The organism is Luteimonas sp. KH_071 (genome assembly GCF_057838005.1).
In genome coordinates, this window is sequence record NZ_CM174458.1 from 3,579,834 (window position 1) to 3,635,361 (window position 55,528).

At 69.1% G+C, this 55,528-nt stretch carries 55 protein-coding genes (2 of these 55 only partly in view); 27 read left to right on the forward strand and 28 right to left on the reverse strand.

The genetic code is table 11. From position 1 onward, the window contains the following. A protein-coding gene (locus AC3IRM_RS16435) for a hypothetical protein (protein WP_489204157.1) crosses the window boundary here: on the forward strand, positions 1–173 show its 3' portion. Its footprint begins 130 nt before the window's first position; only the last 173 of its 303 coding nucleotides appear in the window; the start codon falls outside the window, past its left edge; its stop codon occupies positions 171–173. 155 nt (positions 174–328) lie between these two features. Next, positions 329–1,543, forward strand: coding sequence for an MFS transporter (locus tag AC3IRM_RS16440; protein ID WP_489204158.1), 1,215 nt, complete (start codon positions 329–331; stop codon positions 1,541–1,543). Positions 1,544–1,613: 70 nt separating this feature from the next. On the opposite strand, the gene AC3IRM_RS16445 is transcribed toward AC3IRM_RS16440, so the two are convergent. The 3 genes from AC3IRM_RS16445 to AC3IRM_RS16455 are packed head-to-tail and all read right to left on the reverse strand — an operon-like array spanning position 1,614 to position 3,043. Then, positions 1,614–2,252 (reverse strand): NrsF family protein, encoded by a 639-nt coding sequence (locus AC3IRM_RS16445; RefSeq protein ID WP_489204159.1) that lies wholly within the window; start codon positions 2,250–2,252, stop codon positions 1,614–1,616. Further along, positions 2,252–2,749: a DoxX family protein gene (locus AC3IRM_RS16450; protein WP_489204160.1), complete on the reverse strand. Its 498-nt coding sequence runs from the start codon at positions 2,747–2,749 to the stop codon at positions 2,252–2,254. The genes AC3IRM_RS16445 and AC3IRM_RS16450 overlap by 1 nt, the downstream gene beginning before the upstream one ends. A 12-nt stretch (positions 2,750–2,761) precedes the next feature. Continuing rightward, a complete protein-coding gene (locus tag AC3IRM_RS16455) occupies positions 2,762–3,043 on the reverse strand; it encodes a BufA1 family periplasmic bufferin-type metallophore (RefSeq protein WP_489204161.1) in 282 nt (93 codons plus the stop codon). Between the two features lie 209 nt (positions 3,044–3,252). Here AC3IRM_RS16455 and bufA2 point away from each other — a divergent pair, with 209 nt between their 5' ends. The 5 genes from bufA2 (at position 3,253) to AC3IRM_RS16480 (ending at position 6,424) form a co-directional block, all read left to right on the forward strand. After that, a complete protein-coding gene (bufA2, locus tag AC3IRM_RS16460) occupies positions 3,253–3,540 on the forward strand; it encodes a BufA2 family periplasmic bufferin-type metallophore (protein ID WP_489204162.1) in 288 nt (95 codons plus the stop codon). A 65-nt stretch (positions 3,541–3,605) separates the two neighbouring features. Then, positions 3,606–4,448 (forward strand): MNIO family bufferin maturase, encoded by an 843-nt coding sequence (gene bufB, locus AC3IRM_RS16465; RefSeq protein ID WP_489204163.1) that lies wholly within the window; start codon positions 3,606–3,608, stop codon positions 4,446–4,448. Further along, on the forward strand, positions 4,445–5,242 hold the full coding sequence (locus AC3IRM_RS16470) for an HvfC/BufC family peptide modification chaperone (RefSeq protein ID WP_489204164.1): 798 nt from the start codon (positions 4,445–4,447) through the stop codon (positions 5,240–5,242). The genes bufB and AC3IRM_RS16470 overlap by 4 nt, the downstream gene beginning before the upstream one ends. A 112-nt stretch (positions 5,243–5,354) precedes the next feature. Continuing rightward, complete coding sequence (locus AC3IRM_RS16475; RefSeq protein WP_489204165.1) at positions 5,355–5,930, forward strand: sigma factor; 576 nt, start codon at positions 5,355–5,357, stop codon at positions 5,928–5,930. A 101-nt stretch (positions 5,931–6,031) separates the two neighbouring features. Beyond that, complete coding sequence (locus AC3IRM_RS16480; protein WP_489204166.1) at positions 6,032–6,424, forward strand: barstar family protein; 393 nt, start codon at positions 6,032–6,034, stop codon at positions 6,422–6,424. 147 nt (positions 6,425–6,571) lie between these two features. Here the strand turns inward: AC3IRM_RS16480 and AC3IRM_RS16485 are convergent, their stop codons facing one another. Both AC3IRM_RS16485 and AC3IRM_RS16490 read right to left on the reverse strand, forming a co-directional pair. After that, the gene (locus AC3IRM_RS16485; RefSeq protein ID WP_489204167.1) at positions 6,572–7,078 is read right to left on the reverse strand and encodes a nuclear transport factor 2 family protein; all 507 of its coding nucleotides are present in this window, start codon (positions 7,076–7,078) and stop codon (positions 6,572–6,574) included. After that, positions 7,078–7,815: an SDR family oxidoreductase gene (locus AC3IRM_RS16490; RefSeq protein ID WP_489204168.1), complete on the reverse strand. Its 738-nt coding sequence runs from the start codon at positions 7,813–7,815 to the stop codon at positions 7,078–7,080. The genes AC3IRM_RS16485 and AC3IRM_RS16490 overlap by 1 nt, the downstream gene beginning before the upstream one ends. 110 nt (positions 7,816–7,925) lie before the next feature. Here AC3IRM_RS16490 and AC3IRM_RS16495 point away from each other — a divergent pair, with 110 nt between their 5' ends. After that, complete coding sequence (locus AC3IRM_RS16495; protein ID WP_489204169.1) at positions 7,926–8,822, forward strand: LysR family transcriptional regulator; 897 nt, start codon at positions 7,926–7,928, stop codon at positions 8,820–8,822. A 533-nt stretch (positions 8,823–9,355) separates the two neighbouring features. On the opposite strand, the gene AC3IRM_RS16500 is transcribed toward AC3IRM_RS16495, so the two are convergent. The 7 genes from AC3IRM_RS16500 to AC3IRM_RS16530 all read right to left on the reverse strand — a co-directional run bounded on the left by AC3IRM_RS16500 (position 9,356) and on the right by AC3IRM_RS16530 (position 18,900). After that, positions 9,356–10,558, reverse strand: a complete 1,203-nt coding sequence (locus tag AC3IRM_RS16500; protein ID WP_489204170.1) for a glycosyltransferase — start codon at positions 10,556–10,558, stop codon at positions 9,356–9,358. A gap of 123 nt (positions 10,559–10,681) precedes the next feature. Beyond that, a complete protein-coding gene (gene lnt / locus AC3IRM_RS16505) occupies positions 10,682–13,147 on the reverse strand; it encodes an apolipoprotein N-acyltransferase (RefSeq protein ID WP_489204171.1) in 2,466 nt (821 codons plus the stop codon). A gap of 25 nt (positions 13,148–13,172) precedes the next feature. Further along, positions 13,173–13,811: a hypothetical protein gene (locus tag AC3IRM_RS16510; protein WP_489204172.1), complete on the reverse strand. Its 639-nt coding sequence runs from the start codon at positions 13,809–13,811 to the stop codon at positions 13,173–13,175. 20 nt (positions 13,812–13,831) lie between these two features. Further along, on the reverse strand, positions 13,832–14,920 hold the full coding sequence (locus AC3IRM_RS16515; protein ID WP_489204173.1) for an SGNH/GDSL hydrolase family protein: 1,089 nt from the start codon (positions 14,918–14,920) through the stop codon (positions 13,832–13,834). 565 nt (positions 14,921–15,485) lie between these two features. Then, the gene (dbpA, locus tag AC3IRM_RS16520; protein WP_489204174.1) at positions 15,486–16,868 is read right to left on the reverse strand and encodes an ATP-dependent RNA helicase DbpA; all 1,383 of its coding nucleotides are present in this window, start codon (positions 16,866–16,868) and stop codon (positions 15,486–15,488) included. Between the two features lie 315 nt (positions 16,869–17,183). Further along, positions 17,184–18,365 (reverse strand): glutathionylspermidine synthase family protein, encoded by a 1,182-nt coding sequence (locus AC3IRM_RS16525; protein WP_489204175.1) that lies wholly within the window; start codon positions 18,363–18,365, stop codon positions 17,184–17,186. A gap of 1 nt (position 18,366) precedes the next feature. Continuing rightward, positions 18,367–18,900: a DUF1190 domain-containing protein gene (locus AC3IRM_RS16530; protein WP_489205953.1), complete on the reverse strand. Its 534-nt coding sequence runs from the start codon at positions 18,898–18,900 to the stop codon at positions 18,367–18,369. 136 nt (positions 18,901–19,036) lie between these two features. Here AC3IRM_RS16530 and AC3IRM_RS16535 point away from each other — a divergent pair, with 136 nt between their 5' ends. The 3 genes from AC3IRM_RS16535 (at position 19,037) to folE (ending at position 21,637) form a co-directional block, all read left to right on the forward strand. Further along, a complete protein-coding gene (locus AC3IRM_RS16535) occupies positions 19,037–20,440 on the forward strand; it encodes a serine hydrolase domain-containing protein (protein ID WP_489204176.1) in 1,404 nt (467 codons plus the stop codon). A 130-nt stretch (positions 20,441–20,570) separates the two neighbouring features. Next, positions 20,571–20,960 carry a hypothetical protein gene (locus tag AC3IRM_RS16540; RefSeq protein WP_489204177.1) on the forward strand — a complete coding sequence of 130 codons (390 nt, stop codon included), beginning with the start codon at positions 20,571–20,573 and terminating at the stop codon, positions 20,958–20,960. Between the two features lie 68 nt (positions 20,961–21,028). After that, positions 21,029–21,637: a GTP cyclohydrolase I FolE gene (gene folE / locus AC3IRM_RS16545; RefSeq protein ID WP_489204178.1), complete on the forward strand. Its 609-nt coding sequence runs from the start codon at positions 21,029–21,031 to the stop codon at positions 21,635–21,637. Positions 21,638–21,664: 27 nt separating this feature from the next. Here folE and AC3IRM_RS16550 read toward each other — a convergent pair whose 3' ends face one another. After that, complete coding sequence (locus AC3IRM_RS16550; protein WP_489205954.1) at positions 21,665–22,393, reverse strand: sulfite exporter TauE/SafE family protein; 729 nt, start codon at positions 22,391–22,393, stop codon at positions 21,665–21,667. Positions 22,394–23,076: 683 nt separating this feature from the next. On the opposite strand from AC3IRM_RS16550, the gene argS reads away from it, so the two are divergent. From argS to AC3IRM_RS16585, 7 genes are all read left to right on the forward strand, one after another. Further along, entirely contained in the window at positions 23,077–24,777 is a 1,701-nt protein-coding gene (gene argS, locus AC3IRM_RS16555) for an arginine--tRNA ligase (protein WP_489204179.1), read from the forward strand. After that, the gene (locus AC3IRM_RS16560) at positions 24,777–25,562 is read left to right on the forward strand and encodes an SPOR domain-containing protein (protein ID WP_489204180.1); all 786 of its coding nucleotides are present in this window, start codon (positions 24,777–24,779) and stop codon (positions 25,560–25,562) included. Before argS ends, AC3IRM_RS16560 begins: the two co-directional genes overlap by 1 nt. A gap of 544 nt (positions 25,563–26,106) precedes the next feature. Continuing rightward, the gene (locus tag AC3IRM_RS16565; protein ID WP_489204181.1) at positions 26,107–26,478 is read left to right on the forward strand and encodes a hypothetical protein; all 372 of its coding nucleotides are present in this window, start codon (positions 26,107–26,109) and stop codon (positions 26,476–26,478) included. Between the two features lie 39 nt (positions 26,479–26,517). Then, positions 26,518–27,081, forward strand: a complete 564-nt coding sequence (locus AC3IRM_RS16570; RefSeq protein ID WP_489204182.1) for a methyltransferase family protein — start codon at positions 26,518–26,520, stop codon at positions 27,079–27,081. 59 nt (positions 27,082–27,140) lie between these two features. Further along, positions 27,141–27,914: a UPF0149 family protein gene (locus AC3IRM_RS16575; RefSeq protein WP_489204183.1), complete on the forward strand. Its 774-nt coding sequence runs from the start codon at positions 27,141–27,143 to the stop codon at positions 27,912–27,914. A 97-nt stretch (positions 27,915–28,011) separates the two neighbouring features. After that, positions 28,012–28,764 (forward strand): SDR family NAD(P)-dependent oxidoreductase, encoded by a 753-nt coding sequence (locus AC3IRM_RS16580; protein ID WP_489204184.1) that lies wholly within the window; start codon positions 28,012–28,014, stop codon positions 28,762–28,764. 82 nt (positions 28,765–28,846) lie between these two features. After that, positions 28,847–29,299, forward strand: a complete 453-nt coding sequence (locus AC3IRM_RS16585) for an EF-hand domain-containing protein (protein WP_489204185.1) — start codon at positions 28,847–28,849, stop codon at positions 29,297–29,299. A 45-nt stretch (positions 29,300–29,344) separates the two neighbouring features. On the opposite strand, the gene AC3IRM_RS16590 is transcribed toward AC3IRM_RS16585, so the two are convergent. Beyond that, a complete protein-coding gene (locus tag AC3IRM_RS16590) occupies positions 29,345–30,301 on the reverse strand; it encodes an MBL fold metallo-hydrolase (RefSeq protein WP_489204186.1) in 957 nt (318 codons plus the stop codon). 218 nt (positions 30,302–30,519) lie between these two features. Here AC3IRM_RS16590 and AC3IRM_RS16595 point away from each other — a divergent pair, with 218 nt between their 5' ends. Then, positions 30,520–30,966 carry an EF-hand domain-containing protein gene (locus AC3IRM_RS16595; protein ID WP_489204187.1) on the forward strand — a complete coding sequence of 149 codons (447 nt, stop codon included), beginning with the start codon at positions 30,520–30,522 and terminating at the stop codon, positions 30,964–30,966. 12 nt (positions 30,967–30,978) lie between these two features. Here AC3IRM_RS16595 and speA read toward each other — a convergent pair whose 3' ends face one another. Further along, positions 30,979–32,868 (reverse strand): arginine decarboxylase, encoded by a 1,890-nt coding sequence (gene speA / locus AC3IRM_RS16600; RefSeq protein ID WP_489204188.1) that lies wholly within the window; start codon positions 32,866–32,868, stop codon positions 30,979–30,981. Between the two features lie 76 nt (positions 32,869–32,944). Beyond that, complete coding sequence (locus AC3IRM_RS16605) at positions 32,945–34,798, reverse strand: M48 family metallopeptidase (RefSeq protein WP_489204189.1); 1,854 nt, start codon at positions 34,796–34,798, stop codon at positions 32,945–32,947. Positions 34,799–34,965: 167 nt separating this feature from the next. Between AC3IRM_RS16605 and speE the strand changes: the two genes are divergently transcribed. Further along, on the forward strand, positions 34,966–35,817 hold the full coding sequence (gene speE, locus AC3IRM_RS16610; protein ID WP_489204190.1) for a polyamine aminopropyltransferase: 852 nt from the start codon (positions 34,966–34,968) through the stop codon (positions 35,815–35,817). 79 nt (positions 35,818–35,896) lie between these two features. Here speE and AC3IRM_RS16615 read toward each other — a convergent pair whose 3' ends face one another. Beyond that, on the reverse strand, positions 35,897–36,235 hold the full coding sequence (locus tag AC3IRM_RS16615; RefSeq protein WP_310233002.1) for a P-II family nitrogen regulator: 339 nt from the start codon (positions 36,233–36,235) through the stop codon (positions 35,897–35,899). Between the two features lie 217 nt (positions 36,236–36,452). On the opposite strand from AC3IRM_RS16615, the gene ubiK reads away from it, so the two are divergent. Beyond that, positions 36,453–36,743, forward strand: a complete 291-nt coding sequence (gene ubiK / locus AC3IRM_RS16620; RefSeq protein ID WP_489204191.1) for a ubiquinone biosynthesis accessory factor UbiK — start codon at positions 36,453–36,455, stop codon at positions 36,741–36,743. 10 nt (positions 36,744–36,753) lie between these two features. After that, positions 36,754–38,253 (forward strand): YifB family Mg chelatase-like AAA ATPase, encoded by a 1,500-nt coding sequence (locus AC3IRM_RS16625; protein WP_489204192.1) that lies wholly within the window; start codon positions 36,754–36,756, stop codon positions 38,251–38,253. On the opposite strand, the gene AC3IRM_RS16630 is transcribed toward AC3IRM_RS16625, so the two are convergent. Then, positions 38,254–38,745, reverse strand: a complete 492-nt coding sequence (locus AC3IRM_RS16630) for a hypothetical protein (RefSeq protein WP_489204193.1) — start codon at positions 38,743–38,745, stop codon at positions 38,254–38,256. A gap of 165 nt (positions 38,746–38,910) precedes the next feature. Here AC3IRM_RS16630 and AC3IRM_RS16635 point away from each other — a divergent pair, with 165 nt between their 5' ends. Further along, positions 38,911–41,004: a S9 family peptidase gene (locus tag AC3IRM_RS16635; RefSeq protein ID WP_489204194.1), complete on the forward strand. Its 2,094-nt coding sequence runs from the start codon at positions 38,911–38,913 to the stop codon at positions 41,002–41,004. 164 nt (positions 41,005–41,168) lie between these two features. On the opposite strand, the gene AC3IRM_RS16640 is transcribed toward AC3IRM_RS16635, so the two are convergent. The 3 genes from AC3IRM_RS16640 to aceB all read right to left on the reverse strand — a co-directional run bounded on the left by AC3IRM_RS16640 (position 41,169) and on the right by aceB (position 45,036). Beyond that, positions 41,169–41,498 (reverse strand): hypothetical protein, encoded by a 330-nt coding sequence (locus AC3IRM_RS16640; protein ID WP_489204195.1) that lies wholly within the window; start codon positions 41,496–41,498, stop codon positions 41,169–41,171. A 463-nt stretch (positions 41,499–41,961) separates the two neighbouring features. Further along, entirely contained in the window at positions 41,962–43,293 is a 1,332-nt protein-coding gene (aceA, locus tag AC3IRM_RS16645) for an isocitrate lyase (RefSeq protein ID WP_489204196.1), read from the reverse strand. 126 nt (positions 43,294–43,419) lie between these two features. Continuing rightward, positions 43,420–45,036 carry a malate synthase A gene (gene aceB, locus AC3IRM_RS16650; protein ID WP_489204197.1) on the reverse strand — a complete coding sequence of 539 codons (1,617 nt, stop codon included), beginning with the start codon at positions 45,034–45,036 and terminating at the stop codon, positions 43,420–43,422. Between the two features lie 123 nt (positions 45,037–45,159). Between aceB and AC3IRM_RS16655 the strand changes: the two genes are divergently transcribed. Continuing rightward, on the forward strand, positions 45,160–46,128 hold the full coding sequence (locus tag AC3IRM_RS16655) for a LysR family transcriptional regulator (RefSeq protein WP_489204198.1): 969 nt from the start codon (positions 45,160–45,162) through the stop codon (positions 46,126–46,128). Positions 46,129–46,258: 130 nt separating this feature from the next. Here AC3IRM_RS16655 and AC3IRM_RS16660 read toward each other — a convergent pair whose 3' ends face one another. The 7 genes from AC3IRM_RS16660 to AC3IRM_RS16690 all read right to left on the reverse strand — a co-directional run bounded on the left by AC3IRM_RS16660 (position 46,259) and on the right by AC3IRM_RS16690 (position 52,667). Beyond that, a complete protein-coding gene (locus AC3IRM_RS16660; protein WP_489204199.1) occupies positions 46,259–47,440 on the reverse strand; it encodes an ABC transporter permease in 1,182 nt (393 codons plus the stop codon). Then, a complete protein-coding gene (locus tag AC3IRM_RS16665) occupies positions 47,437–48,183 on the reverse strand; it encodes an ABC transporter ATP-binding protein (protein WP_489204200.1) in 747 nt (248 codons plus the stop codon). Before AC3IRM_RS16665 ends, AC3IRM_RS16660 begins: the two co-directional genes overlap by 4 nt. Before the next feature lie 46 nt (positions 48,184–48,229). Further along, entirely contained in the window at positions 48,230–49,756 is a 1,527-nt protein-coding gene (locus AC3IRM_RS16670) for an alpha/beta hydrolase (RefSeq protein WP_489204201.1), read from the reverse strand. Beyond that, positions 49,753–49,953 (reverse strand): helix-turn-helix transcriptional regulator, encoded by a 201-nt coding sequence (locus AC3IRM_RS16675; RefSeq protein WP_489204202.1) that lies wholly within the window; start codon positions 49,951–49,953, stop codon positions 49,753–49,755. Before AC3IRM_RS16675 ends, AC3IRM_RS16670 begins: the two co-directional genes overlap by 4 nt. Before the next feature lie 10 nt (positions 49,954–49,963). Further along, positions 49,964–50,530: a hypothetical protein gene (locus AC3IRM_RS16680; protein WP_489204203.1), complete on the reverse strand. Its 567-nt coding sequence runs from the start codon at positions 50,528–50,530 to the stop codon at positions 49,964–49,966. 154 nt (positions 50,531–50,684) lie between these two features. Beyond that, positions 50,685–51,854, reverse strand: coding sequence for a hypothetical protein (locus AC3IRM_RS16685; RefSeq protein WP_489204204.1), 1,170 nt, complete (start codon positions 51,852–51,854; stop codon positions 50,685–50,687). A 105-nt stretch (positions 51,855–51,959) separates the two neighbouring features. Then, the gene (locus tag AC3IRM_RS16690; protein ID WP_489205955.1) at positions 51,960–52,667 is read right to left on the reverse strand and encodes a ferredoxin--NADP reductase; all 708 of its coding nucleotides are present in this window, start codon (positions 52,665–52,667) and stop codon (positions 51,960–51,962) included. A gap of 271 nt (positions 52,668–52,938) precedes the next feature. Between AC3IRM_RS16690 and AC3IRM_RS16695 the strand changes: the two genes are divergently transcribed. The 3 genes from AC3IRM_RS16695 to AC3IRM_RS16705 form a co-directional block, all read left to right on the forward strand. Further along, on the forward strand, positions 52,939–53,901 hold the full coding sequence (locus AC3IRM_RS16695; RefSeq protein ID WP_489204205.1) for an ABC transporter ATP-binding protein: 963 nt from the start codon (positions 52,939–52,941) through the stop codon (positions 53,899–53,901). Next, entirely contained in the window at positions 53,898–54,713 is an 816-nt protein-coding gene (locus AC3IRM_RS16700; RefSeq protein WP_489204206.1) for an ABC transporter permease, read from the forward strand. Before AC3IRM_RS16695 ends, AC3IRM_RS16700 begins: the two co-directional genes overlap by 4 nt. 186 nt (positions 54,714–54,899) lie before the next feature. Continuing rightward, positions 54,900–55,528, forward strand: the 5' portion of a protein-coding gene (locus AC3IRM_RS16705) for a hypothetical protein (RefSeq protein ID WP_489204207.1). Its footprint extends 193 nt past the window's final position; 629 of the gene's 822 nt are visible here — the first part of the coding sequence; its start codon is at positions 54,900–54,902; its stop codon lies beyond the right edge, outside the window.

The window sequence follows — 55,528 nt, forward strand, 5'->3', positions numbered from 1 at the left end:
TGGGCGTCCTGGTCCTGATGTTCGCCGCCGGCATCCTCCTCGCGTGGCTCGCGCCGAAGGCGTCGCATCCGATCGACATCGAGCTGCCGCAGCGGAGTGTTCCATCGACTTCGTTGCAGGCGGACTGCATCCCGCACCATCCGTGCGCATCGACGCAGCTCGCCTCCCGCTAGACCTGCGCGGCCACGAACAGCCAGGGAAACGGCAACCGCACGGTGTCATCGGCGGCACCGTCACGCGACGCCGCGCCGCACGCGATGCACGGTGGCGCGCCGACCGGGCACCATGACGCATGGGTTCACCGACGACGCGCCGAGGCGCCCCCCGCATGACTGCCGCGAGCGCCGCGCCGAACGGCCGCACCCGCACCCTGCTGCTGATGGCGCTGTCGCTGGTGCTGGCGATGTCGCCGTGGTTTTCGGCCAGCGCGGTGCTCGGTCCGCTGCGCGCGGCCTGGGGTTTCGGTGATTCCTTCGGTGCGTGGCTGACGATCGCGGTGCAGCTGGGGTTCGTGGCAGGCGCGTTGGGGTCGGCGGCGCTGGGCCTGGCCGACCGGCTGCCGGCGCGGCGGCTGATCGTGGTCGCGGCTCTGGGCGCGGCCGTGGCCAATGCACTCGTGCTCGCCGCGCAATCGCCTGCGCAACTCCTGCTGGCGCGCATGGCCACCGGCGCCTGCCTGGCACTGGTGTATCCGCCGGCGATGAAGCTCGTGGCGACGTGGTTCGTGCAGGGCCGCGGGCTGGCGCTGGGCGTTCTGATCGGTGCGATCTCGGTGGGCTCGGCACTGCCGCACCTGGTCAACGCGCTGGGCGGGGCGCGCTGGCAGGGCGTGATCGTGTGGACCTCGGCAGCGACGGTGGTCGGCGCGCTGGTGATCGCGCTGGGCGTGCGCGAAGGGCCGTACCCGTTCCCGCGCGCGCCGTTCCGGCTGCGCGATGTCGCCGCGATCGTGCGCAACCGCGGCGTGGTGCTGGCGTCGCTGGGCTACTTCGGCCACATGTGGGAGCTGTACGCGATGTGGGCCTGGTTCGCGACATTCGCGATGACCGCGGCGGCCGTCGCCGGCGATGCGACGCGCGCGGCGTGGCTGGCGTTCGCGGCGATCGCGGCCGGGCTGGTGGGCTGCGTGCTGGCCGGCGGCCTGGCCGACCGCTTCGGCCGCGCGCGCACGGCGATGGTGGCGTTGCTGATCTCGGGCACGTGCTGCGTGGCCGCGGGCTGGGCGCACCTGGCGCCGCTGTGGCTGCTGCTGACGCTGGGCCTGGTCTGGGGCGCCAGCGTGATCGCCGATTCGGCGCAGTTCTCGGCGCTGGTCACCGAGCACGGCGATCCGCACACCGTGGGCACGGCGCTGACCCTGCAGATGGGCCTGGGGTTCCTGCTGACGGTGGCGACGATCTGGATCGTGCCGCTGCTGGCCGGCGCGCTGGGCAGCTGGCGCTGGGTGTTCCTGGTGCTGCTGCCCGGCCCGGTGCTGGCGATCGCGGCGATGTGGGCACTGCAACGCCGGCCGATGCCGACTGCCGCACCGCGGTCACCGTAGGGGCGCGTGCCCGCGGCGCCCCATGCACGTCGCGCACCGACCCGGTCGCCGGGCCGATGCATCGCGGGTGCTACCAGCGCAGCATGCGCGGCAACGCCAGACGCCCGACGAGGCCGCAGCCGAGGACTGGCAGGAAATGCCAGATCGCCCAGTGCTCGAAGCCGGTGATCGGGCACGACAGTCCGTAGATGGCGCTGCCGAGCGCGCCGGACGCCAGCCCGGTATAGAGCCCGGCGCGGGCGGGCGACGCCGGGGCACCACGCCGCAGCCAGGCCACCAGCACCGCTGCGGTGAGCAGACTGCTCACCGAGCCCCAGACCGCGCACGCCCAGTGGCCCTGTTCGCCGTGGACGGCCGCGTTGCCGAAGCCCGGGACAGCCAGCACGACCAGGCCCGCGACCGGCATCAGCGAGGCCGCCGCCACCAGCCAGAACGCCGCCGGGCGCGCGGTGCGCGACGGCGAGGCCATCGCCACGACCGCCAGCGCACAGGCCAGTCCCATGGTCGCCAGGACCAGCTCGGCCAGCAGGAACCAGCCGCCGCCCGGTGCCAGGGCGAGGCCGGGCTTCAGGCCGAAGCCCAGGTGCACCAGCGCCGCGGTGCCCAGCATCGCCAGCGCCAGCAGGCCCCAGCCGGCGCGCGGACGCTGGGGGCGGACCGGGCGCAGGTCCGCCGACAGGCGGGCGATCAGGGCGTCGTCTCGGTCCATCACGTCATCCTCGGACGGGTTACGGCCTCAGCAGTGCCGCCGCGGCCGCGCGTGATGCGTGCCAGCGCGGCGTCGAACGAAAACAGGCCGCTGCCGCGCGAGATCAGCACCAGGGCCAGACCGGCCCAGACGAGGTGGACGGGCCAGGCGTCAGGATAGACGAACACCTGGATCACGGCGGTCATCCCGAGCAGACCGGTCGCCGCAAGGCGCGAGCCCAGACCGAGCAGCAGCAGCAGCGGCAGGCCGAACTCGGCCCAGGTCGCCAGCTGCGCTGCCAGTTCGGGGGGCAGCAGCGGCACACCGGCGTACTCGTGCTCGAACAGATACCGGGTGCCGTCGCTGATCTGCAGCCACGTGCCGTCGACGACCTTGCTGCGCCCGGCGCGCCAGAACACGCTGGCCAGTGCGAGACGGGCGACGAGCAGCGCCAGCCCCTCGCCGACGGAGCCCGAGAGGTGGCGGCCGAGGCCGCCGGTGGGAAGGGGGCGGGTCATGGCGGCGCGCCGTCAGCGGTCGATGGGCGTCAGCGAACCGGTGCCGGCAGGCGTGCGGGTCGTGGTGCAGGTGCCCTTGGGCACGAGCTTCCAGGCATTGCCCTGGTAGTCGCGCGTGGACGACCCGGCGCAGCTGGTGCCGGGGCCGGCGGCGCAGTCGTTCTGGCCGGCCTTGGCGATGCCGTAGCACTTTTCGCGTGCGCCGGCGTCCTGGGCGATGGCAGGCACGGCCTGAGCGAACAGACCGGCGGCGAGGGCGAGACCGGACATGCGGGCGAGGGTACGGGTGTCCATGGGATGACTCCTGAGTGTCGTAGGTGGGTGGCCCCGCGGATGTGCGGTGGCCTATCGGAGTTCGGACGAAACGTCGCCCCGGTTACAGCCGAGAAAAATTCGTCGCGCTGTAACCGGGGCACGCGCTGCTGCGAACTCCTGTCTAGCGATCGGCCTGCGGGTCGACGCCCCGCGGTTCCGTCCACTTCCTTCGACCCATGAGGCTTGCCATGCACATCACCCAACGCTCGATCGCCACCCTCGCCGCCTCCGCCGCCGCGCTGGCCCTGTCCGCCGCCGCCTTCGCCGCGCCTGCACCGGCAGGCAGTTCCGGCCGCGCCATCAACAGTGACGACGCGATCCACTGCTACGGCGTCCATGCCTGCAAGGGCAATTCCGACTGCGCCACGACCGAGCACAGCTGCAAGGGCATGAACGCCTGCGCCGGCCACGGCTTCGTGGCCCTGAAGGCAGGCGAGTGCCTGGCCAAGAACGGCACGATCGGCGACCTGCGCTGACCTGCCCACCGGCGCCCCGCGTGCCCGTAGCGGCACGCGGGTACGCCTTCATCCGGAGTACGCCCATGCCGCCCATCCCACCTGCCCACACCTTCGGCCTGGGCATGCGCCGCGAACATTACCCGCGCTTCCTCGCCGGCGATGCGCGCGTGGATTTCGTCGAGGTGATCTCGGAGAACTTCATGGTCGACGGCGGCCGTGCGCTGGCGACGCTGGAACGCGTCCGCCAGCACTGGCCCGTCGCGCTGCACGGCGTCTCGCTGTCGGTCGGGTCCGCCCACGGCCTCGACGATGCCTACCTCACGCGGCTGCGCCGGCTGGCCGACCGGATCGAACCGATGTGGCTGTCCGACCACCTGTGCTGGACCCGGACCCAGGCGCACAACAGCCACGACCTGCTGCCGCTGCCCTACACCCGCCGCACGCTGGACCTGGTCTGCGCGAACATCGACCGCGCCCAGACCCGTCTGGGGCGCACGATGCTGTTCGAGAATCCGTCGAGCTATTGCCGGTTCCCCGACGACACGATGACCGAGTGGACGTTCATCGCCGAGATGGCGCGTCGCACCGGCTGCGGGCTGCTGCTGGACGTCAACAACGTCTACGTCAGCGCCTGCAACCACGGCTGGGACCCCGCCGCGTACATCGACGGCCTGCCGCTGGCGCAGGTGCGGCAGATCCACCTGGCCGGCCACACCCCCGGCGAATTGCACATCGACACCCACGACCGCGCGGTCTGCGACGCGGTCTGGGCCCTCTATCGCTCCGTGATCGCCCGATGTCCCGGTGCGGTGGCGACGATGCTGGAGCGCGACGGCGACATCCCGCCGCTCGAGGACCTGGAACACGAACTCGACCGCGTCCGCGCCCTGGCACTGGTCGCCACGCCGCAGCAGGCCGCCGCATGAACCTGGCCGCGCTGCAGTCGACCTTCATGGGCTGCCTGCACGACGAGGCCACGGCGCTGCCGCCGGACTGGGGCCCGGACATGGCGCGCGGGCTGGCGGTCTACCGCAACAACACGCGCAGCGCGCAGCTCGAGGCCATGCGCAGCACGTTCGCGCGCACGCGACGCTGCGTCGGCGACGGGCCGTTCACCGCCGCGGCCGCGCATTATCTGATCCAGCATCCACCCGGCAGCTGGACCCTGGACGCGGTCGGCGACGGCTTCGCGGACCTGTTGGCCATGCTGTTCGCGCACGAACCGGATGTCGCCGACATCGCTGCGCTGGACTGGGCGATGCACGGCGTCTTCTCCGCGGGCGACGCGCACCCGCTGGATGCCGCGGCATTCCAGCGCGCGGCGGCCGGTTTCGACGGCGACGACTGGGCTGGCCTGCGCCTGCAGCTGGTGTCCGCGCTCGCGGTCGTCGACATCCGCACCGACTGCCTCGCCACCTGGCGTGCGCTCGAAGGCGAAGGGGCGCCGCCCGATGCCGACGTGCTCGCGCAGCCGGGGCAGGTCGTCGTCTGGCGCGAGGACGGCGCGCCGGTCTGCCGCCGCGCGACACCGGGCGAAGGCGATGCGCTGCGCGAGATCGCGGCCGGCGTGTCCTACGGCGCGCTGTGCGCCGGACTCGTGTCGGCGCACGGCGAGGACGAGGCCGTCCACATCGCGGGCGGGATGCTGTCGGGCTGGCTGCACGCAGGCCTGCTCGCCGCACTGCTGCCGCTCTCGCGCGGCGACCACGATGCCGGGTGACGGCACCCGCGCGACGCCGGTCGCCGGCCTGCGACCGCCCGGGCCGGCGGTCGGCGCGTCCGTGGCGCATCGATGCGCCACACTCTCCGCGTGCGCAGGCGGGAGGCCGGGCATGGTGACGACGCGGGCGGACGGCGGGGCCGACGCCGACAGCTGGGAGACGCTGCTCGTGGCCGCACAGGCCGGCGACGCGCGCGCCTACGCACGCCTGCTGTCTAAGCTCGGCCCGTGGCTGCGCAGCTATTACCGCCATCGCCTGCCGGCCTCGATGGTCGACGACGCGGCCCAGGACGCACTGATCGCCGTGCACGAGAAGCGCCACACCTACCGGGCCGGCGAACCCGTGCGGCCCTGGGTCGCGGCGATCGCGCGCTACAAGTGGATCGACCGCCTGCGCGGCCTGCGCCGCCAGGACGAACCGCTCGATCCCGATCTCGTCTCCACCGATCCGCGCGACGGGATCGACAGCGCGCTGCTGCTCGATGCGCTGCTGGCGACGCTCAAGCCGGCGCAAGCGATCGCCATCCGGCTGGTCAAGCTGCAGGGCTACAGCGTCGTCGAAGCGAGCCGCCTGACCGGCCAGTCCGAATCACTGGTCAAGGTCAACATCCACCGCGGCGTGGCGGCGCTGGCGCGCGCAGTGGAGGACGGCCGAGACGCGACCATCGGGCGCGCGCTCGAGGCCTGAGCGGCTGCGATGCCGGCACCTGCACGGTCGACGGCGGCCACAGTCCTCACGTGTGCACGTCGATGATGCAGGCATCCCGCACCGCCACCGCCCGAGCCTCCATGTCCCGGACCCTGACCCTCGACGGACACCGCATCCGCGATCTCGCGTCGTTCTATGACGAGGTCAACCGGGTGTTCATGACCGGCGTCGACTGGCCACTCGGCCACAGTCTGGATGCGCTCGACGACATGCTCTACGGCAGCTACGGCGCGCTCGATGGCGACGCGCCGGTGACCCTGCTCTGGACGGACTTCGAGCGGAACCGCCGCGCGCTCGGCGTCGACGCCACCCGCGCGTGGCTGCAGGACAAGCTCGACACGCCGGGCCGCTACGACAAGGCGCGCATGCGGCGCGACATCGACGCGCTCGAGGCAGGCAGCGGGCCGACGTTCTTCGATCTCGTGCTGGAGATCATCGCCGCGCATCCGAACATCACGCTCGACGTGCGCTGACGTCTTACTTCCGCGGCGCGCGCCCGGCAACGTCAGGGGTCAGAATCCGCATCGCGACCATGCGGTCGATGGCATTGCAGGTGGCAGCTGCCACTTCGCCCGTGTTGCGGTCATCGATCAGCCCACGGACAGAGCCCGTGCGCGGTTTCAGGCGCCATCGAGCAGTTGCGCGAGCACCCAGGTGTCGAGGAAGGCGGTCGCGCGCACGATGCGGCCGTCAGCGAGTTCGAGATGCCAGGCGTAGTGGTTGCGGTATGCGTCGCCGTTGCGCGCGGTGGCGGTGCCCTGCCACAGCACGACGACGTGGGCGCCGTCGGCGATCATGCGCTCCACCCGCGGGACGATCGGCGTCGCGAGTTGCGCGGTGATCGGCGCGACGGCCTCGTCGAGGAACGCCTGCTTCGAGCGGTACGTGCCCGACACCGGACTGTCGCCGGCGACGGTCCACACGACATCGTCGGCGAGCAGGTCGAACACGCTGCCCTGGCCGAGGCGCCAGGCTTGGAACGCGGCGCGGATCTGCGCGGCGTTGTCGTGTGGCGTGGCCTGCGTCGGCGCATCACCGGCATGCGCCGACACCACCGGCACCGCGAGTCCCATCGCAATCGCGAGGCCGGCGAGCCTGCAGCACTGCGGCAAGCTGCGGGCGGCCATCAGTAGGGGCTCGCAACGGGACGCACGATCAGCTCGCTGACATCGACATCGGCGGGCTGGGTCATCGCGAATGCAATGGCGCGTGCGATGGCCTCGGGTGCGATCGTGATGCGGCGGAAATCACGCATGCCTTCGGCGGCGCCGGCGTGGGTAATGGTGTCGGCGAGTTCGGAGGTCGTGGTGCCGGGGCTGACCACGGTCACGCGCAGCGTGGTGGTCTCCTGCCGCAGGCCTTCCGAGATCGCCCATACCGCGTACTTGGTGGCGCAATAGACGGCCGACGTGGGGAACACCTGGTGCGCGCCGATCGAGGCGACGTTGATGACGTGGCCGAAGCCCTGCGCCTCCATCGCCGGCAGCACCGCGGCGATGCCGTGCAGCACGCCGCGGATGTTGACGTCGATCATCCGGTCCCACTCGTCGCGCTTGCGCGCCGACAACGGCGAGAGCGGCATGACGCCGGCGTTGTTGACGATGGCGTCGATACGGCCGTGCGCGGCCAGCGCGTGGTCGGCGAAGGCCTGCATGTCGTCTGCCGAGACGACATCCAGCGCGCGCGCTTCGGCGCGGCAGCCGGTGCCGGTGATCTCCGCGACCAGTGCATCGAGGCGATCGACACGGCGCGCGCCGAGCACGACGGTGGCGCCGCGGGCGGCGAGTTCGCGCGCGGTCGCGGCGCCGATGCCGCTGCTGGCGCCGGTGATCAACACGATGCGGTTGGCGAGGTCCTGCTGCATGGGGAAAACTCCTGCGATGGGCGGCTTGGCCCGGTGCAGACACGGTAGAAGCCGCCCGGTGTCGCGAGAATCCCCTCTGTGCTGGATGCTGTGGTTAGACTGACTAACCAATGGACATCGACTTCAACCTGTTGCGGGTGTTCGTCGCGGTCGCCGAAGGCGACAACTTCCGCGCCGCCGCCGATCGCCTCGGCGTCACCCGCTCGGCCGTCAGCCAGGGCATGCGCAAGCTGGAAGACCGGCTGGGCGTTGCGCTGGTGACGCGCTCGACCCGCAGCGTACGGCTGACCGAGGCCGGGCACCGGCTGCATCAACAACTCGCGCAGCCACTGGCGCAGATTAGTGCCGCGCTCGAGGACGCGCTCGACGACGGGCCGCCGCGCGGCCTGCTGCGCGTCGCGGTGACCTCGATCGCCGAACGCTTCCTCGCCGGTCCGCTGGTCGCGCGCTTCGCGCAGGCCTATCCGCAGGTCACGCTCGACGTGACCGTGACCGACGCCGAATCGGACATCGTCGCCGAAGGTTTCGATGCCGGCGTGCGGCTGGGCGAGGTGATCGAGCAGGACATGATCGCAGTGCCGCTGACCGGGCCGGTGCGCCAGGTCGTCGTGGCGACGCCCGGCTATCTGGAAGCGCATGGCACGCCGATGCATCCGCGCGAGCTGGTCGCGCACCGCTGCATCGGCTGGCGGCCCGCGCCGGGTGTGGCGCCCTATCGCTGGGAGTTCGTGCAGGACGGGCAGGATTTCGACGTCGCCGTGCAGCCGCAGGTCACGACCAACGACATGCTGCTGATGGTGCGCACCGCACTAGCCGGCGGCGGCCTGACGATCGGCATCGAGGAGACATTCGCGCCGTGGATCGCCCGCGGCGAACTGGTGACGGTGCTCGACGCCTTCCTGCCGCCGTTCCCCGGTTTCTTCCTCTACTACCCCGACCGCCGCAACCTGCCGCCGAAACTGCGCGCACTGATCGAGCACGTGCGCGGGTTTCGCGAGGCGGGTTGACGCGACGTCGTCTAAACCGTGCGATCCCCGCATCTCTCTTCTCTTTCCGGGAGAGATCGACGCGCAACGCGCGTCGAGTGAGGGCACAGGGCTTCAGCGCGAAACCGACAGCCCGGCGCCTTATTGCTTCGGTCGAAGGCGTCGGGTTGTTCGCCGCGATTTCGGCCAGTGCCGCGGCCGATTCGACTGCTTCGGCAGCCGCCGCTTCCGCACGGTGTGTCGAGACTTCGGCGGTTCAGATGTCACCCGCCGCGGCAGCTGCCTTGCCGGTCTTCGCTGCGGACACGGCCTAGTTCGATGCGTTGGCGGTGACTCCAGGCCGTGCTCGGCGGCGGCTTCGACCGCAACGCCGTGCGCGTCGTTGGCGCCGTTCGAAGAGTCGGCGCCCGAGACACCCGATGCGTTGTCGCTCGTCTGCTGCGGTCTGTGTGCAGTGGGCCGCTTTATTCAGTTCACCGCACCCGATGCACGGACCTCGGGTCGACCAGAGGGGCGGCGCACGTGTTCAGCCGTCGTGCGGCGTTCGGCTTTCGTCAGTTCTGTCCATCGATATACCGCTCGATCCACGCCACTGCCGTCGCACACCCGTCTTCCCGTTGCATCACCGCGCCCAGCGCAGCCGCACGTGCGCGCGTCTCCGGACGTTCGGCGAACGCGATCGCCGCGCGCAGGCCGGACGCCGACGGACGTCGTCCCGACAGCACGCGATCGGCGATGCCCAGCGCGCGCAGACGGCCTGCCCAGAACGGCTGGTCGCCGGCGAATGGCAGGATCACCGACGGGATGCCGGCGCGGCACGCGGAGTGCGTGGTGCCCGAGCCGCCGTGGTGGATCGCCAGCGCGCAGCGCGGCAGCAGCCAGTCGTGCGGCACGCTGCCGATGACGCGGATGGTCTTCGGCAAGCTGTTGGTGTCGATGCCGCTCCAGCCCGGATTGAACAGCACGCGTCGATCGCCGACCGCTTGCAGCACTGCGTCGCGCACGCGCGGTGCATCGAAGCCGCTCATGCTGCCGAAGCCGGCATAGATCGGCGGCGGACCCGATCCGATCCACTCGACGAGTGCGGCCGGTGGCGTCCAGTCCTCCGAAGGTGCCACCCACTGACCGCAGGCGATGGCGTCCTCCGGCCAGTCGGCGACGTCGGGCAGCAGCGCCGGCGACACGCCGTAGAGCACCGGATGCGTCGTCCACGGCGCGGTGCGCGGCGCCAGGCCGATCATTGCGCGGCCGCGATTCGTCGTCGCGCGGAACGTGCGCCAGACCATGTGGTTCACGAACGCATGCGAGCTGCGGTTGAGCACACGCGGCAGGCGCAGCGGCGACAGCGGCGAGGTGAACGCGGCGGTCGGGCTGATGGGAATCATCATCGCGCCGATCGCCGGCGTGCCCAGCGCCTCGGCCACCGACAGGCCGACGAAGGCGGTGAGGCCGGACACGATCACCGCATCACAATCCGCGCCGAGCGCCATCGCCTGCTGCATCCATTCGGGCGTGCGCGCCTCGACGATGCGGATCAGCGCGCGCTCGATCTGCCGCATCGCACGCATGCGCGACAGCGTGCCGCGGATGTCGCCGGCCAGTGCGGTCGCCGGCACGCCGAGTGCGCGGGCACTGTCCAGCGTGTCGGCATCGCCGAGCAGATGCACCGAGTGCCCGGCGCGCATCAGGGCGCAGCCGAGCGCGGCGAGCGGTCGCGCATCGCCCTCGGTGCCGTAGGTGATGATCAGCAGGCGCATGCACGCAGTCTCGCGTAACGCCGGGGACGGCGACGTCTTCAGCGACTGCACGCGGGAACGGCAGACATCGATCCGGTCATCGGGCGGTGCGCGACACGTCGCGAATGCGTCCGCCCGGGGATGTCAGCCGGTGGCCAGCAACCGCCAGGCCAGCCACAGCGGCACGCCGGCGTAACAGAGCCAGCGGGCGCCCTGCTCAAGACGGTCACGCAGCCCCGCGGCGTGCGACGGCCAGCGCCATGCGGCGATCAGGCACGCCGGTTCGATCGCCATCCGCATTGCTGCCGCGAACAGCATCAGGCCCAGCGACCACGCCGCCCACCAGATCGCCAGCGCCGCGAACCAGGCCCCGGCGCCGTAGGTCTGCCATTCGCCGAAGGACCCGCCGAACGCGATGATCTGGTGGAGGCGGAACGCGACCAGGGCCGGCAACAGCGGAAACAGGCCGAACTTGAGCAGTGGATGGTCGAGCGCCGGACGCCGCGCCGCACCGCGCGCGTCGGCGAACACCACGAGCGCGGCGTCGCGGCCGGTGACCTCGGGCGCCACGACGCCGGCGGCGCGCAGCGCATCGAGAAACACGCGCGGGCGCGATGTGGCCAGCGCGTCGGGCCAGCGGCGACCCGAGGCCAGCTCGAGCCGGAACCCGGCCAGCGGCCAGGGCCATCGCCAGGCACGCAACGCCGAGATCGCCTCCAGCGGTACGTCGATGCGCCGGCGCCCCTGGTCCAGCCGCAACTGCGCGCCATCGATCGTCGCCTGGGCACGGCTGCGCTGCAGCAGCGCACCGGCGAGCAGCAGCGGCACGACGACCGCGATGGCGAACACCCGCAACTGCGTCAGTGCGACGACCTGCAGGCCAGTCCGCCGCAGCATGTCGAAGGCGAGCCAGGCGAGACCGGCACCTGCGACCAGACGCAGCGCGACGACCAGACCGCGACGCCACGGCGGCAGCAGGTACACCGTCGGTACGGCCGGCGCTTCGCGCCGGACATGCAGACGCCGCGACACCGCACGCACCGCGACCACGCCGGCCCAGGCCAGCCACAGCCCGAGGGCCACGCGGCCGACCCAGTCGCCCCAGCGCACCATCAGCGTCGGCGGCGGTGTCTGGGCGTGCACGAATGCGGTCAGCACGGCCTGGTCGCCCATCGCCGTCTGCGCCTGCACGGTGCCGGTGTCGTCGATGACCGCCGACAGGCCGTTGGTGGTCACCCGCACCTGCGGCAAGCGCGTCTCGATGCTGCGGAACGCGGCGACGGTGAGGTGCAGCCGCGCGCCGAGCGGATGTCCGGTGAACCAGGAATCGTTGGACATGCCGAGAATCGCCTGCGCGCCGAGCCGGGCGCCGTCGATCGCCAGCTGCGGATGCACGTCGTCGAGACAGATCAACGGCACCACATCGACCTCGCGTCCGTCGCGGCTGCGCAGCGGCATCACGCGCGCGCCGTGACCGGGCTGCCAGCTCCCCGTCCACGGCAGCCAGGCGCGCAGGCGCGGCCCGTCGAGCCAGCGCGGCACGTGTTCGGTGAAGGGAAAGGGATGGGTCTTGCGGTAGGCACCGATCAGGCCGCGGCCGGGCTCGACGAACATCGCCGCGTTGTACTCCCCGGCGCCGTCGCGATCGTAGGCGCCGAACACCAGCGGCACGCCGGCGGTCTCGACGAAGGCCTGGATCTCGGCATCGAGCAGCGCGCCGTCCTCGCTGCGCGGCTGGCCGAACGTGGTGGGATAGACGGTCTCCGACCACAGCAGCACATCGGCCTGGTGGTCGCGCAGCGCCGACCACGACAGCGCGTAGTGCGTGTCGAGCACATGGCGCACCACTCCGTAGGCACCGATCTCGCGGCGCAGCCGTTCGTAGTCGGTGATGCTCGCCTGCACCATCGCAACGCGCAGCGGTTGCCCTTCCGGTGCGGGCACCGCCTGCAGCGTGGCCAGCCGCAACGCACCATAGCCGGCGAGGGCCGCGATCAGCGCCGCGCCGGCGAGCAGCGGCGGTGACCAGGCGCGCACCCCGCCCTGCCTGCGCGACAGCGCGCAGACGATCGCGTCGTTGACCAGCAGCAGGATCACGGTGAGGCCCGCGGCGCCACCGAGATCGGCACCCTGTCGCAGCAGCGTCGCGCCGTGCAGGCCGTGGCCGAGCGTGTCGCCGAACAGCTTCGGCAGTGCCGCCTCGCAGGCGACCCAGGCCGCGGCGGACGCCAGCGCGCGCAGCGTGAACCCGTGCCGGCGTGCGACCAGACGGCGCGCGATGGCGTAGGCGATCAGCTGCGGCTGCAGCAGCGGCGCCAGTGCGAGCAGCGCGGCCGTGGCCGGCACGGCACCGACGTCGATGTAGGCGGCGATCGCCGGGCCGAACCAGCCCAGCACGCCGGCGACGAACGCGACCGCCATCGCCGCGCCCGACAGCAGCGCGCCGCGCAGCCCGCGTCCGCCGTCCAGGGCCCACAGCCACGGCACCAGCGCGATGAAGCCCAGCGCCCAGGCCTGGGGCACGCGCGCGTACCCCGCGAACAGCGCCGCGGACAGCAGGATGCCGCCGGCATGGCGCAGGCCGGCGCGGTGGTGCGCTTCGAGGTTCAACGCCGGGTGGTCCCATTTTCCGGGGTCACTGCCCCGGAATGCGGACCTGGCGCAACGGCAGTCCGGGCGGCGCGAGATCGGCGGTCACCACCCGGTTGTCGGGCATGTCGACCGGCTGGCCGTCGGCGTCGAGCAGGGCGAAATCCGGCGCGAACATCAGGATCGGCTCGATGACCTCGCCCTCGTCGGTGGCCTGGTGGTGGCGCACGTAACCCTCGGGCAGTTCGAAATCCTCCGGTACCGCGAGGCCCTCCAACGGCGGGCTGGTGCCCGGCGGGTTGAACGCGGCGATGCCGGTATGCACGCCGGCGTCGTTGAGCGCGGTGATCAGTTCGGCGCCGGTCGGCTCGGGATCGCCGGGATGGAAATAGGCGGCGAGGTCGTTGCGATCGTCGCCGGGCAGCGGACGCGCTTTGCCGACCGACGCCATCGCCATGGCGGCATAGCTGGCGCGCCCACCCGCCTCGATGGGAGCAGGTGCAGGCGGCGGTACGTCGCCTGCGACCGCCGCTGCGTCCGGCGTGCTCAACCGCCACAGGGCCAGCCCACCGACGACCGCGACCGCGGTCGCCACCAGCATCCAGGTCGAGGCGCGCCCGCGCGCGGCTTCGACGACGTGGATGCCATCGGCGTCGGGCGGGTTCGGGGTACGGGATGCGGCCATGGGGGTCTCCTGGGATGCGGTCACGGGGTGGCCGGGTTGTAGACCGACAGCGCCCAGCCCATGCGCTCGTGGCCGAACTGGTTCCAGATCGGGCTGCGGCCGTTGGTGAAGCTGCCGTAGCGCGCCGCGCCGGTGCCGGTGGTGCCGCCCCAGAGGCCGGCACTGACGGTGCCGCCGGTGTAGGTCGGATGCACGTCGTCGGACTGGATGTAGTCGTAGGAACTCTGGGCGCTGACGAACTTGGTGTTCGCGTCACGCAGCGTGCCGCGCAGCGCCACGGTGATGCGCTGCAGGTAGCTGGCCTCGCTCTCACCGGGCACCCAGCGCAGCGCCTCAGCATCGATGCGGCCGTCGCCGTTGCTGTCGTAGTCGGCGCCCATGTACTGCGCGAAGCTGTCGGCGCACTGAAAGCCCTTCTGCCGCGCGTACTCGCACATCCAGTAGTTCATCCGGGTCAAGGCCGGCAGGAACCGGTCACGCAGGTTGACCGTCTGCCCGGTGCCTGCATCGCGGCACGAGCTCTGCACGTTGTCGGCGGCGTAGCCAGGGTAGTAGACGTTGGAGATGATCTTCAGCCGCGTATTGGGGTGCGCATTGGCGTTGATGTAGTCCATCGACTGCGCGACGTAGGTCTTGCACGAATTCACCGCAGCCTCGAGCCCGGCGTAGTTGCAGGTACCGCCCTGCGACTTGAACGCCGAGCGCGCCTGCAGGCCGTCGTTGCCGCACATCTCGAACGTCACCACGCGCGTGGACGCCGCCTGCATGTACGAACGCTCGGCGACGATCTTGTTCTCGTAGACGTCGCGCGCGACGGCGCCGGACTTGGTGCGGCGGATGGTCTCGATATCGGCGTTCCAGCGCGCGGCCAAGTATTCGCCGTTGACCGTCGGCGCCGAATACCGCGCGGCATTGCTGACCGAGCCGTTGTAGCCGGCGTAGATCGAATCGCCGTAGGCGACCATGCGGTATTTTGCGGTCGTGCCCGGACGGTCGATCGTCCACGAGACGTTCTGGTTGAGCGTATTGGCCGCGGCGGGCGCGCACAGCGCCATCAGCACGGCGACGGGCAGCGCGCGACACGCCGCGTTGCGGAACCGGGTCTGCATCCTGTTTCCCCTTCGACTGTGTGCGCCAGGGGCGGCTGCCCGCTGGCGGTGACGCACATCGAACATCGACTGTCGCGACCGGAACCGGGCCGGCTGGCCGGGTTCCCCCCTTGTCGTCGCGTGCCGGACGCTAGCGTACGGCGCAGCGGCGTGCATTCTGCGCTGCAGCAGGCGGCTCGCTGCGGCATCGCCTGCGCGGCGTCCGGCGCCATGCGCACATCGGCTCGCTCCGGATTCGCGCGGGTCAACGCCGACATGCGCAGCATGCCGACACCGCGGTCGGAGGCATCGGCGTGCGTGCCCATGAAAGTCGATGTCGTGCACCCCTCCGGCGCACCGCCGGTGGTCGAAGATGTCGTGTCATGCTCCAGCGCGGACGAACGCCGGCCCCGGATCGAGGCCAGCGGCGTCCGCCACGCAGACCTGCACGCGGCCGATGCAACCCGGCCCACAACACTGCATCCCGCCCCGGCCCACGAGTGCGTGGACCGTAGGGTCGGCGTTGGCGGCAATGTGCCTCACGTGCACGCTCGACGTCACCGCCGGAGCGCGGCGATGGGCGGCTCTACATCCGCGCGACGCGGAAACGCCGGCCCTTGATCTTGCCGCCCTGCAGGTGCTTCAGTGCGCGCTCGATCTGACCGCGTGCGATGGCGACATAGCTGCGCGTGGCGAAGACGTCGATCTTGCCCACCGCATCCTTGTGCAGCCCGGCTTCGCCGGTCAGCGCGCCGACGATGTCGCCGGGGCGCAGCTTGTCGGTGCGGCCGGCGTCGATACGCAAGGTCACCATCGGCGCCGCCGGCACGTCGCTGCCCTTGCCGCTGAGCGGCAGCAGTTTCTCCCAGCGCAGCGGCGCACCGAACTGCGCTTCGACGAGCGCGGTGCGCGGCATCTCGCGTGGCGTGACCAGGCTCAGCGCCAGGCCCGAACGCCCCGCGCGACCGGTGCGGCCGATGCGGTGCACGTAAGTGTCGGCGTCGTGCGGCAGCTCGTAGTTCACCACCGCGCCGATGTCCTCGACATCGAGCCCGCGCGCGGCGACGTCGCTGGCCACCAGCACGTTGCAGCTGCGGTTGGCGAAACGCACCAGCACTTCGTCGCGGTCGCGCTGCTCCATGTCGCCGTGCAGCGCGAGCGCGTCGAAGCCGTAGTGCGCGAGCGAGCCGGCGACTTCGTTGACGTCGGCGCGGGTATTGCAGAACACCACCGCCGATTCCGGACGATGCCGCAACAGCAGCGCGGCCAGTTGCGGCGCGCGACGCGACGGTTCCACCTCGTGGAAGATCTGTTCGATCTTCGGCGCGGGCGCGTTGCCCTCGACGCCGATCTGCACCGGCTCCTGCAGCATCGCCGTGCCGAGATCGCGGATTGCGTCGGGAAACGTGGCCGAGAACAGCAGGCCCTGCCGCGTCGGCGGCACGCGTTTGACGATGTCGCGGATCGACTCCTCGAAGCCCATGTCGAGCATGCGGTCCGCTTCGTCGAGCACCAGCGTGCGCACGTGACGCAGATGCAGGGCCTTCTTCTTCGCCAGTTCCTGGATGCGCCCCGGCGTGCCGACGACGACATGCGGCGGATGCGTCAACGACGCCAGCTGCGGGCCGAGCGGAATACCGCCGCACAGCAGCGACAGCTTCAGGTTCGGAATGCCGAGCGCAAGCTTGCGCAGCTGCTTGCCGACCTGATCGGCGAGTTCGCGGGTCGGGCACAGCACCAGCGCCTGGGTCTCGATGAGACCGGTGTCGATCTTCTGCAGCAGGCCGAGCCCGAACGCCGCGGTCTTGCCGCTACCGGTCGGCGCCTGGGCGATGACGTCGCGGCCTTCGAGGATCGGCGGCAGCGATTCGGCCTGGATCGGGGTCATGGACGTGTAGCCGAGGGCATCGACGCCCTGCAACAGGGCGGGTGTCAGCGCGAGCGCGGAGAACGGGAGAGACGTGGTCATGCGTACATGATCGCAGGAGTGGGGGCGGGAGCGGCGGAATGGGCTTGTGAACGAGCAGGTAGCGACTCTTCTCACCCTCGTGCATCCGCCTCGCATCATCTGTCAGCGCGCGGGCACTGAGCACCTCTCCCTCCGGGAGAGGTCGGCGCGCGAAGCGCGTCGGGTGAGGGTTGGAGCACTACCCGGAAGTGTTGAAAAGCACCCTCATCCGCCCTTCGGGCACCTTCCCCAGAGCGGGAAGGGTCAAAGCGCATTTCCTCGACCGCGAAGGTCGGCTTGAAGCGACACGCAGTGCCAACGAGCGTCTATCCCGCCTCAGGCGTAAAACGTCGCCGGTGCATCCGCGTCGACGATCGCATGCGGCACGAAGCGCGCGCTGTCGCGCGTGATCGGCGAGTCGTCCTCGCGGATGCCGATGCCACACGCGTTATCGCCGACGATCCAGCTGCCGATCATCGGGTAATGCCCGTCGAACGCCGGCAGCGGATGGGCGGCCTGGCGGATGCTCGGGCCGGTATACGGGCCGTCGCTGTGCAGGCGCTGGCCGTCGGCGAGGTGCAGTTCGATGTTCGCGCCTTCGCGCGAATGCAGCGGTTTGCGCACCCAGCCGGCAGGCAGATCGCCGCCGGTGTCGAACTCGGCCGCGAGCAGGTTGGGGTGCCCGCGATGCCGCTCCCACAGCAGAGGCAGCAAGCCCTTGTTGCTCAGCACGGCCTTCCACGGCGGCTCGATCAGGCGCAGGCCGGACTTCGGCAGCGCGCGGCCGAAGTCGTCGTTGAACAGGTCTTCCAGCGGATAGAGCTTGAACAGCGAGCCGATGACCACGTCGTCGAGATCGGTGTAGCGGCCGTCCTCGGACAGGCCGATGTCTTCGAGCGCGATCGCATCGCCGTACAACCCCGCCTGCGCCGCGCAGTCGCGCAGGTAGGCGATCGTGCCCTGGTCTTCCTCCGATCCGCGCACTGCGGCGAACAGCAGCGGCGGCGGCAGGCTCGATGCGAGTTCGGCGAAACGGTCGACAAGCGCTTCATGGATCGAATTGAACTGGTCGGCGTCGCGCGGCAGACGGCCGCTGGCGCGCTGGTCTTCGAGCCACTGCCACTGGAAGAACGCGGCCTCGAACAGCGAGGTCGGCGTGTCGTAGTTGAGTTCGTACAACTTCGCCGGGCCGGTGCCGTCGTAGGCGAAATCCAGGCGGCCGTACAGATGCGGATCGCGGCGGCGCCAGCTCTCGGCGATCCAGTCGCGGAAGGCCTCCGGAATCGCGAGGCGCTGCATCAGCGTGTCGCTTTCGACGATCTCGTCGACCAGGTCCATCGCCATCCGGTGCACGTCGACGCTGGGGTCTTCGAGGTCGTGCTCGATCTGCGCCATCGAGAACGCGTAGTACGCGCGCTCGTCCCAATAGCGTGCGCCGTCGATGGTGTGGAACCGGAAGCCGCATTCGGCGGCCTGCGCCTGCCAGTCGCCGCGTTCGACGATCGCGACGCGGCGCACCTCAGCCGCCGGTGCTGCGGCCGTTGGCCGAGCGGCCGAAGCCGCCGCGGTTCGCGGTCACCGCGCGGTCCGGCGTTGCCGACACCGGCGCCATGCCGGCGCGGCCCGCGCCCGGTGCGCCGTTCGGACGCAACCAGCCCTGGCGGTTGTCGCGGAACGCGGGTGAGGCCTGCGGCGCCCGCTGGGCCACGCCCGCGCGGTTGTTGTTCAACATCGACGACAGGAAGAAGCCGGCCATCAGCGGACCGATGAAGGAATGCCCGGTGGAGGTCTTCTGCTCGACGCATTCCTCGGCCGGGAACTCCGCTTCGCAGGCTGCGCGACTGCTGTACTGCGGCGCGGTGTCGGCGGCCTGCAGCTTGGCCTGCTCGAACGCGATGCGGCAGGTCGCAGTGTCGCCGACCGCCTGCGCGCAGGTTTCGACCGAGGTGTAGAGGCCGTCCTGCACTTCGACCGGCGCAGTGCGCTGGCAGGCACTGAACAACAGCGGCGCGGTACCCATCAACAGCAGGGCTGTCGTCTTGGAACGCTTGATGCGTCGCGTGCCAGTGGCGTCCGTCATGTCCTGCTCCGTGTCGTGCGTGGGTCCGGCCGGACATGATGCCCGTCGCCGGTCGCGGGGCAAAGCGCGACGCCTACACTGGCGTTCAGTCCCGCCGCCCGGAATGCCGATGCGCCTCGCTCTGCTGCTGCCGCTGTTGTTGCTCACCACGTCCGCCGCCGCGCAGACGGCGGCCGAACGCGAACGCGCCACGCATGCGCGCGCGATCGCCGCCGGCTACAAGGCACTGACGCTGTGCAGCGTGCAGTTCAACGCCGGCCGCACGCCCGCGCAGGCGCAGGCCCTGGAGTTCGTCGGCATCTATCCCGATTACCAGGCCGATGTGCTGGCGCTGGACGCGGCGGTCGATGCCGATGCGCGCACGGTCTCGGTCGCGTTCGACGACGCGCTGCCGCCGCGCATCGCCGCGTGGCGTCCGAACCTCGGTTGCGCGCAGCTGCCGATCGGCGCGGGCGTGGATGCGATCGCAGCCTTGCCGCGCTTCGACAGCGCCGCGCCGGATCTCGACGACCAACCCTGGCCTCTGGGCGAACGCGACGCGAGCGCCACACCCCGCGGCGATGCGGCCGCGCTCGAAGCAGCTGTCGCTGCCGCCTTCGACACGCCGAACTATGGCGAAGGCCATGCGACCACCGGCGTGCTGGTGATGCAGAACGGACGCATCGTCGTCGAGCGCTACCGCGACGGCTTCGGCCCGCACACCTCGCAGCGCACCTGGTCGGTCGCCAAGAGTCTCGCCGGCGCGCTGGTCGGCGTGGCCCAGGCGGCCGGTGAACTCGATCCGTCGCAGCCGGCGCCGGTGCCCGAGTGGCAGGCGCCCGGGGACCCGCGCGCCGCGATCACCGTCGACCAGCTGCTGCGCATGTCCAGCGGCCTGCACAGCGACACCGCCGGCAACCGCACCGATGCGCTGTATTTCGGCGGCGTCACCGTGGCCGAGTCCGCGACCGGCTGGCCGCTGGCGCATCCGCCCGGCACGCAGTTCCGCTATGCCAACAACGACAGCGTGCTGGCCGTGCATGCGCTGCGCGCGGCGACCGGCGACGAGGCCCGCGCGCTGGCGCGGCCGTTCACCGACCTGTTCTGGCCGCTGGGCATGACCCGCACCGTGGCCGAGACCGACTGGCGCGGCGGCTTCGTGCTGTCGAGCCAGGTCTGGTCGACCGCGCGCGATCTCGCCCGCTTCGGCCTGCTGCTGCAGCACGACGGCGTGTTCGACGGCCGGCGCCTGCTGCCCGAAGGTTGGGTGCGCGCGGCGACGACGCCATCCGGCCCGCAGCCGGAAGGCGATCTGGGCTATGGCGCGACCTTGTGGCTGATGCAGCGCGCGGCGGGCGTGCCTGCAGACACGTTCGCCGCGATGGGCAACCGCGGGCAGTACGTGATCGTGGTGCCCTCGCGTGGTGTGGTGCTGGTGCGCCGGGGCGAAGACGCCACCGGCCAGCGCTTCGACCCGGCCCTGTTCACGGCTGCGGTGCTCGCCAGCCTCGACAGGCGCACGCCGCCGCGATGAATCGCAGCTGGGGCGGAACATGGCGAATGGGCATCTTTCACCGCTATCAGACAGCACCGACTCTAGCGTTGCGTTCGCAGCCCGCCCTCCCACGCGCCGTCTCGGCGCTGGCGCGCTCGCTGGACCCGCCATGACCAATGACCTGCACGACCGCGCCAATCCCTCCGACAACCGCACACCGGCCGACGCCACCGCGGACGGGCAGGACGCGCTCGAGACCCGGTTCAAGGCCGGCCTCGCCCAGGCGCCCTACTACTCGGCCGGCCGACACTGGAACGACTACGCGCCGGCTTACCGGTTCGGTCGCGACAGCCGTCAGCGTCACGCCGGCAGCCGCTTCCAGGCCGTCGAGCGCGAGCTCGAGCAGGAATGGAACCAGGTACGCGACCAGTCCCGCCTCGGCTGGATCGAGGCCAAGGGCGCCGTCGAAGATGGCTGGGATCTCGAACCCGCGGAGGATGTCGCGGACGCGAGCGACGTGGATGTCGCGCTCGATACGCCGGTCCCCAAGGTCGGCTGAGCGGCATGCCGGCGATCCGGTGAATGCGAAGCGGTACCATGGCGCTCTTTGCCGCGGTGCCCCTCCTCATGACCCGTTCTCCTGATTCCGACGCCCGCCACGGCGTCAGCCGCGACGATGCCGAATCGGCGGTGCGCACGCTGCTGCGCTGGGCCGGCGAGGATCCGTCCCGCGAAGGCCTGCTCGACACACCGCGTCGCGTGGCGGATGCCTACGGCGAATGGTTCGGCGGCTATGCGATCGATCCCGATGCCTATCTCGCGCGCACGTTCGAGGAGGTCGCCGGCTACGACGAGATGATCGTGCTGCGCGACATCGAATACGAAAGCCACTGCGAGCACCACATGGCCCCGATCATCGGTCGGGTGCATGTCGGCTATCTGCCGGCCGGTCGCGTGGTCGGCATCAGCAAGCTGGCCCGCGTAGTCGAGGCCTACGCAAAGCGCTTCCAGGTGCAGGAGAAGATGACGGCCCAGATCGCCGGCTGCATCCAGCGCGCGTTGGCACCGATGGGCGTCGGCGTGGTCGTGGAGGGCGCGCACGAGTGCATGACCACCCGCGGCGTGCACAAGCGCGGCGTGAGCATGGTGACCTCGCGCATGCTCGGCAGCTTCCGTGACGACGCGCGCACGCGCGCCGAGTTCCTGCGTTTCATCGAAGGCAGCGACCGGCGCTGAGGACGGCCCGGCGTCGCGGGGCCGTCCTCAGGCGCCGGCGAAGGTGTCCCAGCCCATCTTCGCGATCAGCACGACCACCAGGGTCACGAACAGCTTGCGGATGACCGGCGTGCCGCCGCGCAGCGCAATGCGCGTGCCGGCAAACGCACCGCCGACGTTGGCCACCGCCATCGGCACCGCGAACGCCAGCAGCACATGGCCGGACGGCACGAAGAACGACAGCGCGGCCAGATTGGTCGCGATGTTGACGATCTTCGAGGCCGCGCTGGCGCGCAGGAAATCCAGTCCGAAAAAGCGGATGAACAGAAAGATCAGGAAGCTGCCGGTGCCGGGGCCGAACAGGCCGTCGTAGAAGCCGATCGCCGCGCCCATCAGCAACGCCAGCCCGAGTTCGCGGCGGCCAACATCGCGCGGCCGGTGTAGCGCACCGAAATCCTTCTTCAGCAGCGTGTAGGCCAGCATCGCGACCAGCAGCACGAGGATCAGCGGCCGCACCGCGTCGCGCGGCAGCAGCGTCACCGCGGTGGCGCCGAGGAACGAGAACACGAACGCGGTCGCCGCGGCGAACAGCACCGGCGCCCACGGAAACCGCACGTTGCGGGCATACCGCCAGCCGGCGGCGGCCGTGCCGAAGAACGCACTGAACTTGTTGGTTCCCAGCAGCGCCGCCGGCGTGTGCTGCGGCAGCGCGGTGAACAGACCCGGCAGCTGCACCAGGCCGCCGCCGCCGACCGCGGCATCCACCAACCCCGCCATGAAGGCGATGCAGACCAGCCAGACCAGTTCGGGAAACAGCGCGTCCACGCAGGCGACCGGCGTTCGGGGGCGCAAAGGATACGCGCAGCGATCCGCTTCGGCTTGAAGCCTTCCCCGCGTGTCCTGATGACTGTCGTCGTGTCTCAGCTGGCGACTGAAACGTGTGCGTCGTCATTCCCGCGAAGGCGGGGCTTTTCAACGGACGTATGTCCGGTCATCCAAAGACTGTCGTAACGTCCGCACGCACGTCCATGGACTCCCGCCTTCGCGGGAGTGACGGGGATTTTTCCCGCCTATCAGACACTTAGCCGCAGCCCCGCGTCGGAAACTCGCCCTTAGCTGAGACACGACACGCATCAGGCCCGCGTGTGGGGGTGAGCGCGGTCCGCTTGCGCGGCATGCCGCTCGAATCGATCGAACGACCGGCGCGCTGCGCCGGGCCGGACGGCTTGGGAGGGGCGATCCGTCGGATGCAAGATCAGACTGGCCCAAGCATTCGATCATCGAATCGCCGACTTTCACGCGATCTGACCGTTTGCCCCCACCCAACCCTCCCCCGTAGACGGGGGAGGGCTTAGGATCGCTTGCGCCGCGTAGGACGCAGCAACGACAGGGCAGACCGCCAGGGCCCGCCCACCCCGCTCGCGTACAATGTCGGGCCGTTTGTCCGCGATCGAAATTCCGTGAAATCCCAGCTCCGCGCCCTGATCGAGCCGCTCGTCGAGCAGGCCATTGCCGCCCTGCGCGCCGATGGCACGCTGCCTGCCGACTTCGCCACGCCCGCCTTCACCGTCGAGCGCCCGAAGGACCGCAGCCATGGCGATGCAGCGACCAACGCGGCGATGCTGCTGGCCAAGCCGGCGAAGTCGAACCCGCGCGCGATCGCGCAGGCGCTGATCGACGCGCTGCCGGTCAACGATTCGATCGCGTCGGTCGAGATCGCCGGCCCGGGCTTTCTCAACTTCCGCCTGACCGCGAATGCGTGGCGCGACCAGCTGGTCGCCGTGCACACGCAGGGCGATGCCTTCGGCCGCAACGACAGCGGCGCCTCGCAGACCGCGGGCGTGGAATACGTCTCGGCGAACCCGACCGGCCCGCTGCACGTCGGCCACGGCCGCGCGGCGGTGATCGGCGACTGCATCGCGCGCGTACTCGATGCCAACGGCTGGCACGTCAAGCGCGAGTTCTATTACAACGACGCCGGCGTGCAGATCGAGAATCTTGCCCGCTCCACGCAGGCGCGCGCCAAGGGGCGCAAGCCCGGCGATGCCGACTGGCCGACCGACGCCTACAACGGCGATTACATCGGCGATGTCGCGCGGGCGTATCTCGATGGCGCGACGGTCGAAGTCGACGGCCACACCGTCGCGGGCGTCAACGATGCCGACGATCTCGATGCGATCCGCCGCTTCGCCGTGGCGTGGTTGCGCCGTGAGCAGAACGAGGATCTCGCTGCGTTCGGCGTCGGCTTCGACGTGTATTTCCTCGAGTCCTCGCTGTACGCCGACGGCAAGGTGGAGGAGACCGTGCGCGAGCTCGTTGCCCACGGCCACACCTACGAGGAAGGCGGTGCGTTGTGGCTGCGCAGCACGGACTACGGCGACGACAAGGACCGCGTGATGCGCAAGTCCGACGGCACCTATACGTATTTCGTGCCGGACGTGGCCTATCACCTGTCGAAGTGGCAGCGCGGCTACACGCGCGCGATCACCGAGCTCGGCGCCGACCACCACGGTTCGCTGGCGCGTGTGCGCGCCGGCCTGCAGGCATTGGATGCCGGCATTCCGCAGGGCTGGCCGGAATACGTGCTGCACCAGATGGTCACGGTGATGCGCGGCGGCGAGGAAGTGAAACTCTCCAAGCGCGCCGGCAGCTATCTGACGCTGCGCGATCTGATCGACGAGGCCGGCCGCGATGCGACGCGCTGGTTCCTGGTCGCACGCAAGCCCGATTCGCAGCTGGTGTTCGACATTGATCTGGCGCGCAGCCAGTCGCTCGACAACCCGGTCTACTACGTGCAGCTCTCGCACGCGCGCATCTGCGGCCTGCTGCGCAAACTCGATGAAGCCGGTCTGGCGTTCGATCTGCAGAACGGTCTGGCGCAGTTGCCGGACATGACCGACGTCGCGTTGCGCGACGTGCTGATCGATCTGTCGCGCTGGCCGGAAATCGTCGCCGCCGCGGGCGCGCAGCTTGAACCCCACCTGATCGCGACCTACCTGCTGGAGCTGGCACAGGGCTTCCAGACGTACTACAACGATCACCAGTTCCTGGTCGACGACGCCGACGTGCGCGATGCCCGTCTGGCGCTGGCCACTGCAGTGCGACAGGTACTGCGCAACGGCCTCACGCTGCTCGGCGTGCAGGCCCCGGAGGCGATGTAATGGCGGCACGACGCGGCAAGACCCAGGCCCGACGCAACGGCGGCAGTTCCGGCGGACTGCCGGGCTGGGCATGGATGATCATCGGCGTGGTGCTCGCGCTGGGCATCGTGCTGGCAGTGCCGCGCCTGCTCAAGCCCGACTCGCAGGACGGCTTCTTCCGGCCGAGCCCGAACCCCGACGCGCAGCCGGCGGTCAGCACCACGGATGCGGACGCGGAACCCGAACTGCCGACGCCGGCCGGTCAGCGACCGCGCGCCGCGGCCAACCCGCAGGGCGGGTCCACCGACTACGATTTCTACACGATGCTGCCAGAGCAGGAAGTCCCGATGACGGACGCCGAACTCGCTGCGAGCACGCGCGCCGAAGCCGAGCGCCAGCAGCGCGCCGAGGCCCAGCAGCAGACGTTGCAGGCCCAGCATCCCGACGCCGCCGACATGGCCGGCGGTACGACCACCGGCCCGCAGCCGCTGCCGGAACAGCGCCCGACGCCCGTGCAGCCGACGACCACAGCGCCAGCCACTGCAGCCACCGCCACGCCTGCCGCCGCCGGCGATGCCCGCTACATCCTGCAGGCCGGCTCGTTCAGCGCCTCGGGCGACGCCGAAGCCCTGAAGGCCCGTATCGCCCTGCTCGGCCTGACTGCACGCGTGGAATCCGGCGAAGCCGCCGGCCGCACGGTGTATCGCGTCCGCATGGGCCCCTACGGCACCGCGACCGATCTGGCGGAAGCCAAGCAGAAGCTCGGCAACGGCGGCCTGCCGGCGCTGGCGATCAAGGCGCAGTAAAGAATCGTCTTCCGCCTTGGGCGGAAGACACCGACGTCCCTCTCCCTCCGGGAGAGGGGGGACCATTTGCAACGCAAATGGTGGGGTGAGGGCGACGCTCGCGGGATCTGTGTTCCCCACAGCCTCTTTTCCAGAACCGGGCGCGAGAGTCCCGCCCTCACCCCAAAGGGAGAGGGCCTAGAAGCTGCCTCCGCCCAGGCGGCGTGGCACCTCTCCCTCCGGGAGAGGTCGACGCGCAGCGCGCTTCGGGTGAGGGTAGAGCTCCCGCGCCTGGGTTCCGCGTACGGCGAGCGTCCACCCCTCACCCCAACCCCCGCTCCGCGCCCCGGCCCTCGCGCTGACGCGAGGGCGTTCGTCTGCACGCGAGCCAATGGCTCGCAGCCGTGCAGCCCTCACCCCAAAGGGAGAGGGGCTCAAAGAAGAACGCTTCAGCTTTTTGCGACGAGGCCTCTCCACCTCCCCATTCCGTGCCCCCCGTCCCATCCGGATCGCAGCCCACGCGATCCGCCTGCGGACAATGGAGGCTCAAGGGAGGAAGGGCGCCATGACCATCGAAGCCGCACTGATCAAACCCGTCGTCGACGTGCTGCTGGCGCTGTTCCAGCAGGGCAGCGATCTGAAGCTGAAGCACAACGCGCAGGCGTCGGTGCGCGAGGCGATCCGCGAGTTGCTGCAGGCCAATCCAGACGAGAACCGGGCGGCGGCGCGGATCGCGATTGCGCGTGCGGCCGGCATCCTGTCCGAGGACGTGGTGCTGGCCGAGGACATGCTGCAGAAGCATCGCGCGAGTCGGGCGCGAACGCGCGGCAAGTCGACGACCGGTCGACGGCGCGTGCCGAGCGAACCGGCCGAAAGCGAAACACCCGCGATCAAACCGCCGGGGAAGCCCACGCCCGGCACTCCGACATCACACTGAGCCTGCAAGGCTCGTCCCTCCATCTTCCGGAGCCTGCCCATGGCCGGCGTCCTCGTGTTCGCGGCAATGAGCGTGTTGTGGTGCCTGAGCGAACTGTGGATCGGGTTGCGCCATCGCGCGTCCGACCGCAGGCGCGATGCCGGCACGCTGGCGCGACTGGTGCTGGTGATCGGCGGTTGCGTGACCGTGGCGATGCTCGTGTCGATCTGGCCACCGGGACGGTTTCCGCCGGCCTGGCAGCCCACCCTGCTGTGGGGCGGCTGCACGCTGATGCTCGCCGGCATGCTGTTCCGCTGGTGGGCGATCCATGTGCTCGCCGAACACTTCACGGTCGATGTCGCCATCGCCGCCGACCACAAGCTGATCCGCGGTGGTCCCTACCGGCAGCTGCGCCATCCCTCGTACACCGGACTGCTGGTGACGTTCGCGGGGTTTCTGTGCGTCCTCGGCAGCTGGCTGGCGCCGCTGGTCGTCGCCGCGCCGCTGTGGTTCGCGCTGCGCGGGCGCATCCGCATCGAAGAGGCCGCACTCTCGGCGGCGTTCCCGGTCGACTATCCCGAATACGCACGCACCACGCGCCGCCTGCTGCCCGGCATCTGGTGAGCGGCCGGCGCGGGAACGCCACCGGGTAAGCTGTACCACCCGCACGTTGCCGACCCCGCATGACCACCCAGCCCACGACCGCCCTCAGCGATTCCGAACTCGACCGGCTGGATGTGCTGCTCGACCGCTGCACCGATCCCGAAACCGGCCTCGGCAATCTCGAAATGCTCGACGGGTTCCTGTCCGCGCTCGCGGTCGGTCCGGTCGACGTCGAACTGCCGACGGTGTTCCCGGCGATCTGGGGCACGGGCGAGGTGCCGCGCCGCGACGAACGCCAGACCCGCGAAGCCGAGGCGCTGATCACGCGACTCGCGTCCGAAGTCGAACAGCGCATCCGGCACGATCCTTCCGAGGCGACCGATCGCGAAGCGCTGATGCCGCTACTGGGTCTGCCGCCCGAATCCGAAGGCGACGACGACAAGGCCGACGGCGCCGATGCGCTCGACGGCATTCCGGAAGACTTCCCGTTCGCCGCCGCCTGGGCCGCCGGTTTCCTGCGCGGCGCCGCGCAGTTCGAAGACGACTGGGCGAAGTGGATGGAAGACCACGCGGCGATCGACAACGATCTGGGCGTGATCACGCGCCTGGCGATCGTGGATCCCTCGCAGCTGGCGGATGCGGAGATGACGTCCGAGGAGATGCTCACGCTCGACGAGCGTTTCGACCTGACCTATGACCTGCCGGACATGCTCTACGACATGTACCTGCAGCGTCTGCATGACCGTCGACCGGCGCCGGCCAAGCGCGCCGACGTGCCCGGCCGCAATGATCCCTGCAGCTGCGGCAGCGGCAGGAAGTACAAGAAGTGCTGCGCGGACCAGACGTCCGAGTAAGCCGCAGTCCGACGCGCAACGCGTGCGTCGAGATCGCCTCATCCCGCTTCGATCCCGCGCCGCATGTCGGCGCGCACTGCGTCCAGGAGAGTCCGCCATGCCCCGCACCATCCTCATTACCGGCGGCACCTCCGGCTTCGGCGCGGCCGCCGTCGCACGTTTTCTCGCCGGCGGCTGGCGCGTGATCGCGACCGGACGCCGCGCCGAGCGCCTGCAGGCGCTGGTCGATGTGCACGGCAGCGAACGCCTGCACACGTGCGCGTTCGACATCCGCGACGAGGCCGCGATGCACGCTGCGCTCGATGCGCTGCCGGCGGACTTCCGCGCCGTCGACGCGCTGGTCAACAACGCCGGCCTCGCCCTCGGCACCGCGCCAGCGCAGCGCGCGGACCTCGCGCAGTGGCGGCAGATGATCGACACCAACGTCACCGCGCTGGTCACGCTGACGCACGCCTTGCTGCCGACATTGATCGAACGCCGCGGCGCGATCCTCAACGTCAGCTCGATCGCCGGCAGTTATCCCTATCCCGGCGGCAACACCTACGGCGGCACCAAGGCTTTCGTCACCCAGTTCTCGCTGGGCCTGCGCAGCGACCTGCACGGCACCGGCGTGCGCGTGACCTCGATTGAACCGGGCCTGGCCGAAACCGAGTTCACCCTCGTGCGCACCAGCGGTGACCAGGGCGCCTCCGACACGCTCTATGCCGGCAGCCAGCCGATCGTCGCCGACGACATCGCCGAGACACTGTGGTGGGTCGCGACCCTGCCGCCGCATCTCAACATCAACCGGCTCGAAGTGATGCCGGTGAGCCAGTCGTTCGCGGGCTTCCAGATCCACCGCGATGCCTGAGGCAACGTGAGGTCGCGCGTGCACGTGGCCTCGCTACACTCGCGATACGCACGCACGCGCGTCCCGCCGACAAGGAGTCGTCATGTTCCGGAGCCTCTGCACCACGGCCCTGCTCGTCCCGCTGCTGATCATGTCCACGACCGCGTCGGCCAACCCGGAGGTGGACCGCATGTTCGCTGGGCAGGACGCCAATCGCGATGGCGTGATCGATCAGGCCGAAGCCCGTGCGGAAGCTGCCCGGGTCTTCCAGAAGCTCGACACGAACCGAGACGCGGTGCTGGGGATCGCGGAACTCGATCCGCAGATCGCGAAGGGCAGCCCGGGCGGCGCCGGGTTTCCGCCTGACATCCACGTCGTGCTGCGACAGACCACGATGCAGCGCTGGGATGCCGACGGCGACGGCCGCATCACGCCTGCCGAACTTCAGAAGGCCTTCGTGGACGAACTGCTGAAGGCGGACCACGACGGCGACGGCAAGGTCACGCGCGCGGAACTGATCCGCATGCACCAGGGCGTGGTCGCGCCAGCGCGTTGAAGACAACAGGGGTGCATCGCCCGCGCGACGATGCACCCGCCGGTTTTACTGCAGCGGCGCCCAGACGAAGCCGCCTTCGCGGCGCACGATCCGACCCAGACCCGGATACGGGAAATGCGGCGAGGCGATGGTCACCGCGCTGTCCGCCGCGCGTGCAAGCAAGGCCTCGCGGCTGGCCTCGGCGACCGGCGCATCGCCATCGAACGCGATCGTCCACTGCGGGCGCTGCACCGACACCGCGAAGTGATGCGCGGCGTCGCCGATGTAGAGCAGGCGCGCGTCGCCGTCGCCGATCTCGTAGGCACTGTGGCCCGGCGTGTGGCCTTCGACCGCAATCGCGGTGACGCCGGGCACGACCTCGGCGCCCGGCGCGAAGGCATCGACGCGCGGCGAGATCGCCGCGACCAGCGCGGCGTTCGCAGGCTCGGCCTGCACCGCCTGCCATTCCGGCGCCGACAAGTGCACGGTCGCGTTGGCGAACAGGGCCTGGCCGGCGCCATCGGTCAGACCGCCGACGTGGTCGGGATGGGCATGGCTGATGAAGATGTCGGTGACCTGCGCCGGCTCGACGCCCGCCGCGCGCAGTGACGCGGGCAGGCGGCCGGCATCGGCGAAGTCGGCATCGCCGGCGCCGGTGTCGAACAGCAGCACCCGATCGCCGCTGCGCACCAGCAGCGCCTGCACGCCCAGATGCACGGTGTCGGTGGGTTCGCCGGCCTGCGTCAGCACCGCATCGACCTCGGGCTTGGGGATGCCGACGGCGAGTGTCTTGCCGTCGTTGGGCACGTGGATGTCGCCATCGCGCAGCACCGCGGCGTCGAGGCTGCCGATCCTGAATCGGTGCACGTCTGCGCTGTCGCTGGCAGGCGCGGTGTCGGCGGTCGCCATCGGCGACGGCGGCGCGTCGACGGTGGCCGGTGCCGGCGCAGGGTCTGCACAGGCCGCGAGCACGGCGGCGAGCGCGAGGGTCAAAACGGCACGGGTGGGGTCGAAGCGACGCATGGCGGATCTCCTGTCGACGTGGAACGCGGCGAACCGCGATAGCGCCGCAGCATAGACCCAACATCGCGTTCGATTGGCGACACCGACGGGCTGCTGCATGTCGCCGGGACGCGTAGGGATGACGATGCGTGCAGAAAATTCCGATGCGACGACGCGGCCCTGCGCGCGCAGCCGCATTGCTAACGTGTCCGCCACACCCACGGCAGGACGCCATGCCCATGAAAGGAATCCGTATCGCGGCACTCGTGCCGCTGTTGCTGCTCGGCGCGACGCCGGCCCAGGCCAACCCGCACGGCGCTGCCCATGTCGAGTTCATGTTCCAACTCGCGGACGCGAACCAGGATGGCGTGATCACGGCTGCCGAAAGCCACGCCGCGACGGCAATCGTGTTCCGCAAGCACGACATCGATGGAGACGGCCTGCTGAGCTATGCGGAAATCCGCAAGCAGCAGCTCGATGCCGGCGCTTCGCAGCTTCCGCCGGACATCCAATCGAAGGCCATCTCTGCCACATTCGCTGCTTACGACGTCGACAGGGACGGACGCATCACGCTGGACAACTACCAGCAGGTGCAGCTCGGCCTGCTGCTGCAGGCCGACTTCGACAAGGATGGCCAGGTGACGCTGCGCGAAGCGCGCCAACTGCATGGCGTGGACGCGCCCTGACCGCCCGGCGCGTCACTCCAGCGGTGTGTCGTCCAGATACGTGTAGCCGGTGAGCCCGGCTTCCAGCGCGTCCTTGAGCCGCTGCGACTCATCCGCCGCGAGCGCGGCATCGTCCACCAGCGCGGTGTAGCGCGCGCGCAGGTCCGCCAGCTTGTAGCCCACGTAGTCCAGCATCACGTCGGTGGTGTCACCGCGGCGCTGCTGCACGACCGTGATGCCGTCGCCCTGGATCTTCACTTCCACCGCGTCGGTGTCGCCGAACAGGTTGTGGATGTCGCCGAGGATTTCCTGGTAGGCGCCGACCATGAAGAAGCCGAGCCGGTACTGCTCGCCCTTGCGCAGCGGATGCAGCGGCAGCGAGGTGTCGAGGTCTTCGTTTTCGACGTAGATGTCGATCTTGCCGTCGGAGTCGCAGGTCAGATCGGCGATCACGCCGCGACGCTCGGGCATCTCGTCCAGGCGTTCGATCGGCACGATCGGGAACACCTGGTCGATCGCCCACACGTCGGGCATCGATTCGAACACGCTGAAGTTGACGAAGTACTTGTCGACCAGGCGCTCGTTGAGTTCGTCGAGCAGCGGCCGGTGGCTCTTCTCGTCATAGCTCAGCCGCGCGCGTACCGCGTGCGCGATCGCATAGAACAGATCGTCGATGCGCGCGCGATGGGTCAGGTCCAGCTGGCCGAGCGCGTACAGCGCCAGGCCTTCGGCGTGGTGGTGCTGCGCCTCATGGAACAGCTCGACGGCCGGACGCGAGGTCAGCTCGGCATGCAGCTCGCGCAGGTTCGCGACCACGGCCGGTTCGTCGTCGTGCACGTCGGGCACGCGGCCCTCCGGCGCGCGTTCGACTTCGGACACATTGGCGACCAGCACCGCGTGGTGCGCGGTCATCGCGCGGCCGCATTCGGTGACGATGCGCGGCGGCGTGAGGCCATGCTCGGCGCAGGCCTGGGCCAGCGGCTGCACGATGGAACCGGCGTACTGGCGGATGCCGTAGTTGACCGAGTTGTAGCTGCGCGAGCGTGTGCCTTCATAATCGACGCCGAGTCCGCCGCCGACGTCGACGTGGCTGATCGTCGCGCCGAGCTTGGTCAGCTCGACGAAGTAACGCACCGCCTCGCGCATGCCGTTGGAAATGTCGCGGACGTTGGAGATCTGCGAGCCCATGTGGAAATGCAGCAGCTGCAGGCAATCAGCCATGCCGGCGTCGCGCAGCTTCTTCCACAGGTCCAGCAGCTGGCGCGGATTGAGGCCGAACTTGGCCTTGTCGCCGCCGCTGTTCTGCCACTTGCCGGCGCCGAGCGAGGCGAGGCGCATGCGCACGCCGAGGCCCGGCTTGACGCCGAGCGCGGCGGCTTCTTCCATCACCAGCGCGAGCTCGGACGGCTTCTCGACGACGATGAAGGTCTGCAGGCCGAGCTTGCGGCCGATCAGCGCGAGGCGGATGTACTCGCGGTCCTTGTAGCCGTTGCAGACGATCAGCCCGCCCGGCCGCGACAGCGCCAGCACCGCCATCAGTTCCGGCTTGCTACCCGCTTCCAGACCGAAGCCGTCGCCGTGGTGCGTGGCCAGCGTGCCGGCGACGCCCTGGTGCTGGTTGACCTTGATCGGATAGACGGCCGTATAGCCGCCCGGGTAGTCCCACTCGGCCTGGGCCTGCGCGAACGCCTCCTGCAGCCGCGCGAGGCGGTCGCCGAGGATGTCGGGGAAACGCACCAGCATCGGCAGCTGTGCGCCGTTCGCGCGCGCGGCGTCCACCGCCTCGGGCAACGCGATCGACGGGCCGTGCTTGCCGCGCGGCGAGACCACGATGCGGCCGGCGTCGTCGACGTCGAAATACCCCTCGCTCCAGTGCGGGATCGAGTAGGTCTTGCGGGCGAGGTCGGTGGACCAGGCGGTCATCGGCGGCATTCCGGGCGGGCGTGAAGGCCGCATAGTCTAGGGGCTGGGAGCCGAACCTGTGGTGACACCGCCCGCTTCAGGCCTCGCCGTGGCGATAGCTGGGCGCACCCGCACACTTGCGGACACGCCGCGCCACACGCCGCTGGTTGGGCGCGGTAAACGCAACCCAGCTCCCAGGCAGCTCGAGGGCGTCGACCACGCGCTGCAGCGCCGCGTCCTCACCGAACACCAGTCCCCGCCACTTCACCAGCACCAGGAAGTGTGGTGGGCCGGCCGGGTCGCCATCGATGTGCTTGCGCACGATCCACGCACGACCCACCTTGCCGGTGCTCGCCAGCGAGACACGGGCCGCGTCCAGCGCGGCGGCGTCCAGGCCATGCGGGAGCAGCGTGTCGTGCACGGACAGCGCATTGCGCGCCTGCGCTGCATCGCGGCGCCGGCGATCGCGCGCCTGCTGGTCGCCGACCACGCTGTCGAGTGCGTCGAATTCGTCGTGCCGGTGATGAAACTCTGCCAGCACCTCGTTGACCGCGTCGCCAGCGTCGGGGTCGAGCATGCGCGCCCGGTGCAACAGGTCGATGCCGGCGCGGTTGTCGCGCCCGAGCAGCAGCACGCCCAACCGGTAATGTGCGAATGCATCGTCCGGCGCCCGGCGCACCGCGTCGCGATACAGCGGCACCGCATCCACGTGCGGGTGCAGGCGCTCCACCAGGGCGGCATGTTCGACGACCTCGGCCGGCGTGCGTTCGATCTGGCCCTCCAGTTCGCCGAGGCGATCGCTGTCGGCAGCATGCGCGCGATGCCGTTCGCGCCAACCGTCTTCGACCCGCAGCCGCCAGTCGTCGCTGAAGTCCGCTTCCAGCGCCGGCAACAGATCGCCGAGCAGCACCTCCGCCGCACTTTGCGCCGGCGGCGGCGCATCGCCTGCGACCACGCCGAGTGCCTGCAGACGTTGCGCGAGCGATGGATGCGTGTCGTGCACGTCGGCGCGCGCGGTCAGCCGATCGGCGACGCGCGCCTCGTCGTCCGCATGACGGCTGCGCAGGGCTGCCGCCATGTCACGCTGCAGGCCGCGCGGCGGTTGCGCATCGCGTCGGTTGGCCTCGATCACCGACGGCCAGAACTCGTGCTCGAGCCGGGCGGCGCCGATGTTGACCCGGACCAGCGCACTGCCGGCAACATCGGCGCCGGTCAGCCGCGCCGCCATCGCATCGGCCTGGTATTCGTTCTGCCGGGCCAGCACGAAGCTGTAGGCGTCGAAGTACGGCGCGTACCAGCGGAAGAAGCGTTCGAACGTGCCGCTGGCCCAGGCACCGCGGCCGGCCAGGCCGTCGAGGACGCGATACCAGCTCACCCGCACGCGGTGGATCCAGCCCGAAAAGCGTCCGTGACCACCGCCGAAGTGGCCGAACTCGTGCGCCACCACCGAGGCGAACTGGCGCCGGTCGAGCAGTTGCATCAGCGGCAGGCCCAGCACCAGATAGTGACGATGGCCGAGCAGTCCGAGCGCGCGCGGCACGCTGGCGGCCGCTGCATTGAGTTCGTCGTCGATCAGGATGCCCGACAGCCGGGGTGCCTTCGCGGCGCGCCGCAGACGCTCGACCTCGGCGACCAGCGCTGGCGCCTCACCCGGTGCCAGCGGGCGTCCGGACGGCGGCTCGAAGCGCACCCACAGCGCCCGCAGCACCACCCAGCCGAAGGCGATCGGGATCCACACGACCTTCGCCAGTTTCGCCAGCAGCACCGGGCTGATCGCGAGCAGCACGACGACCAGCCCGACTGACACGCCGAGCGCGAGCAGCACTGCGCCGCCGAGTACACCGAACCCCAGCGCAGCCAACAGCGCCAGCCGCACCCGATATGCGATGGGCGCGCGCTGCGCGAACGTTTCCAGTCGCGCGACGCGCGCGCGGCGATCCGATTCCGACATCATCCCTGTCATCCCCTGCCGCGCCCCCCGGCGCATCCCCGTCGCCAATCCTATGGTGACCGGCCGCCGCGGGGAAGCCGCGGCACTCCGCGCGCAACGAGGCCGCGTCATGCCGGGCACGGGGCCTCGGCTACAATGCGCGCCCCGCAATCGCCCGGAATTCCCGCATGGCCGCCCCGAACTGGCTCTACGAAAACTTCGACTCCGCCGGCTCGGCGATCGGCTTCCGCGTCAACAAGAAGCTCGACGAAGTGCAGTCGCCGTTCCAGAAGATCGAGATCTACGAGAGCACCGACTGGGGCAACGTCATGCTGATCGACGGCGCGATGATGGTCACCACGCGCGACAACTTCCTCTATCACGAGATGATGTCGCACCCGGCGCTGTTCACCCACGCCGCGCCGAAGACCGTCGTCATCATCGGCGGCGGCGACTGCGGCACGCTGCGCGAAGTGCTGCGCCACCCGGGCGTCGAGAAGGCCGTGCAGTGCGACATCGACGAGCAGGTCACGCGTATGGCGGAGAAGTATTTTCCCGAACTGTGCGAATCGAATGGCGACCCGCGCGCCGAGATCCTGTTCGACGACGGCATCGCCTACATGGCGAACTGCGCCCCAAACAGCGTCGACATCGTGATCGTCGATTCGACCGATCCGGTCGGCCCGGCCGAAGGCCTGTTCAACAAGGCGTTCTTCGAAAGCTGCCATCGCGCGCTGAAGGACGACGGCATTCTCGTGCAGCAGTCGGAATCGCCGCTGGTGCTGCTGGATCTCATCCAGGCCATGCGCGCCGAGATGGGCAAGGCCGGTTTCACCACCTTCCAGACCCTGCCCTTCCCGCAGCCCTGCTACCCGACCGGCTGGTGGAGCTGCACGCTGGCGCGCAAGGGCCAGGGCTTCGACTTCCGCGAAGCCGACGCCCGCGCCAAGCCGTTCGAAACGCTGTACTACACCGCCGACATCCACAAGGGCGCGCAGTCGCTGCCGCCGTTCGTGGCGAAGGCGCTCGGCGAGGGCTGAGCGCGGGCTTCGGCGGTCGGCTGCAGAGACGACGAGGCCCCGCATCGCGGGGCCTCGTGCGTTACGGCGCCGCGTGGCGTCAGATCGCGTCGGAATCGAGCTCGCCGGTGCGGATCCGCACCGCGCGCTCGAGGTCGTAGACGAAGATCTTGCCGTCGCCGATCTTGCCCATGCCGGCCGACTTGAGAATGGACTCGACGACGTTGTCGACGATGTCGTCGGTCACCACGATTTCGAGCTTCACCTTCGGCAGGAAATCGACGACGTACTCGGCGCCACGGTAGAGCTCGGTATGGCCCTTCTGGCGGCCGAAGCCTTTCACTTCGGTGACTGTAATGCCGTTGACGCCGACATCGGCGAGCGCTTCGCGCACGTCGTCGAGCTTGAACGGTTTGATGATGGCCATGACCATTTTCATCGCATGGGCCTCCCCGGTATGGATTCGGGCACAGGATACGCCACGCTCACACGACGCCCCACACGATCGCTGCAACCGCGGCTTGTCGCGGTCCCACCCACATGCTGTAGTGCCGCCCCTCCCGGCGCCGGGATTCCCCTACCGCGCCCCACGGCCGCTGCCGACGGCATGCATGAACCTGCCGGGCGAGTCTGGCCATGCAATCAAGGACACCGTGATGATCGATCTGAACTCCGTCGACGAACTCGCCCGCCGCCTCAGCAGTCTGGTGCCGCCGGGCCTGCGTGAGAGCCGCGAAGAGATCCAGGAAAACTTCAAGGCCGTGCTGCAGTCGGGCCTGACCAAGCTGGAGCTCGTGACCCGCGAGGAATTCGAAGTGCAGCGCGCGGTGCTGCTGCGCACGCGCGAGAAGCTGGAAGCACTGGAAGCGCAGGTGCGCCAGATCGAGGCCCAGTCCTCGCCTGCGAGCGCCGCGTCGACCGGCAACGCGAGCAGCGCCGCCCACTAGAGGACACGCCATGGGACTTGCGCTCGTGCACGGACGTGCGCGCGCAGGCATCCGCGCCCCCGAGGTCAAGGTCGAAGTGCATCTCGGCGGCGGACTGCCGTCGATGTCGATCGTCGGATTGCCGGAAGCCGCGGTACGTGAAGCCAAGGACCGGGTGCGCGCCGCGATCCAGTGCGCGCAATACGAATTCCCCGCGCGCCGCATCACCGTCAATCTCGCGCCCGCCGACCTGCCAAAAGGAGGCGGCCGTTTCGACTTGCCGATCGCGCTCGGCATCCTCGCCGCGAGCGGTCAGATTCCCGCCGACGCCCTGCGTGACTGGGAGTTCGTCGGCGAACTCGGCCTGACCGGCGAACTGCGCGCGATCGATGGTGCGCTGCCTGCCGCGCTTGCAGTTGCCGGCACCGGACGTTCGCTGCTGGTGCCGGCGGCGAACGGCGCCGAAGCCGCACTCGCCTCCGATGTCGCCGTGCATACCGCGCGCACGCTGCTCGAAGTCTGCGCGATGCTCGGCGGCCAGAAATCACTACCGCAGGCCGTACCGCCACCGCAGCGCGAGATTCCGACGATCGACCTGCGCGATGTGCGCGGCCAGGCGCAGGCAAGACGCGCGCTGGAGATCGCGGCGGCCGGTGGACATCACCTCTTGCTCGTCGGGCCGCCCGGATGCGGCAAGACATTGCTGGCGTCACGTCTGCCCGGTCTGCTGCCGCCTGCAAGCGAGGCCGAGGCACTGGAAACCGCGGCGGTGTTATCGGTCAGTGGGCGCGGCCTGGACCCGACTGCCTGGCGCACGCGTCCATTCCGCAATCCTCATCACACCGCCAGCGCGGTGGCGCTGGTCGGTGGCGGCGCCGAACCGCGCCCCGGCGAAATCTCGCTGGCGCACAACGGCGTGCTGTTCCTCGACGAGCTTCCCGAGTGGCAACGCCATGCGCTGGAGGTGCTGCGCGAGCCGCTGGAGTCCGGCGTCGTCACGATCTCGCGCGCCGCGCGCCAGAGTGAATTCCCTGCGCGCTTCCAGCTGGTCGCTGCGATGAATCCGTGTCCGTGCGGCTGGGCCGGTGACATTTCCAGCCGATGTCGCTGCAGCAGCGACGCCATCACCCGTTACCGCGCGCGTATCTCGGGCCCCCTGCTTGATCGCATCGACCTGCACGTCGACGTACCGCGACTGCCACCCTCGGCGCTACGCCCCGATGCGCCGGGCGGCGAACCCAGCGCCGACGTTGCCACGCGCGTCGCCTCGGCGCGCGACCGGCAGCACGCGCGCGCCGGCACGCTCAATGCCCGCCTCGACCAGAGCGCAACCACGCGCGACTGTCGGCTGACGGCGAAAGACCAGGCGCTACTCGAACGCGCGATCGAGGCTTTGCATTTATCCGCACGCGCGATGCACCGAATCTTGCGTGTTTCGCGCACGATCGCCGATCTCGACGGCAGCGAAGCGATTGCGACGCTGCATCTCACCGAAGCGCTCGGCTATCGCGGCGCAGGCACCGGTCACTGATCAGTTCTGACAGCCGCCTGGCCCCATCGTGGCCTCGGAACATTGAATTGTACGGCGGCCGGTGTCGCGCTCGACCGCGTCCCGTTCCGCTCGACGATCCGCAACTGTCTTGCAGATCGTCTGCGGTCGGTTGGTCCCGGTCGGCCGCTCGCGGCGGCAGATCATGCGCTCGTCCTCGGCCGAGTTGACGATGGCTTGGATCGCTTCAAGGTTGTTGAACAACTCGATCCGTTGATACTCGTTGAGTTCCGTCGTGCGCGACCGGTCCGCAATCAACGCCAGCACACGATCCTGTTTCCCGAGAAGCTCGCGCCTCTTTGCATCGGGCAACTCCTTGTATGCACCGCGACCCGCTTCGACCGCCGCGCGGATGTCCCGTTGCTGGTCACGGATCGCGTTCGCATCCAGATTCGGATGGTCGTCTGCCGTCGCCGCAGCCGCACCCGCAGTGCACAAAAGACCGGCCACCAGAATCGCCAGAATCCTTCTCATTCCCCTGTTCCTCGAATCCCTAGGTCATTGGAATGTAGGCGCCTGGTAGGAGCTCGTCCAGTCACACCATGTCATTGGTCACCCCGGCGCTTTAACGGCTTTCCAACACCCTGAGTCTGCCGCCGCGGTAGCGTCGCGCTGCACTATTCACATTGAGGGGTCACGATGCGCCAACTCCTGCTCGCGACCGGCATCGCCGTCGCGCTGGCCGCCTGTGGCGGTCGCAACGAACCTGCCGATCCTGCCGTGCAGCCGCCCGCCGCTGCTGCGCCGACGACGCTCGCCGATGTCGAACTCATTCCGCGCGAGGCGCTGTTCGGCAATCCGGAGCGCGCCGGCGTGCAGTTGAGCCCGGACGGCCAGTACCTCAGCTGGATCGCACCGGTCGACGGCACGATGAATGTCTGGGTTGCACCGGCCGACAACCCGGGCGCGGCGAAGGCGGTCACCCAGGACACCGCGCGCGGCATCCGCAGTTACTTCTGGACCTACAGGCCCGGCACGCTGCTGTATCTGCGCGACACCGGCGGCGACGAGGATTTCCATCTCTTCGCGGTCGACGTGGACAGCGCGCAGGCGCGCGACCTGACGCCGTTTCCGAAGACCACCGCGCAGGTCGTGGGCGTGAGCCATCGCCAGCCCGACACGTTGCTGGTCGGCATGAACGATCGCGATGCGCAATGGCACGATCTCTACAAGGTCGATCTGGCCAGCGGCGCGCGCACGCTGGTCGAGCAGAACACCGACCAGATCGCCGGCTACATCGCCGATGCCGACTATGCCCTGCGCTTCGCGTCGCGCAGCCGGCCCGACGGCGGCATGGACGTCCTGCGTCGCAACGGCGATGCCTGGGAAGTCCAGGACGACATTCCGTTCGAGGATGTCCTGACCACCGCGCCGGCCGGGCTGACCGAAGACGGCAGGACGCTGTACATGTCCGACTCGCGCGGGCGCAACACGGCCGCGCTGTATGCGATCGAAACCACCAGCGGCGAGAAGACCCTCGTGCACCAGGATCCGCGCGCGGACGTCGGCGGCAGCCTGACCGATCCGCGCACCGGCGTGCTGCAGGCGGTGTCGGTGAACTATCTGCGCGAGGAGTGGACCACGCTCGACGACGGCATCAAGGCCGATCTCGCCAGGCTCGAAGCGATCGGTCCGGGCGAGGTCTCGATCAACAGCCGCACGCTCGACGATCGCCATTGGCTGGTCGCGTACTCCGCCGCCGAGTCGCCGGTGAAGTACTACCGTTACGACCGCGGCGAGAACGGTGCCGAAGGCACACTGACCGAACTGTTCTCCGGCCGTCCCGCGCTCGACGGCAAGCCGCTGGTGCCGATGTGGCCGCTGGAACTCAAGTCGCGCGACGGCCTGACGCTCGTCAGCTATCTCACCCTGCCCAGGCACGCAGACGCCGACAGCGACGGCAAGGCCGATGCGCCGGTGCCGATGGTGCTGCTGGTACACGGTGGCCCGTGGGCGCGCGACGGCTACGGCTACAGCGCGATGGACCAGTGGCTGGCGAATCGCGGCTACGCGGTGCTGAGTGTCAATTTCCGCGGCTCGACCGGCTTCGGCAAGGACTTCACCAACGCCGGCAACGGTGAGTGGGCCGGGAAGATGCACGACGATCTGATCGACGCCGTGCAGTGGGCAGTCGACAGCGGCGTCACCACGTCCGACAAGGTCGCGATCATGGGCGGCAGCTACGGCGGCTACGCCACGCTGGTCGGCCTGACGTTCACGCCGGAGACCTTCGCCTGCGGCGTCGACATCGTCGGCCCGGCCAACCTCAACACGCTGCTGTCGACGGTGCCGCCGTACTGGGCGAGCTTCTTCGAGCAGCTGACCCGGCGCATGGGCGACCCGCGTACAGAGGAAGGCAAAGCCTGGCTGACCGAACGTTCGCCGCTGAGCCGCGCCGATGCGATCACCAGGCCGCTGCTGATCGGCCAGGGCGCCAACGACCCGCGTGTGAAGCAGGCCGAGAGCGACCAGATCGTCGAAGCGATGACCGCGAAGAACATCCCGGTCACCTACGTGCTGTTCCCCGACGAAGGCCATGGTTTCGCAAGGCCGGAAAACAACAAGGCGTTCAACGCAGTGGCCGAGGGCTTCCTCGAAACCTGCCTCGGCGGACGTTCACAGTCGATCGGCGAAGAGTTCAAGGGCTCGAGCATCACCGTGCCGACCGGCGCCGATGGCGTGCCGGGCCTTGCGGACGCGCTGAAGTCGCATACGCAGGAAGTGCGCAAGTAGAACAGGTTCGCGGGCTGGCAAGTTGCCAGCCCGCATTCGAGCGATTGCGATCCGTCTGAACGCGACCTCGAGCAACTGCGAACGCCTCCGGTTGGCAGGTCGCCTGCCTCGCGACGGTGCGCCGAACCGGAATCACTGCACTCACGCGACACAGTCCGGGTGACTCAATCCAGCCGGATCATCCCTTGGGGGCGGGTTCCGTTCTGCAGCGCATCGCGACTGTCTTTTCGCAACGCCTCCGCTTCAGAAGCCTTGCGGCATACACGCTTCGTGTGGTTGCTGCCGATCGGCTTTTCGCGCGTGCAGATCGTGCGCTCCGCCTGACGCTGCGATGCCGGGCTTGCCTGGGCCGACGCATCGTCGGTCGTGAGCGCTTCGGCGGAGTTGGACTGGGGCGTATCGGATGCCAGCACCGAAACACCGGAGGCTCCGAACCCCGTGAACGCAATCGAAAGAAGAATCGCTCGTGATATCCGCATGGCCTGCTCCTGCATGAAAAGGTCGTCCAGTCACGCAGACTAGAATATCGGGACGCTCATTCGGTTGTCGGATTGTGGCGTTTGGGCCGTGCGTCGGCGCATACGCCTCCATGCACCAGCGTTTATGGTGGTTATGCGTATTCACTTGACGCCGCCCGATCGAGTGCCATCAAGCACTTCTGGAGCCGGTTGACCGTCGGCCGTCGCGGTTCCCGACCCGCTGGTACGTTGGATTCCGCGCCCTTGATCCACGCGCATTGTGCAGTGCGCTGGAGTCGATCTCCGCCCGCATCGACAACGCAACCAGTTCCGCCTGCAGTTTTCTGACCAGGCGATCTCACCAGCATTCGAGCCGGTCGCTTGGCACCTGGACGCAACTCGACCGTCGAAGACCGCAGCATATGCCGATCGGTGCGCGACCACGAGCGGCTCCCGCCTGAGTCGGAAGGAGCCGCCGCAACCCTGAGGGACCTGCGCGTCAGGCCGCCTTGTTTCCGTAGAACTGCGCCTCTTCCGTCGAGCCCGTCAACGCGGTCACGCTCGACGCACCGCCCTGGATCACCGTGGTCACGTCGTCGAAGTAGCCCGCGCCGACTTCCTGTTGATGCGAGACGAAGGTATAGCCCTTGTCGCGCGCGGCAAATTCGCGTTCCTGCACCTGTTCGACGTAGTGCTTCATGCCTTCGCCGCGGGCGTAATCGTGGGCGAACTGGAAGCTGTTGAACCAGTTGATGTGGATGCCGGCCAGGGTGATGAACTGGAACCTGTAACCCAGCGCGGCCAGGTCGTCCTGGAAACTCGCGATCTGGCGGTCGTCGAGATTCTTCTTCCAGTTGAAGCTCGGCGAGCAGTTGTAGCTCAGCAGCTTGCCGGGGTGCTTGGCGTGCACGGCCTGGGCGAACTCGCGGGCGAAGCCGATGTCCGGCGTGCCGGTCTCGCACCACACGAGATCCGCATACGGCGCGTAGGCCACGCCGCGGCTGATCGCCTGCTCCAGACCGTTGCGCACCTTGTAGAAGCCCTCGGCCGTGCGCTCGCCGGTGACGAAGGGCGCATCGTTGGCGTCGAAGTCGGAGGTCAGCAGGTTCGCGGCCTCGGCGTCGGTCCGCGCGAGCACGATCGCCGGCACGCCGAGCACGTCCGCGGCCAGACGCGCGGCGACCAGTTTCTGCACGGCTTCCTGCGTGGGCACCAGCACCTTGCCGCCCATGTGGCCGCACTTCTTGACCGCGGCCAGCTGGTCCTCGAAATGCACACCCGAGGCGCCGGCGACGAGCATGTTCTTCATCAGCTCGTAGGCGTTGAGCACGCCACCGAACCCGGCTTCACCGTCGGCGACGATCGGCAGGAAGAAGTCGATCGCGTCGCGTTCGTCGAGCTTGCCGTCGGCAATGTTCTTCCACTGGATCTCGTCGGCGCGCTGGAAGGTGTTGTTGATCCGGCGGACCATCGTCGGCACAGAATCGTAGGCATACAGCGACTGGTCCGGGTACATGGTCTCGGAACTGTTGCCGTCGGCCGCGACCTGCCAGCCGGACAGATACACCGCTTCCAGGCCGGCCTTGGCCTGTTGCATCGCCTGGCCGGCACTGATCGCGCCGAAGGCGTTGACGTAGCCCTTCTTTGCATCCCCGTTGATGAGATTCCACAGCTTCTCGGCGCCACGTTTCGCGAGTGTGTGCTCGGGCTGCACGCTGCCGCGCAGGCGCACGACGTCGGCGGCGGAATACGGCCGCTGGATGCCATTCCAGCGCGGATTGGTGGTCCAGTCCTGTTGCAGGGCGTCGATCTGTTGCTGGCGGGTGGTCATGGCGGAACTCCTTCGGAGTAGTGATTCGTGATTGGTGATTCGTGATTCGCAAGAGCGGCTGATCGGCGTCGGACCGTGCTTTGGATGTGTCCAATCACGAATCACGAATTCACCAATCACAGCGCTTCACAGGCGCGCGTACGCCGGCAGCGTCAGAAAGTCCTCGAGCGTGTCGCGATGCGTGAGGTCTTCGAGCAACGCGATGGCCTCGGCCACGCGCACCGCGCCGGGAATGTCCTGGCCGGCGAGCTTGGACGGCAGCGACAGCAGCACGCGGTCGAGCAGGGCCTCGTCGATCGCGGTGCCGTCGTCGAGATGCAGCGGCGCGTGGCCGTCGTCGGCGTAGTGGATCCACTGCCAGAGTTGCGCGCGGGCGATCTCGGCCGTCGCGGCGTCCTCCATCATGTGGTGGATCGGCACGCAGCCGTTGCCGTCGAGCCAGGCGGCGATGTACCGCACGCAGACTTCGACATTGCCGTCGAACCCAGCGCGGCTGATCGTGCCGATGGATGGCGCGATCAGATCGTCGCGGTCGACCAGCACGTCGTCGCGCGTCATCGCATGCTGGTGCGGGCCGCGCATGCGCTCGTCGAAGATCTGCTTCGCCAGCGGAATCAGTGCCGGATGCGCGACCCAGGTGCCGTCATGACCGGCGGTGACCTCGCGCAGTTTGTCGGCGCGCACGCGCGCCATCGCGGCGTCGTTCGCCGCCTCGTCGCCCGCGATCGGAATCTGCGCCGCCATGCCGCCCATCGCATGTACACCGCGGCGGTGACAGGTCTGCACCAGCAGTTCCGAGTACGCCTTCAGGAACGGCTGCGTCATCGTGACCTGCGCGCGCTCGGGCAGCACGCGGTCGCGGTGGCGACGGAACGTCTTGAGGTAGGAAAAAATGTAATCCCAACGGCCGCAGTTGAGCCCGGCGATGCGGTCCCGCAGTGCGTACAGAATCTCGTCCATCTCGAAGGCGGCCGGCAACGTCTCGATCAGCACGGTCACGCGGATCTGGCCGGCCGGCAGGCCGAGCGTGCGTTCGATGTGGGCCAGCACGTCGTCCCACAGCTGCGCCTCTTCCATCGACTGCAGCTTGGGGATGTAGAAATACGGGCCCCGGTCCTTCGCCGCGAGCGCGTGCGCGTTGTGGAAGGCGAACAGCCCGGCGTCGAACAGCGCGCCCGACATCGGGGCGCCGTCGATGCGCACGTGCTTCTCGTCCAGGTGCCAGCCGCGTGGCCGCACGATCAGCACCGCACGCTGGTCCTCCGGCTTGAGCGCATAACGCTTGCCGGCGGGCGAGGTGAAGCTCAGCGTGCCTTTGATCGCATCGCGCAGCGCGCGCTGGCCGGTCAGCAGGTTGTCCCATGTGGGCGACGTCGAATCCTCGAAGTCGGCCATGTAGCAGTTCGCGCCCGAGTTCAACGCGTTGATGACCATCTTCGGATCGACAGGCCCGGTGATCTCGACCCGGCGGTCGCGCAGCGCAGCCGGCAGCGGTGCCACGCGCCACTCGGCGTCGCGGATCGACCGGGTTTCAGCGCGGAAGTCAGGCAGGTCGCCGGCATCGAACGCGGCCTGCCGATTGCAGCGCGCGGCCAGCAGATCCAGCCGCCGGGCGTCGAAGTGGTCGTGCAGATCGGCCAGGAACGCGAGCGCGGCAGCGTCCAGCAGGTCGGCCGGGGCGCCGGCGGGCAGGGTGATACGCGGATCCTGAGCGGGAGGAACAGACTTGATCACGGCATTCACGGGAGCGGTCCTTTCGTGTGCAGCAGCGCTATTGCGGTGCAGCAGACCGTCCTCCCACGGCTGATATTTGACAACCGAGTTCTGTCAATGACTATCATCAGCTGCACTTATACGAAGACTGCGATGTCCGCCAAGTCCCCGTCAGACCTCAGGTTTCCGTACAAGAGCGACCGGCTCAAACCGCTGCGTGCGTTCTGTCAGACCACGCGATTGGGCTCAGTCTCACGGGCCGCAGAGGCGCTCTACGTCAGTCAGCCGGCGATTTCGCTGCAGCTGCAGGCGCTGGAACGCGAGCTCGGGGTCAAGTTGCTGGAGCGCAGCGGCCGGCGGCTGGTGCCGACCCGCGAGGGTGAAGTGCTCTATGCATTGGCGACCCCGCTGGTGGAGGGTCTCGACGGCCTGCCGGCGGCGTTCCGGCGTGAGATCAGTGGTCTCGATGCCGGCGAACTCACGGTCGCGGCGAACAGCTCGACGATCCTCTATCTGCTGCCGCGCATCGTGGACCTGTTCCGCCGCCAGCATCCGGATGTGCGCCTGACGCTGCAGGACGCGATCACCGCCGACGGGACCGACCTGCTGCGCAGCGATGCGGTCGATCTCGTGGTGGGATCGATGGTGGACGTGCCCGGCGACCTCAGCTACGCGCCGGTCTACCGGTTCGATCCCATCCTGCTCACCCCGCCCGATCACGCCCTCGCCCGCGCGAAGACACTCACTCTGGAAGAGATCGGCCGTTATGGCCTGATCCTCCCGCCCAAACGCCAGATCACCTACCGGCTCGTCGACCAGGTCTTCCAGCAGGCCCGCGTGCCGTACACCGTGGCCCTGGAAGTCGGCGGCTGGGAGGTGATCAAGCAGTACGTCGCAATGGGGATGGGCATTTCGATCGTCAGTGCGATCTGCCTCGACGACAGCGACAGCGCACGACTGGCGACGCGATCGGTCTCCGAATGGTTTCCCCCGCGCACCTATGGCGTGGTCGTCCGCAAGGGCAAGGTGCTGTCACCGCAGGCGCGGGCGTTCATCGAACTGATCCGGCCGGATCTGTTCGTGCGGCGGGATCACGAGGACGCAGGGCATTCGGAGCGGTAACGATTACCTGGGCCGCGCGTTCCGCGGCGCCGTCTGACAGTGCAATTGCGTGTCGCGATGCCTTGGACGCTCCAAGACAGGAAAGCCCGGCCGAAGCCGGGCTTTCGATGTATCGAAAAGACGAAGCGGATCAGCCGGCAACCGCCAGCTTCTCCTGCCCATAGCGCCACACCGCCAGCATCCACAGCGCGGCCGCCAGCGCCAGGCTCGCGCCCAGATACACACCCCACACCTCCGGTGCGATCGGTTCGGCGCGGATGATCTTCAGCAGCAGCTGGTTCTGGGCGAGGAAGGGCACCGCGAACTGCCACAGCTCGGTCTTGATCGGATTGATCATCAACACGAAGCTCGGGACCATCGGCAGCAGCATCAGCCAGACGATGTGGCTCTGCGCTTCCTTCATGCTCTTGGCGGTCGCGGCGAGGAACGTCAGCAGCGAGGTGCCGACGAACAGCATCGGCAGCAGCACCAGCAGCATCTTGCCGATCGCACCGAAACTGACATCGAGCAGCCGCGCCGAGCCGCCGCCCATCTGTGCGCTGATCTTGAACGCGAGCAAGGTGAGCAGCAGCGAACACATACCGATGATGCAGGCCGCGGCGATCTTGCCGCTGACGATCGCACCGCGCGAGGCCGGCGTGGCCAGCAACGGCTCCAGCGACTGGCGTTCGCGCTCGCCCGCAGTGGCGTCGAGGATCAGATAGGAGCCGCCGATGAAGCTCGACAGGATCAGCAGGTACGGCAGCAGGACCGCCAGCATGATGCCGCGCTTGGCTTCCTCGCTCGCCGTGTCGCGCGTGCCGACCGCGACAGGTTGCACCACCGCCGGATCGATGCCGCGGGCGAGCAGGCGCAGCGCGCCGACCTGCTGACCGTAGGCGGCGATCGCGGTGCGCACGCGGCGCACCGGCGTCTCGGCGTTGCGGCGCGTGCTGTCACTGATGATCTCGACCGTCGCCGGTCGACCGGCATGCCAGTCCTCGGCGAAGCTCGCCGGGATCTCGATCGCCACGTCGATGTCCTGGCTGGCGATCGACGCCTCGAGATCCGCCGGTGCGTCGACGGCCTGGATGCCGAGCGTCGCCAGATGCGCGACGAGATTGGGCGCGTGTTCGGCGCCGATCACCGGCACCTCCAGCACCCGGTCCATCTCGGTCTTCATGCGCTTCTCGGCCATGAAGTTCATGCCCAGCATCAGCAGCGGATACATCAGCGGGCCGAGCAGCAGCGCCATGAACAGCGTGCGCCGGTCGCGCGCGATGTCGAGCAGCTCCTTGCGCACCACGCACCACATCCATTTCAGGTTGCTCATGCCAGCAGGCCCTCCTCGGAACCGATCGCACTGACGAACGCGTCTTCCAGGTTCGGCTTGCCGAAACGCTCGCGCAGTTCGTCGGCGGTACCGTCGGCCACCACGCGGCCCTTGGCGACGATGACGATGCGGTCACACAGCGCAGCGACCTCCTGCATGATGTGGCTGGAGAAGATCACGCAGCGGCCGTCATCGCGCAGCTTGAACAGGAATTCGCGCATCGCGCGCGTGGTCATCACATCCAGGCCGTTGGTCGGCTCGTCGAGAATCACGTTGCGCGGGTCGTGCACCAGCGCGCGCGCGATCGCGGTCTTGGTGCGCTGGCCCTGGCTGAAACCCTCGGTCTGGCGGTCGAGAATCTCGCCCATGTCGAGCTGTTCGCTGAGCACGCGCGTGCGCTCGACGATCTCCGCCTTCGACAGACCATGCAGCTCGCCAAAGTAGCGGATGTTCTCGCGTGCGGTCAGGCGCTTGTAGACGCCACGCGCGTCCGGCAGCACGCCGAGCACGCGGCGCACCGCAGCCGGGTCCTGTGCCGCGTCGATGCCGTCGACCAGGACCTGGCCGCTGTCGGGCTTCATCAGCGTGTAGAGCATGCGCAGCGTCGTCGTCTTGCCGGCGCCATTGGGTCCGAGCAGGCCGGTGATGCGGCCGTCCTCGGCGGTGAAGTCGACGCCGTCGACCGCTTTGACCGTACCGGTCTTCGTCTTGAACGCCTTGTGCAGTTGCTGGGCCGTGATCATCGGCGGAGCTCCGGAAGAAAGAGGGAAGTCGACTGGCGAGGCGCGGTCACGGCGACCACCCGTTGAAGCTGGTGAACGGCGGCACCGCACGCATCGCATCGAGGCACGTGGCGTCGAGTGCTTTCGCATCGGTCGATTCGATGAACTGCGCGAGCAGCTTGGGCGCGCAGCCCAGCGCGAACGTGCCGTGGCTCTGGCCCTTGAACACGAGGTGCCGGCCGTTCGGCAGGCCGGCCAGCACGCGCTCGGCATAGGCCGGCGGCGTGACCGGATCGAGTTCACCCGACATCAGCAGTGCCGGCACGTCGGACTGCAGCGCCGCCGTGTGATTCGCCGGTGGTGTGCCGGTCGGCCAGGTACGGCAGGCGCCGAAGAACATGCGCGCGACGTCCGGCCCGAGAATGGTGCCTGCCGCGCGGCCATCCTCGCGATACTGGCGCGCGTCCTCGGCGCAGATCACCGACCACTGCATGCCGCGGGTCATCGAGCCGCCGAAACTGCTGTTCATCAGCTGGTAGAGCGACATCAGCGGGCCGTAGCGGCCCTGCGCCGCTTCATCGAGCATCAGCGGCAGCAGCGATGCGGTCTGCGGCTGGTAGGAAAACAGGAACGCCAGACCGGTCACGGTGTCCGGCGTGATCGTGCCCTGCGCTTCGGCGCCGGTGGTCGGATCGCGATAGGTCACCGCGGCGGGCGTGGCCCGCAGCGTATCCAGCACACCGCGCAACTGCGCCTGCAGGTCGGTGGGGAAGCGCTCGCGGCACTTGGCGTCCTGCGCACACTGCTTCGACTGCAGCGCCAGGGCGTCCTCGAAGGTGTGCGCGAACTCGCCCCCGATCACCAGGTCATTGGGCGCGACGCCGTCGAGCACGATGCTGCGCGTGTGCTGCGGATACGCCATCGCGTACTGCTGCGCGACACGCGTGCCGTAGGACCCGCCGACCAGATTGATCTGCTCGGCCCCGAGCGCTGCGCGCACGGCGTCGAGATCCCGGATCGCATTGCCGGTCGTGTAGAAGCGTGGATCGGCGCGACCTTCCAGGCCGGCGAGGCAGCGCGACACGTAGTCATCGATCACGGCGTCGCTCGGCAGGGCGACGGTGTCCAGCTCGAGGGGTTCGCCGTCGGCGCCGCTACAGGTGAGCGGGTTCGAATCGCCCGTGCCGCGCTGGTCGACCAGCACGATGTCGCGCTGGCGGCGCACCTCGCGCAGGCCGGCGTTGATCTGCGCGGCCAGTTCGGTCGCCGCCTGGCCGGGTCCGCCGGCGAGGAAGAACACCGGGTCGGCGGTGCCGCCGTCGCTTGCGTCCGCAGGCAGCCAGGCGATGTTGAGGCCGATCCTGCGGCCATCCGCCGCATCCGGGTTCTCCGGCACCTCGAAGGTCGCGCACTGCGCCTCGACGCGCGTGGCGGCATTGCCGCCGTCGAGCGTGCAGGCGTGGAACGGGGTCTGCCCGAACATGCGCGCCGGTCGCGCGTCATCGCCTCCGGTGGGCGCGGGCGCACCGCCGCTGCAGCCGGCGAGCGTCGCGCCCGCGGCCAGCGCCAGCAGGGAAAACCTGATTGCTCTCATGGAACGTCCTCGAACAGGAAAATGGATTCGATGGGCTCGGCGAACTCGCGTGCGATCCGGAATGCCAGCGGCAGGCTGGGGTCGTACTTTCCGGTTTCGATCGCGTTGATCGTCTGTCTCGATACATCCAGACGTTCGCCCAGCTGTGCTTGTGACCAACCGCTGGCCTCGCGCAGTTCGCGCACCCGGCTCCTCATGCCGGCGGCCTCATCCGTACCGCCGCGCGACGACGGATTTCGCGAGGCCATAGGTGCCGCACACCAGCGGGAACACCCACAGCATCGCCGCGCTCGCCGGCACGTCGATGACCCGCGCGGCCTGCAGGAAGCCGGCGGTCATGTAACCGAAGGACACCAGCGCGGCCGCGATGCAGACCGCCTCGAGTTCGATGCGTTGCTGGAGTTCGTCGACACCGCGGATGAAGCGCACCATCGCGCGCAGCACGAGCGCGATCGGCACGATCGGCAGCAGGGCGATGACCGCACGCAGCGCCGGCGCGTCGATCTCCCGCAGCAGGACCAGCGAGACGATCAGCAGCCCCACGTAGGCCGCCATGCCGATCAGCAGCTCGCGCGTGTAGCGGCGCTGCGCCGGCCCGAATGCGGTCGCGCAGTCCCGCTCCGCGGTGAGCACCGCCGCGGCGATGAGGCCCATGCCGGCGAGCAGCACCAGCAAGGGTACCCAGCGCGACACCTGGGGCATGCCGAACCGCAGACCGATGGCGGCGCCCATCAATCCCAGGGCAAGACCGAAGAAGAGGCGTGAACGTGACATGGCGGGTCCATGTGTCAAGTGAGCTTGACAGCGAGCATCGTGGATCGATCCACGACCTGTCAAGCACCCTTGACACCACGATCGACAATCGTCGGAGCGCGTAGGCCCTCGACGAACAACGCGCTTTGCCTGCGCCCGCGCTCGCGGCGGCGCGCTACGCCAGCACGGCCAGCCGTTCCGCGAAGACCAGGCGGCTCGCCGCGTCGGGAATCCGATCGATCAGGCCGCGCGCGCGCTCGACGTGCATGCCGACTGCCGCGTCGTCACCGTCCAGCCGGGCGATCTCCGCATCCAGCCATGCGCGATACGGCGACAGATCCATCAGTCCGCCCTCGCAACGCAGGCGCCAGGCCGATAGCAACGCGCGGTCCTCGACCAGCAATGCGGCATGGCTGGCGAGCATGACCGCGATGCCGCTCTGGAAGACCGGGGGCGCGGTGGCGAAGGTCGCGGTCAGCGCCAGAGCCTCGGGTCGGGCGGCCTCGGCATCGCGGCGATCGATCGCCCGCGACAGCCGCAGCATCTGCGCGGTCTGCTGCAGGCCGCTGCTGGCGATCACGGCGTCTCCGGCCGGCAGTGCGGCCTCCGGCCAGTCGCACGGGCGCACGCCGGCCAGGCTCAGCGCCATCAGCTGGTTGATCTGCAACTGCAGCGCGGCGTCGGGCGTACGCCGCAGCAGGTCGAGCAGGCCGCGCCCGTCCGAGCGCCAGCCCTGCACATGCAACGGAATGAGATTGCCCAGTCCCAGTGTCGCCGCGCCCAGCGCCACGCCGATCAGCGTGCCGGTCAGCCAGGCCGGCATCGGCAGCCACGCGACCAGCGCAGCGAGCAGCGCCGCGGTGAACAGGTTTGCCAGCGGGCCGCCGATCAGGAACACCATCTGGTCGGCCCGCGACAGGCCGCGGCTGCCTCGCGGCAACAGCGCCGCGAACCCACCGATCCCCCGGATGCCACCGCCGTTGCGCCAGCGCCAGCGGTCGTCGCCCCCGCGTTCGCAGCGCAGCGGCCCCACGCCGAACGCGATCGCGTGCATGCCGCGCGACAGTCCCGCCACCGCATGACCGGCCTCGTGCACGACGATGTGCGGCCACAGCGACAGGAAGAACCCGGCCAGCACCGCGAACCCCGTCGATGGCGGCAGCGCTTCGAGTAGTGGCAGACCGATGGCCGCGACGCCCGCACCGACCACGCCACCACCGACGAATCCGCCGAGTACCGGCAGCAGGCGACGCCACCAGGCACGTTTCGCCGGCGCCGCGTCCGCCGCAGGCGGCATCAGCGCGGCGATCTCGGGGTCGTGTGCAGTGCGAGTATCGGTGTCCATCCCGGTTCCACTTCCTCTTCCGGTTGCCGGCCTCACCCTGCGGCGACCGTGCGCCCGGGTCACCCTGCACTGCGCATCCGGAGTACGGCGACTGCCTGCAGGCGGCTACTTGCTGCTGACGTACTTCTCGCGACGGATCAGCGGCACCGGCAGGCCGAAGCCCTTGAGCGCCTCGAACGTCGCGTCGACCATGTTCGGATTGCCGCACAGGTAGGCGATGTCACCTTCGCCGGGCGCGAATTCCTCGAGGAACTGCTGCACATAGCCGTGGCGCACATCGGCATGCGGCGCGTCGGGCAATTCGCGCGAAAAGCACGGCACGAAGCGGAAGTTCGGGTGCGCCTCCGCGAACGCGCGGAAGTCGTCGCCGTACAGCAGTTCGGCCGGTGTGCGTGCGCCCATCAGCAGCACGATCTCGACGCCGCGCTCGGCGATGGCGGTTTCCAGCAGCGGCAGCATCGCCCGGTACGGGGTGACCCCGGTGCCCGTGCCGACCAGCAGATAGCGGCGGTTGGTGTCCTGCGGCATCAGGCAGAAGCGGCCGAACGGGCCGCTGGCCTGCACCGTGCTGCCGAGATCCATGCCTTCGAACAGCGCGGTTGCGGCGCCACCTGGCACATAACTCACCGCCACGTCGATCGCCTCGCCCGGACCGATCGCGTGGTCGTGGATCGTCGCCAGCGAATACGAACGCTTGGTCGGGGTGCCGTCGGCGTATTCGAAATGGATCTGGATGAACTGCCCGGGGATGAAGTCCAGCGGCTGGCCGTCGTCGCGGACGAAGGACAGGTGAGCGACGGTCGGCGCGACCATGCGCCGCGCGACGAGCTTGATGGGGAATTGCGTGATGGCCACTGCGGGGATTTGTCCGTGATTCGGCGAGCGTCCGGCGCTGGCTGCGGCCGGTAGGGCTCCATGCGCCTATGGTAGCGGGTCGGTGACGGGCGCCCGGTGCACAGGCCGCAACACCGCGTTGTGCCGCTGCACCGCCCCACGCGTGCAACGCGCCGTTGCGGCCGGGCCCGTCGGGGCGTCCCTATACTACGGACCCCCGCCGCGCCATCCGCGGCACGAGCGATGGACCATGTCCCCGATTCCCCAGGCAGACGCCGCCCTTTCGGTGCGCGATCTGCGCAAGACCTATGACGGCGGTGTCGAGGCCCTCAAGGGCATCTCGCTCGACGTCGCGCCCGGCGATTTCTTCGCCCTGCTCGGCCCCAACGGCGCCGGCAAGTCGACGCTGATCGGCATCATCTCCTCGCTGGTCAACAAGACCTCGGGCGACGTGCGCCTGTTCGGCACCGATCTGCACACCGACCGTGACGCGGCGATGCGCCTGATCGGTCTGGTGCCGCAGGAAATCAACTTCAACATGTTCGAGAAGCCGCTCGACATCCTGGTCAACTACGCGGGCTTCTACGGCATCCCGCGCGCCGAGGCGATGGTACGGGCCGAAGAGGAACTCAAGCGCGCACAGCTGTGGGACAAGGCGACGACGATGTCGCGCACGCTCTCGGGCGGCATGAAGCGGCGGCTGATGATCGCCCGCGCGATGATGACGCGCCCGCGCCTGCTGATCCTCGACGAGCCCACCGCCGGTGTCGACATCGAGATCCGCCGCGGCATGTGGCAGACGCTGAAGGAGATCAACGCCGCCGGCACGACGATCATCCTGACCACGCATTACCTGGAAGAAGCCGAGAGCCTGTGCCGGAACCTCGCGATCATCGATCGCGGCATCATCGTCGAACAGGGTCCGATGCGCGTGCTGCTGTCCAAGCTCGACGTCGAGGGTTTCATCTTCGACATCGACGGCACGCTCCCCGCCACGCTGCCGCCGATCGAGGGCGCTGAACTGGTCGCGACCGACGACCACACGCTGGATCTCGACATGCCGCGCGCGATGGATCTCAACCGCGTGTTCGCCACGCTCGACGGCGCCGGCATCCGCGTGCGTTCGATGCGCACCAAGTCCAACCGGCTCGAGGAACTGTTCGTGCGCATGACCGGCCCCAATGCCGCCTCGCAACAGGAGCAGACGGCATGAGTACGAAGACCACCCACACCGACGTCGCCGCCGTCGAAGGCACCGCGCAGCGCCACTGGGTCGCGCTGTACACGATCGCCCGCCGCGAGATCGTCCGCATCCTGCGCATCTGGGGCCAGACCCTCGTGCCGCCCGCGATCACGATGACGCTGTACTTCCTGATCTTCGGCGGCCTGATCGGCGCGCGTGTCGGCGAGATGGACGGCATCCGCTACATGGATTTCATCGTGCCGGGCCTGGTGATGATGAGCGTGATCCAGAACAGCTACGGCAACATCTCGTCGAGTTTCTTCGGCGCGAAGTTCGGCCGCCATGTCGAGGAACTGCTGGTCAGCCCGATGCCGAGCTGGGTGATTCTCGGCGGCTACGTGATCGGCGCGGTGACGCGCGGCCTCGCCGTCGGCGTGATCGTGCTCGGCATCGCGATGCTGTTCACCACCGTGCGCATTCCGCATCCGCTGGTGACCTTCGCCACCGTGCTGCTGGGCGCGACGATCTTCGCCCTGGCCGGCTTCGTCAACGCGGTCTACGCGAAGAAGTTCGACGACGTCGCCATCGTGCCGATCTTCATCCTGACCCCGCTGACGTATCTGGGCGGCGTGTTCTATTCGGTCTCGCTGCTGCCCGGCTGGGCCGAAACCGCGACACACGCCAACCCGATCTTCTACATGGTCAACGCATTCCGTTACGGCCTGCTGGGCGTCAGCGACGTGTCGCTCGGTGTGTCGTTCGCGCTGATGATCGGCTTCGTCATCGCCCTCGGTGCGCTGGCGCTGTGGCTGCTCAAGCGCGGGATCGGATTGCGCAGCTGACCCGATTCGCTTGACATCCTTTTGTGCGGCCAACACGCTTCCAGGCCGCACAACATGGACGTCGGGGAGCGCGCGTATGACGCACACGGATGCCGGAGCCTCGCATCAGGCGCGCTTTGCGCATAACGGCGAATGAGTCTGCGCGCCTGGAACCAGGCTGGAACTCCAGCCCGTCCTGGTACGGGGATGCTGCTGGGTCTGGGCTCGCTGATCGCGGCCCTTGCAGCGACGGGTTGCGCGGAACCGGTGGATACCGGATCTATCGATACCGTCCCGTCCGGGTCGGCCGCTGGGACGATGATCGGCACCGCGTATGCAGACCTGCATCTCGAGTTCGTTGATGCCGGAAGCAATCCTGACAAGCGGACCTATCTTGCGAAGGTTGCCCTCTGCGACGAGGCCGGACTCGGCGGACGCCGCCTGTCCGAAGAAGACTTCGGCAAGCTGGGCACGGCGCGTGCGCAGGTCTGGTCGGGGCCGGACCGTATCGCCTACCGCTACGAGCGCTTCCGGGCGCCGGGCGGCTCATTCGAAACCGGTGACCGCTGTGTGTTCGAGCTGGTGAGTTCCGGTTACCACCGTTATGTCGATGCGACACAAGACGCGTCGATCACGCTCGACAGCGGCGCATCGGCTTCTGAACCGTCGCCGCCTGCGCACATCTGGAATCGCTGGGCCACGTCCACAGATGGGGGTACATCCGCGCCGACGCGAAGCGCGGCCGGCGTCGACTGCGTCGAGCAGTCACTGGCGGGGGGAGGCACCTACTGCCTGTGGGCCGGTGGTGGCGCGTACGGCTTCGACCAGGCGGGTTC

Excerpts from the sequence above, each read along its gene's own strand:
- AC3IRM_RS16640 (WP_489204195.1), bottom strand. The coding sequence starts at position 41,498 with ATGCAGGAGCAGGCCATGCGGATATCACGAGCGATTCTTCTTTCGATT.
- AC3IRM_RS16535 (WP_489204176.1), top strand. The coding sequence starts at position 19,037 with ATGCGCCTCGCTCTGCTGCTGCCGCTGTTGTTGCTCACCACGTCCGCC.
- AC3IRM_RS16615 (WP_310233002.1), bottom strand. The coding sequence starts at position 36,235 with ATGAAAATGGTCATGGCCATCATCAAACCGTTCAAGCTCGACGACGTG.
- AC3IRM_RS16655 (WP_489204198.1), top strand. The coding sequence starts at position 45,160 with ATGTCCGCCAAGTCCCCGTCAGACCTCAGGTTTCCGTACAAGAGCGAC.
- folE (WP_489204178.1), top strand. The coding sequence starts at position 21,029 with ATGACCCGTTCTCCTGATTCCGACGCCCGCCACGGCGTCAGCCGCGAC.
- AC3IRM_RS16500 (WP_489204170.1), bottom strand. The coding sequence starts at position 10,558 with ATGCGCCTGCTGATCATCACCTACGGCACCGAGGGCGATGCGCGACCG.
- AC3IRM_RS16570 (WP_489204182.1), top strand. The coding sequence starts at position 26,518 with ATGGCCGGCGTCCTCGTGTTCGCGGCAATGAGCGTGTTGTGGTGCCTG.
- AC3IRM_RS16680 (WP_489204203.1), bottom strand. The coding sequence starts at position 50,530 with ATGTCACGTTCACGCCTCTTCTTCGGTCTTGCCCTGGGATTGATGGGC.
- bufB (WP_489204163.1), top strand. The coding sequence starts at position 3,606 with ATGCCGCCCATCCCACCTGCCCACACCTTCGGCCTGGGCATGCGCCGC.
- AC3IRM_RS16540 (WP_489204177.1), top strand. The coding sequence starts at position 20,571 with ATGACCAATGACCTGCACGACCGCGCCAATCCCTCCGACAACCGCACA.
- AC3IRM_RS16605 (WP_489204189.1), bottom strand. The coding sequence starts at position 34,798 with ATGTCGGAATCGGATCGCCGCGCGCGCGTCGCGCGACTGGAAACGTTC.
- AC3IRM_RS16450 (WP_489204160.1), bottom strand. The coding sequence starts at position 2,749 with ATGACCCGCCCCCTTCCCACCGGCGGCCTCGGCCGCCACCTCTCGGGC.
- AC3IRM_RS16585 (WP_489204185.1), top strand. The coding sequence starts at position 28,847 with ATGTTCCGGAGCCTCTGCACCACGGCCCTGCTCGTCCCGCTGCTGATC.
- AC3IRM_RS16690 (WP_489205955.1), bottom strand. The coding sequence starts at position 52,667 with ATGGTCGCGCCGACCGTCGCTCACCTGTCCTTCGTCCGCGACGACGGC.
- AC3IRM_RS16685 (WP_489204204.1), bottom strand. The coding sequence starts at position 51,854 with ATGGACACCGATACTCGCACTGCACACGACCCCGAGATCGCCGCGCTG.
- AC3IRM_RS16660 (WP_489204199.1), bottom strand. The coding sequence starts at position 47,440 with ATGAGCAACCTGAAATGGATGTGGTGCGTGGTGCGCAAGGAGCTGCTC.
- AC3IRM_RS16470 (WP_489204164.1), top strand. The coding sequence starts at position 4,445 with ATGAACCTGGCCGCGCTGCAGTCGACCTTCATGGGCTGCCTGCACGAC.
- AC3IRM_RS16700 (WP_489204206.1), top strand. The coding sequence starts at position 53,898 with ATGAGTACGAAGACCACCCACACCGACGTCGCCGCCGTCGAAGGCACC.
- AC3IRM_RS16440 (WP_489204158.1), top strand. The coding sequence starts at position 329 with ATGACTGCCGCGAGCGCCGCGCCGAACGGCCGCACCCGCACCCTGCTG.
- AC3IRM_RS16510 (WP_489204172.1), bottom strand. The coding sequence starts at position 13,811 with ATGGCCGCATCCCGTACCCCGAACCCGCCCGACGCCGATGGCATCCAC.
- AC3IRM_RS16565 (WP_489204181.1), top strand. The coding sequence starts at position 26,107 with ATGACCATCGAAGCCGCACTGATCAAACCCGTCGTCGACGTGCTGCTG.
- AC3IRM_RS16670 (WP_489204201.1), bottom strand. The coding sequence starts at position 49,756 with ATGAGAGCAATCAGGTTTTCCCTGCTGGCGCTGGCCGCGGGCGCGACG.
- AC3IRM_RS16580 (WP_489204184.1), top strand. The coding sequence starts at position 28,012 with ATGCCCCGCACCATCCTCATTACCGGCGGCACCTCCGGCTTCGGCGCG.
- AC3IRM_RS16485 (WP_489204167.1), bottom strand. The coding sequence starts at position 7,078 with ATGGCCGCCCGCAGCTTGCCGCAGTGCTGCAGGCTCGCCGGCCTCGCG.
- AC3IRM_RS16630 (WP_489204193.1), bottom strand. The coding sequence starts at position 38,745 with ATGAGAAGGATTCTGGCGATTCTGGTGGCCGGTCTTTTGTGCACTGCG.
- AC3IRM_RS16675 (WP_489204202.1), bottom strand. The coding sequence starts at position 49,953 with ATGAGGAGCCGGGTGCGCGAACTGCGCGAGGCCAGCGGTTGGTCACAA.
- AC3IRM_RS16515 (WP_489204173.1), bottom strand. The coding sequence starts at position 14,920 with ATGCAGACCCGGTTCCGCAACGCGGCGTGTCGCGCGCTGCCCGTCGCC.
- AC3IRM_RS16595 (WP_489204187.1), top strand. The coding sequence starts at position 30,520 with ATGAAAGGAATCCGTATCGCGGCACTCGTGCCGCTGTTGCTGCTCGGC.
- AC3IRM_RS16455 (WP_489204161.1), bottom strand. The coding sequence starts at position 3,043 with ATGGACACCCGTACCCTCGCCCGCATGTCCGGTCTCGCCCTCGCCGCC.
- AC3IRM_RS16635 (WP_489204194.1), top strand. The coding sequence starts at position 38,911 with ATGCGCCAACTCCTGCTCGCGACCGGCATCGCCGTCGCGCTGGCCGCC.
- ubiK (WP_489204191.1), top strand. The coding sequence starts at position 36,453 with ATGATCGATCTGAACTCCGTCGACGAACTCGCCCGCCGCCTCAGCAGT.
- AC3IRM_RS16480 (WP_489204166.1), top strand. The coding sequence starts at position 6,032 with ATGTCCCGGACCCTGACCCTCGACGGACACCGCATCCGCGATCTCGCG.
- speA (WP_489204188.1), bottom strand. The coding sequence starts at position 32,868 with ATGACCGCCTGGTCCACCGACCTCGCCCGCAAGACCTACTCGATCCCG.
- AC3IRM_RS16445 (WP_489204159.1), bottom strand. The coding sequence starts at position 2,252 with ATGGACCGAGACGACGCCCTGATCGCCCGCCTGTCGGCGGACCTGCGC.
- AC3IRM_RS16560 (WP_489204180.1), top strand. The coding sequence starts at position 24,777 with ATGGCGGCACGACGCGGCAAGACCCAGGCCCGACGCAACGGCGGCAGT.
- AC3IRM_RS16490 (WP_489204168.1), bottom strand. The coding sequence starts at position 7,815 with ATGCAGCAGGACCTCGCCAACCGCATCGTGTTGATCACCGGCGCCAGC.
- dbpA (WP_489204174.1), bottom strand. The coding sequence starts at position 16,868 with ATGACCACGTCTCTCCCGTTCTCCGCGCTCGCGCTGACACCCGCCCTG.
- bufA2 (WP_489204162.1), top strand. The coding sequence starts at position 3,253 with ATGCACATCACCCAACGCTCGATCGCCACCCTCGCCGCCTCCGCCGCC.
- AC3IRM_RS16695 (WP_489204205.1), top strand. The coding sequence starts at position 52,939 with ATGTCCCCGATTCCCCAGGCAGACGCCGCCCTTTCGGTGCGCGATCTG.
- AC3IRM_RS16475 (WP_489204165.1), top strand. The coding sequence starts at position 5,355 with ATGGTGACGACGCGGGCGGACGGCGGGGCCGACGCCGACAGCTGGGAG.
- AC3IRM_RS16625 (WP_489204192.1), top strand. The coding sequence starts at position 36,754 with ATGGGACTTGCGCTCGTGCACGGACGTGCGCGCGCAGGCATCCGCGCC.
- AC3IRM_RS16590 (WP_489204186.1), bottom strand. The coding sequence starts at position 30,301 with ATGCGTCGCTTCGACCCCACCCGTGCCGTTTTGACCCTCGCGCTCGCC.
- AC3IRM_RS16665 (WP_489204200.1), bottom strand. The coding sequence starts at position 48,183 with ATGATCACGGCCCAGCAACTGCACAAGGCGTTCAAGACGAAGACCGGT.
- aceA (WP_489204196.1), bottom strand. The coding sequence starts at position 43,293 with ATGACCACCCGCCAGCAACAGATCGACGCCCTGCAACAGGACTGGACC.
- AC3IRM_RS16550 (WP_489205954.1), bottom strand. The coding sequence starts at position 22,393 with ATGGCGGGGTTGGTGGATGCCGCGGTCGGCGGCGGCGGCCTGGTGCAG.
- speE (WP_489204190.1), top strand. The coding sequence starts at position 34,966 with ATGGCCGCCCCGAACTGGCTCTACGAAAACTTCGACTCCGCCGGCTCG.
- AC3IRM_RS16575 (WP_489204183.1), top strand. The coding sequence starts at position 27,141 with ATGACCACCCAGCCCACGACCGCCCTCAGCGATTCCGAACTCGACCGG.
- AC3IRM_RS16495 (WP_489204169.1), top strand. The coding sequence starts at position 7,926 with ATGGACATCGACTTCAACCTGTTGCGGGTGTTCGTCGCGGTCGCCGAA.